45 protein-coding genes, 1 tRNA gene and 2 pseudogenes (1 of these 48 running past the window's edge) are annotated in these 57,671 nt (G+C 59.8%); 24 read left to right on the forward strand and 24 right to left on the reverse strand.

What is annotated here, in order from left to right; all coding sequences use genetic code 11:
• The 7 genes and pseudogenes from PFEN_RS31510 to metE form a co-directional block, all read right to left on the reverse strand.
• Positions 1-366, reverse strand: a pseudogene (locus PFEN_RS31510) (hypothetical protein); the annotation flags it as partial.
• 1,269 nt (positions 367-1,635) lie between these two features.
• Entirely contained in the window at positions 1,636-1,968 is a 333-nt protein-coding gene (locus tag PFEN_RS18330; RefSeq protein ID WP_191488223.1) for a hypothetical protein, read from the reverse strand.
• Between the two features lie 303 nt (positions 1,969-2,271).
• Positions 2,272-2,604 (reverse strand): hypothetical protein, encoded by a 333-nt coding sequence (locus tag PFEN_RS18335; protein WP_191488224.1) that lies wholly within the window; start codon positions 2,602-2,604, stop codon positions 2,272-2,274.
• A 152-nt stretch (positions 2,605-2,756) separates the two neighbouring features.
• Positions 2,757-3,281, reverse strand: coding sequence for a hypothetical protein (locus tag PFEN_RS18340; protein ID WP_191488225.1), 525 nt, complete (start codon positions 3,279-3,281; stop codon positions 2,757-2,759).
• Positions 3,281-16,219: a hemagglutinin repeat-containing protein gene (locus tag PFEN_RS18345; protein ID WP_191488226.1), complete on the reverse strand. Its 12,939-nt coding sequence runs from the start codon at positions 16,217-16,219 to the stop codon at positions 3,281-3,283. The genes PFEN_RS18340 and PFEN_RS18345 overlap by 1 nt, the downstream gene beginning before the upstream one ends.
• Positions 16,220-16,255: 36 nt before the next feature.
• Positions 16,256-17,971, reverse strand: coding sequence for a ShlB/FhaC/HecB family hemolysin secretion/activation protein (locus PFEN_RS18350; RefSeq protein ID WP_191488227.1), 1,716 nt, complete (start codon positions 17,969-17,971; stop codon positions 16,256-16,258).
• A gap of 267 nt (positions 17,972-18,238) precedes the next feature.
• Positions 18,239-20,527: a 5-methyltetrahydropteroyltriglutamate--homocysteine S-methyltransferase gene (gene metE, locus PFEN_RS18355; RefSeq protein ID WP_191488228.1), complete on the reverse strand. Its 2,289-nt coding sequence runs from the start codon at positions 20,525-20,527 to the stop codon at positions 18,239-18,241.
• Between the two features lie 378 nt (positions 20,528-20,905).
• Here metE and PFEN_RS18360 point away from each other — a divergent pair, with 378 nt between their 5' ends.
• The 4 genes from PFEN_RS18360 to yghX all read left to right on the forward strand — a co-directional run bounded on the left by PFEN_RS18360 (position 20,906) and on the right by yghX (position 24,070).
• Positions 20,906-21,532 (forward strand): transcriptional regulator, encoded by a 627-nt coding sequence (locus PFEN_RS18360; RefSeq protein ID WP_191488229.1) that lies wholly within the window; start codon positions 20,906-20,908, stop codon positions 21,530-21,532.
• Between the two features lie 90 nt (positions 21,533-21,622).
• Complete coding sequence (locus tag PFEN_RS18365; RefSeq protein ID WP_191488230.1) at positions 21,623-22,021, forward strand: RidA family protein; 399 nt, start codon at positions 21,623-21,625, stop codon at positions 22,019-22,021.
• 54 nt (positions 22,022-22,075) lie between these two features.
• Positions 22,076-23,047 carry a threo-3-hydroxy-L-aspartate ammonia-lyase gene (locus PFEN_RS18370; RefSeq protein ID WP_191488231.1) on the forward strand — a complete coding sequence of 324 codons (972 nt, stop codon included), beginning with the start codon at positions 22,076-22,078 and terminating at the stop codon, positions 23,045-23,047.
• Positions 23,048-23,182: 135 nt separating this feature from the next.
• On the forward strand, positions 23,183-24,070 hold the full coding sequence (yghX, locus tag PFEN_RS18375; RefSeq protein ID WP_191488232.1) for a YghX family hydrolase: 888 nt from the start codon (positions 23,183-23,185) through the stop codon (positions 24,068-24,070).
• A 403-nt stretch (positions 24,071-24,473) separates the two neighbouring features.
• Here the strand turns inward: yghX and PFEN_RS18380 are convergent, their stop codons facing one another.
• Positions 24,474-25,805: a PLP-dependent aminotransferase family protein gene (locus tag PFEN_RS18380; protein ID WP_191488233.1), complete on the reverse strand. Its 1,332-nt coding sequence runs from the start codon at positions 25,803-25,805 to the stop codon at positions 24,474-24,476.
• A gap of 92 nt (positions 25,806-25,897) precedes the next feature.
• Between PFEN_RS18380 and PFEN_RS18385 the strand changes: the two genes are divergently transcribed.
• Positions 25,898-26,794: a DMT family transporter gene (locus PFEN_RS18385; protein WP_191488234.1), complete on the forward strand. Its 897-nt coding sequence runs from the start codon at positions 25,898-25,900 to the stop codon at positions 26,792-26,794.
• Positions 26,795-26,959: 165 nt separating this feature from the next.
• Here PFEN_RS18385 and fabF read toward each other — a convergent pair whose 3' ends face one another.
• Entirely contained in the window at positions 26,960-28,228 is a 1,269-nt protein-coding gene (gene fabF, locus PFEN_RS18390; protein ID WP_191488235.1) for a beta-ketoacyl-ACP synthase II, read from the reverse strand.
• Positions 28,229-28,343: 115 nt separating this feature from the next.
• Here fabF and PFEN_RS18395 point away from each other — a divergent pair, with 115 nt between their 5' ends.
• Positions 28,344-28,829 (forward strand): winged helix-turn-helix transcriptional regulator, encoded by a 486-nt coding sequence (locus PFEN_RS18395; RefSeq protein ID WP_191488236.1) that lies wholly within the window; start codon positions 28,344-28,346, stop codon positions 28,827-28,829.
• A 125-nt stretch (positions 28,830-28,954) separates the two neighbouring features.
• Here the strand turns inward: PFEN_RS18395 and PFEN_RS18400 are convergent.
• Positions 28,955-29,029, reverse strand: a tRNA-Gln gene (locus PFEN_RS18400).
• 339 nt (positions 29,030-29,368) lie between these two features.
• On the opposite strand from PFEN_RS18400, the gene PFEN_RS18405 reads away from it, so the two are divergent.
• Positions 29,369-29,989, forward strand: coding sequence for a LysE family translocator (locus PFEN_RS18405; RefSeq protein ID WP_191488237.1), 621 nt, complete (start codon positions 29,369-29,371; stop codon positions 29,987-29,989).
• Positions 29,990-30,006: 17 nt separating this feature from the next.
• Here the strand turns inward: PFEN_RS18405 and PFEN_RS18410 are convergent, their stop codons facing one another.
• The 3 genes from PFEN_RS18410 to PFEN_RS18420 form a co-directional block, all read right to left on the reverse strand.
• On the reverse strand, positions 30,007-30,960 hold the full coding sequence (locus PFEN_RS18410; RefSeq protein ID WP_191488238.1) for a diguanylate cyclase: 954 nt from the start codon (positions 30,958-30,960) through the stop codon (positions 30,007-30,009).
• 3 nt (positions 30,961-30,963) lie between these two features.
• Positions 30,964-31,962: a response regulator gene (locus PFEN_RS18415; protein WP_191488239.1), complete on the reverse strand. Its 999-nt coding sequence runs from the start codon at positions 31,960-31,962 to the stop codon at positions 30,964-30,966.
• Between the two features lie 190 nt (positions 31,963-32,152).
• Entirely contained in the window at positions 32,153-33,127 is a 975-nt protein-coding gene (locus PFEN_RS18420; RefSeq protein WP_191488240.1) for a GlxA family transcriptional regulator, read from the reverse strand.
• 111 nt (positions 33,128-33,238) lie between these two features.
• Here PFEN_RS18420 and inhA point away from each other — a divergent pair, with 111 nt between their 5' ends.
• A complete protein-coding gene (gene inhA, locus PFEN_RS18425) occupies positions 33,239-33,925 on the forward strand; it encodes an isonitrile hydratase (RefSeq protein ID WP_191488241.1) in 687 nt (228 codons plus the stop codon).
• Between the two features lie 62 nt (positions 33,926-33,987).
• On the opposite strand, the gene PFEN_RS18430 is transcribed toward inhA, so the two are convergent.
• The 3 genes from PFEN_RS18430 to PFEN_RS18440 are packed head-to-tail and all read right to left on the reverse strand — an operon-like array spanning position 33,988 to position 36,972.
• Positions 33,988-34,314 (reverse strand): hypothetical protein, encoded by a 327-nt coding sequence (locus tag PFEN_RS18430; RefSeq protein ID WP_191488242.1) that lies wholly within the window; start codon positions 34,312-34,314, stop codon positions 33,988-33,990.
• Positions 34,311-35,663, reverse strand: coding sequence for an acyclic terpene utilization AtuA family protein (locus PFEN_RS18435; protein ID WP_191488243.1), 1,353 nt, complete (start codon positions 35,661-35,663; stop codon positions 34,311-34,313). The genes PFEN_RS18430 and PFEN_RS18435 overlap by 4 nt, the downstream gene beginning before the upstream one ends.
• 16 nt (positions 35,664-35,679) lie before the next feature.
• Positions 35,680-36,972: a CitMHS family transporter gene (locus tag PFEN_RS18440; protein ID WP_191488244.1), complete on the reverse strand. Its 1,293-nt coding sequence runs from the start codon at positions 36,970-36,972 to the stop codon at positions 35,680-35,682.
• Between the two features lie 115 nt (positions 36,973-37,087).
• On the opposite strand from PFEN_RS18440, the gene PFEN_RS18445 reads away from it, so the two are divergent.
• Together PFEN_RS18445 and lhgO are read left to right on the forward strand one after the other, a co-directional pair.
• Positions 37,088-37,993, forward strand: coding sequence for a LysR family transcriptional regulator (locus PFEN_RS18445; protein WP_191488245.1), 906 nt, complete (start codon positions 37,088-37,090; stop codon positions 37,991-37,993).
• A 62-nt stretch (positions 37,994-38,055) separates the two neighbouring features.
• Positions 38,056-39,249 (forward strand): L-2-hydroxyglutarate oxidase, encoded by a 1,194-nt coding sequence (gene lhgO, locus PFEN_RS18450; RefSeq protein WP_191488246.1) that lies wholly within the window; start codon positions 38,056-38,058, stop codon positions 39,247-39,249.
• Here lhgO and PFEN_RS18455 read toward each other — a convergent pair.
• Positions 39,246-40,220, reverse strand: coding sequence for a LysR family transcriptional regulator (locus PFEN_RS18455; RefSeq protein ID WP_191488247.1), 975 nt, complete (start codon positions 40,218-40,220; stop codon positions 39,246-39,248). The genes lhgO and PFEN_RS18455 overlap by 4 nt on opposite strands.
• Positions 40,221-40,333: 113 nt before the next feature.
• Positions 40,334-40,561 carry a hypothetical protein gene (locus PFEN_RS18460; protein ID WP_191488248.1) on the reverse strand — a complete coding sequence of 76 codons (228 nt, stop codon included), beginning with the start codon at positions 40,559-40,561 and terminating at the stop codon, positions 40,334-40,336.
• 87 nt (positions 40,562-40,648) lie between these two features.
• Here PFEN_RS18460 and PFEN_RS18465 point away from each other — a divergent pair.
• A pseudogene (locus PFEN_RS18465) lies at positions 40,649-41,434 on the forward strand (class I adenylate-forming enzyme family protein); the annotation flags it as partial.
• Between the two features lie 354 nt (positions 41,435-41,788).
• Positions 41,789-42,985, forward strand: a complete 1,197-nt coding sequence (locus PFEN_RS18470) for a DUF2252 family protein (protein WP_191488250.1) — start codon at positions 41,789-41,791, stop codon at positions 42,983-42,985.
• 26 nt (positions 42,986-43,011) lie between these two features.
• Here PFEN_RS18470 and PFEN_RS18475 read toward each other — a convergent pair whose 3' ends face one another.
• The gene (locus PFEN_RS18475; RefSeq protein WP_191488251.1) at positions 43,012-43,884 is read right to left on the reverse strand and encodes an undecaprenyl-diphosphate phosphatase; all 873 of its coding nucleotides are present in this window, start codon (positions 43,882-43,884) and stop codon (positions 43,012-43,014) included.
• Positions 43,885-44,203: 319 nt separating this feature from the next.
• Between PFEN_RS18475 and PFEN_RS18480 the strand changes: the two genes are divergently transcribed.
• The 5 genes from PFEN_RS18480 (at position 44,204) to PFEN_RS18500 (ending at position 46,386) form a co-directional block, all read left to right on the forward strand.
• Complete coding sequence (locus tag PFEN_RS18480; RefSeq protein WP_191488252.1) at positions 44,204-44,527, forward strand: YXWGXW repeat-containing protein; 324 nt, start codon at positions 44,204-44,206, stop codon at positions 44,525-44,527.
• A 77-nt stretch (positions 44,528-44,604) separates the two neighbouring features.
• Positions 44,605-45,186 (forward strand): RNA polymerase sigma factor, encoded by a 582-nt coding sequence (locus PFEN_RS18485; RefSeq protein WP_191488253.1) that lies wholly within the window; start codon positions 44,605-44,607, stop codon positions 45,184-45,186.
• Positions 45,183-45,617, forward strand: coding sequence for a hypothetical protein (locus tag PFEN_RS18490; protein ID WP_191488254.1), 435 nt, complete (start codon positions 45,183-45,185; stop codon positions 45,615-45,617). Before PFEN_RS18485 ends, PFEN_RS18490 begins: the two co-directional genes overlap by 4 nt.
• Entirely contained in the window at positions 45,614-46,093 is a 480-nt protein-coding gene (locus tag PFEN_RS18495) for a periplasmic heavy metal sensor (protein ID WP_191488255.1), read from the forward strand. Before PFEN_RS18490 ends, PFEN_RS18495 begins: the two co-directional genes overlap by 4 nt.
• Positions 46,094-46,179: 86 nt before the next feature.
• Positions 46,180-46,386, forward strand: coding sequence for a YXWGXW repeat-containing protein (locus PFEN_RS18500; protein ID WP_191488256.1), 207 nt, complete (start codon positions 46,180-46,182; stop codon positions 46,384-46,386).
• Between the two features lie 97 nt (positions 46,387-46,483).
• Here the strand turns inward: PFEN_RS18500 and PFEN_RS18505 are convergent, their stop codons facing one another.
• A complete protein-coding gene (locus PFEN_RS18505) occupies positions 46,484-47,662 on the reverse strand; it encodes an MFS transporter (protein ID WP_191488257.1) in 1,179 nt (392 codons plus the stop codon).
• 266 nt (positions 47,663-47,928) lie between these two features.
• Here PFEN_RS18505 and PFEN_RS18510 point away from each other — a divergent pair, with 266 nt between their 5' ends.
• Positions 47,929-48,153: a hypothetical protein gene (locus PFEN_RS18510; protein WP_191488258.1), complete on the forward strand. Its 225-nt coding sequence runs from the start codon at positions 47,929-47,931 to the stop codon at positions 48,151-48,153.
• Positions 48,154-48,357: 204 nt separating this feature from the next.
• On the opposite strand, the gene PFEN_RS18515 is transcribed toward PFEN_RS18510, so the two are convergent.
• From PFEN_RS18515 to PFEN_RS18525, 3 genes are all read right to left on the reverse strand, one after another.
• Positions 48,358-49,005, reverse strand: coding sequence for a hypothetical protein (locus PFEN_RS18515; protein ID WP_191488259.1), 648 nt, complete (start codon positions 49,003-49,005; stop codon positions 48,358-48,360).
• 53 nt (positions 49,006-49,058) lie between these two features.
• Positions 49,059-50,156 (reverse strand): styrene monooxygenase/indole monooxygenase family protein, encoded by a 1,098-nt coding sequence (locus tag PFEN_RS18520; protein ID WP_191488260.1) that lies wholly within the window; start codon positions 50,154-50,156, stop codon positions 49,059-49,061.
• Between the two features lie 156 nt (positions 50,157-50,312).
• Positions 50,313-50,840 carry a winged helix DNA-binding protein gene (locus tag PFEN_RS18525; RefSeq protein ID WP_191488261.1) on the reverse strand — a complete coding sequence of 176 codons (528 nt, stop codon included), beginning with the start codon at positions 50,838-50,840 and terminating at the stop codon, positions 50,313-50,315.
• Between the two features lie 244 nt (positions 50,841-51,084).
• Here PFEN_RS18525 and PFEN_RS18530 point away from each other — a divergent pair, with 244 nt between their 5' ends.
• The 6 genes from PFEN_RS18530 (at position 51,085) to PFEN_RS18555 (ending at position 56,969) form a co-directional block, all read left to right on the forward strand.
• Complete coding sequence (locus PFEN_RS18530) at positions 51,085-51,744, forward strand: response regulator (RefSeq protein ID WP_191488262.1); 660 nt, start codon at positions 51,085-51,087, stop codon at positions 51,742-51,744.
• Between the two features lie 763 nt (positions 51,745-52,507).
• The gene (locus PFEN_RS18535; RefSeq protein ID WP_412071453.1) at positions 52,508-53,272 is read left to right on the forward strand and encodes a transporter substrate-binding domain-containing protein; all 765 of its coding nucleotides are present in this window, start codon (positions 52,508-52,510) and stop codon (positions 53,270-53,272) included.
• Positions 53,273-53,384: 112 nt separating this feature from the next.
• Positions 53,385-54,056 carry an ABC transporter permease gene (locus PFEN_RS18540; RefSeq protein ID WP_318192845.1) on the forward strand — a complete coding sequence of 224 codons (672 nt, stop codon included), beginning with the start codon at positions 53,385-53,387 and terminating at the stop codon, positions 54,054-54,056.
• Between the two features lie 21 nt (positions 54,057-54,077).
• The gene (locus PFEN_RS18545; RefSeq protein ID WP_191488265.1) at positions 54,078-54,815 is read left to right on the forward strand and encodes an ABC transporter permease; all 738 of its coding nucleotides are present in this window, start codon (positions 54,078-54,080) and stop codon (positions 54,813-54,815) included.
• An 18-nt stretch (positions 54,816-54,833) separates the two neighbouring features.
• A complete protein-coding gene (locus tag PFEN_RS18550) occupies positions 54,834-55,625 on the forward strand; it encodes an ABC transporter ATP-binding protein (RefSeq protein WP_191488266.1) in 792 nt (263 codons plus the stop codon).
• Between the two features lie 153 nt (positions 55,626-55,778).
• Positions 55,779-56,969, forward strand: a complete 1,191-nt coding sequence (locus tag PFEN_RS18555; RefSeq protein WP_191488267.1) for a cyanate transporter — start codon at positions 55,779-55,781, stop codon at positions 56,967-56,969.
• An 86-nt stretch (positions 56,970-57,055) separates the two neighbouring features.
• Here the strand turns inward: PFEN_RS18555 and PFEN_RS18560 are convergent, their stop codons facing one another.
• Positions 57,056-57,671, reverse strand: the 3' portion of a protein-coding gene (locus tag PFEN_RS18560; RefSeq protein ID WP_191488268.1) for a class I adenylate-forming enzyme family protein. It continues 323 nt past the right edge of the window; the window shows 616 of its 939 coding nt (coding positions 324-939); its start codon lies off the right edge, out of view — the gene reads right to left on this strand; it ends in the stop codon at positions 57,056-57,058.

The raw sequence follows: 57,671 nt of genomic DNA on the forward strand, positions 1-57,671 counted from the left end.
GGATACGATACGGTGCCGACGCCCCCACCAGGGCTTGAGCGACATTACCGCCAGCCAGACCTTGGATGGCCGCCGTGACCGCCTGCGCCGCTCGTTGATAATTGCCACCCGTACCGTAATCCTCCAGGACGGCGTTGGTAACCTGGGTGGAGAGTTGTTCGTTGGTGGGATTGGTATTACCGCTCTGAGCCAACTGCTGACGAGCCGCTTCAACCTTCTGCGGATCCTTCAGGGCTTGGCCGTCTCGATCGCACCCTGGGTGCGGATGATGTCGATCGCCTGGTTGCCGATCTCACCGATCAACTGAGCCTGACGCAGGCGTTTCTGCTCTTTCTCTTTATCGAAAATCGGACTCAGGGCGTTATCACCCAGCGATGACCCACCGGCTTTGTTGTTCAGGTTATTGTTCACCTAGCAACAACCTCTCCAACGAGCTATCCTTGAACGGAAGTTTCGTTGCGTCCGCTCGAATACCAGACTGAATATCTGCACGAATATCAACGTTAATTGCGCCAGGAGTTTGTGCATTTTGCCCGCCAAACAATTCAACTGTGGGTTTCCCACCAGAACCAGCTACTCCCCCTGAGCCTTTTGCACCAACTAAACTTTAAGAGATACAGAAAATTTTGGCCGAGCTCATTCCTCAAACTTATAACTAATCGCTCCCCCTCAGATTTAAACTCACGCTCCAACTCCTCACTCTTGAACCCGGAGTTTGGCGGATAATCAACATCCAGTGTTTCGTCATAAATGGCGGCCCATTTTAATAGACGTTCCTGAAGCTCTTTAGAAATCGGAAGCTCGCAAGGAGCCATGTCCCATACTCACCCGGGGACATATTCCAAATCGGATAACACTGATAATCCGCCATTAATTTTATACATTTCACTTAACGCTCCCCCTTGGATTTGCACCGACAACGAAGCCGTTATCACCAACAGTCACAGCTATTCGCTGCGTCTGACCGTTAATATTTAACTCATAAATCGGGCGCCCAACTCCAGAGCCTTGATAGCCAACGAGCTTACCCTCAAAAAACCGCCCTCATCACTACTCCCGGAATCTGAGCCTCTGACACACCCATCTGAGCGAATTGGCTACCATGCTCCTCAATGATGTGTGCAACCCAGCCTTTGAGTTTCCGGTCTCTAGGAATACAACTTTCCCGCTAGAACTGCGAGTCGTTGCAATGACATTCTCTGGGGTAAATTTCACACCATTAGCAGTCAACTCATCAAGCAAGGATGTGTTCAGCGTACCTTTTGCACCAACGAACCAGTCTTACCTCGGCAAAAACCGTCTACGCAAAAATGTTTTGTAGTTGTCAGGCGCCGCACTTATTAACGTCTCGAGATCATCACCACGAACCAGAGAATGGTCGACTATAGACTCAACAAAATAGTACCGATACTCAGGATTCTCACTCAATTCCAACTCGAAACCCCGAAGAAACTCCAATATGTGTTCAAATGAATTTTTCTGCACCAGAGTGCAACCTAAAAACTCGTACGCGGATATGTAGTATGAGTTCTCAATAATGCCACCACCCCGCCTAACTCTTTCAATGAAGCCTCCAGAGCTTCAGCGGAAAAGAAGGGTAAAGAAACCAACCACAGAACAAACTTTCTGAAGTACTCATCGGCCAAGAGCATTGTCGATATCCTTTATTAGCTGTTTAGCAAAATCAATATCCCGCTGACTGTAAGGGTATTTGCCGGGTGGTTGATTGTCAGCATTACGAACTAGATCACTTAGTCTATTACTGACCTCGATGGCTTTTTGCTCATGCCCAGCAGGAGACAACATGTCGCCTGTAGCTTTCTCATAACGCACAGCGTCAGCCAATCCGCCGTTTCCGACCCTGCTGCCAGTTTTATCCGCACCGTAATACGAAGTCAGAATCTTTTCAAATTGGTCGCTATCTGCTGGCCGATAAGTAGGCCCAAACCCACCCTTGGGCGCATCCACGCTAGCTTTTGCACCAATGAATTTGAGGTAAAACCTCAGTCAACCCTATTGTTTACACCATGTAACCTGCAGATCTCATCTGCGTAAGCACCGCCTCATCAAATTTTTTGATCAGATATACCTCTAATAGATCTCGCACTCTTCCACTTCCATATTACAGGAAGAATCCTGCTATCCAAACGATCAAACTCTTCCAAAAAAATATCTGCCAAAGCATATTTATCTAAATCGTGAACGGCCTCAAGCATCATGTTCAACACGACGCTTGGCGGCTTCCCATTCAGTATTTCCGCTAACAAATATCTATTTTCCGAAAGTGACATAGATAATTTCGCCAATGTTTTCAATTTTTTCGACCTTCGTGTATCCGTATTTTTGGGATATCTGGCCTGTCCAAGTATTCAAAGCAGCATTTTCTTTTGACATTCCATTGGCAATATTCTGCAGATATTTAGCAGTGTTAACGCTGTCAGTACCCGCCTCCCAAGCCCCACGAATTTGATTGACCTGGATACCTTCATTGCCTAGGCGTTGCATGGCGCTGGCGAACATATCAGTGCCTGATGCATCGTAAAAAGGATGATTTTGTGCTGCACGAATCTCAAATCCCAGCACTCCAGCTTTATCCACATTCACGACCAATCCTGCTACGCCCTCAGGATTGCCATACCTGAGAGTAGTGCCCCCGTTGGACACGCTCATCATAAAGTCATTTGTGACATCTACTTTGGGAATGGGTGGTTCAATTCTCCCCAGTTCTTTTGCACCCTTTCTGTGCCCTCTTTAAACTACGGCTGCCAGAATGTCAGACAAACCCCATATTCATCGAGAAGATTATCAGCAATTTCAAACTGAAACACTTTCTCTGGGAAGGAGTCTGATAGCGCGCGCCTCCAATATCTAGTGATCTGCTCAGCAAATAAATGACAAAGACGATAATCTTCTTCCGACAGGCCAACCTTAAATACGGGTCGGCCCGGCGCATCTTCCCACTTTGAAAAGAACTGATTTATTGAAAAAATATTTCTGTATCGCTCAACGTCTCTACGCGATGCACTTTGTTCCAACACACCAGATTCGGTCTCGACCAGCCCCTTCAAATGAAATTTTTGCGGGTCGTATTGCTGAGCGTTAGGCAGCCAGAAAACGTGGCCATCAACCTCAATAAAATCAGGAGAGAGCAAACCTAGAACAGAAATTGCTTGTTCCAATGAAACCAAGTGCCCTACATATGAAAAAAATTCCCCGGAGCCGATATCCGAAACAAACAAATTCAACGACTCTTTAGAAATATTACCCTGATAAATTTTCATCAATTCAACCCTAAGCTATCAAGAACCGACTGAGGAACATTTCCCTCAAAAGCTTTTGTATCACTTCCCTTCTTGGGGAAATATGTTCCATTCGGTGCTTGGTTCCATTCGACCACCTTAATCCGAGAGTTAGACACATCATATAGTGCACGCCCCTCAGGACCATAGACAACAACATGCCCATTTCCAAGATTGGCGTAAGAATTGGGTGCTTGTCCTTGCAACGGATACTGAACACCACCACGAGTTCCCGTGACCGTCACATTCGTTTCCCTGAGTCCCTTGGTATAATCTAAATCAATAGTGTTACCGGCAGAGTCCGCAATGAACCTCGATGTATTGGGAGCGTTAGTAGTTCCTTTTGCACCACCTTTTAACGCAAGAGCCCCCCCACCAAACACCCCTAACGCCGTACCACCTAGCGCCGCATCCCCACCCGCCATTTCTGCAACAATGATAGCCGTCTCATTGCACATCGCCGGCGCCAGCGCGCATCCCATTGCCAATTCCGGAAGGACAACAGCAGCGCCCACACCACCCGAAGCATATACCCAGCCCGCGACAAAATCATGTCCTGGCCCCTTATATCCATCGCCCCTGGCTTGCGATCTCTGCGCCTCGCTTCTTTGTTCCGCGGTCGCGCCCTGTTGAACCAAATAAGCATCCAGACTGGCCGCCGCCGCCCCATAACCGACATCCAATGGAAAGGAGACTTCGTTGTTTTCAACCGCGTTCTTGGCCGCGTTCCCTCCAGCTACCGCGCTCGCCGAATCGCCCCCCGCCAAGCCTCCGACCAAACCACCGGCCAAGGTCGACAGCGTCGATATTTTCTGTTTTTCAACTTCGCTCAGTTCACTGGACAGCTTGCCCGGATACAGCTGGGTAGCAATCAGCTCTCCCAGGCTGGCGCCCGTGGCCCCCGCCAGGGCCGAGGTCTGCTGGGACTTGGCCAATACCGCGCCAAGCACGGCGTGAGCCATGATTCTCGCTTCAAGGTTGTCACCGGTGCTGGCCTTGATCACACCGGCCAGATACGGTGCCGACGCCCCCACCAGGGCTTGAGCGACATTACCGCCAGCCAGACCTTGGATGGCCGCCGTGACCGCCTGCGCCGCTCGTTGATAATTGCCACCCGTACCGTAATCCTCCAGGACGGCGTTGGTAACCTGAGTGGAGAGTTGTTCGTTGGTGGGATTGGTATTACCGCTCTGAGCCAACTGTTGACGAGCCGCTTCAACCTTCTGCGGATCCTTCAGGGCCTTGGCCGTCTCGATCGCACCCTGGGTGCGGATGATATCGATCGCCTGGTTGCCGATCTCACCGATCAACTGAGCCTGACGCAGGCGTTTCTGCTCTTTCTCTTTATCGAAAATCGGACTCAGGGCGTTATTCGCATGTTCGACATCACGACTCAACGTGGCGACATCCTGCTGTTGCTTGCCCTGCTCGCGAATATTGATTTCACCCGCTGAAACAGCCGAGTAGGTGGTGCTGCTGTCATGCCCGCTATTATTGGCTCCCGTCAGTAACAGGCTGCCCATGTTCCCCAGGAACGTCGAGCCCGTATCGCCGCCAGTGCCACCACTGATACCTTGGTGCTGACTGCTGAAGTCAGCCTCATTGCGAAGCCCCGTCCACCCCAGGGTACCCGTACTCAGTTTGTTTTGATCCGCGCTGGCGGTGCTCGCAATCACGCTGCCGTTAAGCTGCGTGTGTTCTCCAACATTGACCTGATATCCTCCCTTGCCGGCAAACAGGCCTGTTTGCTCCTGCACGCTCTCGAAGTTGGACTTGATCTTGTCCTGGCTGACGCTAAGCGATGCGCTGCCCGTCATGCTGCCAAAGGTAAAACTACCACCCGCACTGGCATTGGCCTGTTTGGAATCGAAACGATCAGTGTCTTGCAGGCTGGTCAAGGTCAGGTTGCGGCCAATATCGGCGATCACCTTTTGTGCCGTGGCTTGCGCCCCTTCCAGGGTCGTATCCCGCCCACTTTTCAAGGTCAACTGATTACCCGCGTTGACCGTGGTTTCTGTCCACGCGTTGCCGTTGCCTGTTTCCTTGCCAGTACCGCTATTGGCATTGGCGAATATGCTCAGACCCGCACCGCTGGAACCTACCCCCAGACTGATACCAATCGCCCCACCACCACTCTTGTTGGAGCCATCAAGTCGTTGTGTGTTGAGGCCCGCGCTCAGATCAATGTCGCGAGCCGCTGTCATCGACACATCATGGCCCGCCTGCAGCTTGCCACCGACGACCGCTATATCACCCGTTGCAGAACCCGGCTGACCGCTCCCTACCGCGATGATGTTCAGATCCTTGCCTGCGGTAAGGCTGCTCCCCTGGCTGGTACTCTGCTCCTGAACCTGCTTGGAACTGGACTTCTGGGTGCCTAGCGACAAGGCAATACCCACAAAACTGCCCGTGCTCGCACCGGACTGAATCGCCTGGGCACCTTGCCAGGCCTGATACCCAGACAACCCGGCCTTGACCCCCTGAAGTGCGGCAAGACGAGAGTCATCTTCCTGCTTGGCGGCCTGGACCGTTTGCACCGCCGTATTGACAGCCTCTCCCACGACCCCGGACAAGGCCAGTGTCAGGCCACTTTTACTGCTCTCTTGAGCGGTTCGGGTAGAACTGTCATTGGCGGCATCCGTGATGTAGACATTTTGTCCGGCAAGATTGATGTCTTTATCCGCAACCACATCGCTGGCCTTGACGCTCAGGTCCTTGCCGGCGGTGATGCTCACGCTGCCCAACACACTGCCAATGGTGCTGGCTTTCTGCATCTGGCTTTCAGTGCTTTGCGTATAGGCATTCTTGGATGAGCCCAAGGTCACACCTATCCCGCCAGAGCTCATCAGGCCTGACTTTTTAGTAGACTGACTATGTTGCGCACTGAACTGCTCGGTGCCACTTTCTATGCGAATGTCATTACGGGCTTGCAGATTGGTTTGTTCAGTCGACACGACATTACTGGCGGACACCACAAGATCATGCCCCGCCTGAATCAGCGTGCTATCGGCGCTGAGCGTCGCTCCCGTCAATGAAGTGCTGCTGGAGGAGTCACTGCTCATCTTGCTGGTGCTGGAGAACCCGAAACCACCTGACTTCGACTTGGCCGAAGCGCTGAATTGGCTGTTTTGCGCGGCGCTCAAATTGACATCGTTACCCGCACGAACCACCAGGGCACCTTTGTCACTGTTAACAGTCGAGCCGGTGATGTTGACGTCATTCACGGCAACGATCGTGGTCTTCCCTTGCGCTTGTATGACTGAGGAAACGGCTTGCTCACTGCCGCGTTCCGTCATCGTCGATGACTTCTTGCCCCAAGCGCCTTTCTTGGTTTTGGAATAATAGGAATAGTCGCTGTTTTGCGCCGTATTCAGGTTCAGGTCATTGCCGGCATAGAGGTAAGCCTCATTGCCTGCACTCACCCGGCTTGCAGTTACTTCAAGGTCTTTGCCCGCAACCAGAGCGACACTGCCGCCAGCAGTAACACCGGTAGAAACCTGCCGGGTATGATCCTCCTGCCGGGTGACCTTGTTGGTCTTGACAAAGGAATGCTGCTCGTCTGCCGCCGAGGCCAGCGTCAGGTTCTCCGTCGCGGCCATGGCGATATCACGCTTGGCATCGATCTGACTGGCAATCGCCGTCAGATCACGTCCAGCACTGACCGTCAGGTCCCTGCCCGCAGTCACGCTGGAGCCATTCTGAATCACACTTTTGTCGCTGTAACGGACGCCCAACGTCTGACCGTTCACTTGCTCGGCTGACGTGATGTTCACATCGCGGCCAGCCTTGAGCGTGGTGTCCAGCGTGCTTTTCAACACCCCGCCGCTGTTGTCGATATCGCGCCCGGCGCTGATCGTCAGGTTGTTGCTGGCCTCGATCCGCGCGGCGCTATCGGCGAACCCGCGCTGTTCGCTTTTGTCGCCGATGCGGCTTTCGTGAATGGTGATGGTGCGCTCGTTGACTACGTCGCCCGTGGTGGCGGTCACGCTCACATCGCGACCGGCGATGATGCCGCCAGCTTTGTTGACGACATTGTTACCCGCCAGCAAGTCCAAGCGATTACCCGCCTCCAGCAGACCACTGTTGACCAGATCATTGCCAGCCGCGGCCGACAGGTTGTTGCTGGCGCGCAAGGTACCGGCGTTGTTCAGGTCCTTGCCGGCGATCAGGCTCACGTCGCTGCCCTGGATCAGTGCGCCGTTGGCCGCCAGGCGGTTATTGGCATCGGCCAGATACAGCACTGGCACCAGCACTTGCTCGCCGTTCACCGTCGCGTTTTCCATCCAGACAATATCGTGGGTCAGCGCGGCAACCTGCTCGGAAGTCAGGCTCACACCCAGTTGCAGGTTGAGCTCCTGCTTGCTGGCAATGGCGTTGTTCATCAGGTACTTGAAGAGCGCGTCATCGGAGGTCTGACCGTCGATAAAGCGCTGTCCGGTGCGGGCCGTCACGGCCTGCTGGATCAGTTTCTGCTCGTAGAATCCGTCGCCTAGACGCTTGGCGCTGGTGTCCGGGTTGTAACCCAAGCCAGACAGCAGGTAGTCCGAACTCATGAACTGCTTGAGGTCGGTCAGCACCGGGTTGGTTTCGACCAGGTATTTCTGTGGGTTGGACTTGACCGACATATCCGGCAAGCCCTGGACGCGGGCCAGGGTCGATATACCCGTGGCGGTATCGACCTGAACCCTCCCTGGCTGGGTGATCGCCGAGTCGCTGCTGCTGTAACCCGGCAGTTGGATAAGATTGCTACCGGTATCGACAGGCCCACCGACGTTGATAACGCTGGCACCGACGCTGCTACCGGTAACCTGACGGGTGGCCTCGGTCAATTGCCGATCACTGGCGGCGACCGGCGAAATATCACCGATCTGGAAGTTGCGCGCCTGGACTCCCGGCAAGCTTTGTTGACGCAGTGCGGTACTGACCGTAGCACCACCCATGCTCCAGTTTTGCAAACCCAGATTGGCCTGGCTCGCCTGCCGACCCGAACCGCCCTGCGCACTCAGACGGAACAGACCATTTTGCCCGGTGGGCAGGCTGAAGCCCGGCAGGGCCAAGGGATTGACCTGCTGCTGCGCTAGATTCGGCGGCAGTTGCGCGTTAACGGTGATGCGAGTGGAGAAGTTACTGCCCGAGGACTGGGTGTCGGTACGAGGGCCCACGCCGACATAGGTGTAGCCCGGACGCACGACGCTGTTGTCGATGCCGTTTTGCGCCTGGACATTGACCGCACCACCGGCCTGAATCACCGCGGCATAACTCTGATCGCCAGTGGCCAATTTGCGGCTGGTACGCAGTTGCTCCCACTCCCGCTCGGTCGAGCCGATAAAGGCACTCATGGCTGCCTGGAGGCCACCCAGGTTATTGGGGTTGTAGCCTGCGCTTTGAAACCAGTACTGGTTGGTAAAGGCGGCGGCGTTCGCGTACCAGCCTTCCGGGTGACGGGTACGCTCGGACACGAAGATTCGCGACGTTTCGGTCTCCCCGGTTTCCAGACCGCTGTTGGTCAGATTATTGACCTGGGCGCTGAAGCTACCGCCAGCGGCGATGCTACTGCTCTGGTTGAGCAGGTCCCCGCCTTGAACACTCAGATTGATGCCGGCGGTGATGCTGGAAGCCGCACTGGCCTCGGTCACTTCGAACTTGTCACGCTGGGTGATCTGCCAGACGTGGTTCTCCTTGCCATCGCTGCAGTCGCTGGCGTTAAAGCCTTCGATACATTGAGTTTCAGTGATCGAGGCGGTGTAGATGCCCTGATTGTTGGTGGTCAGCACCGCTCGCACGTTCTTGATCGTGCTCGCGGCCAGACTCATGCTGCCATCGCTCTGGATTGAACTGGAGCTGTTGACGATGCTGCTGGCCAAGCCGCCAAGCCCGTCGCGATCTATCTTCAAGTTACCCAGGCTGTAGATACTACCGTAGCTGTTGGTCAACGAATCGAGCCGCAGGCCCATGTCGCTACCGCTGAAGATCAGACCGTGGTCGTTGAGCAATGCCCCAGTGGTCGCGGTCAGGATCTGCGTGCTGCCCAGGGTCCCGTAGTTGTTGATACCGCCCGCATTAACAGTCATCCCAGCGGCCGAGGTCAGCCGGCCATAGTTGCTCAACTGCCCACCGACATTGATCGCGGTATCCCCGCCCCCGGCAATACTCCCGGTGCTGCCCTGATTGAGCGAAGCGGCGGTCAGCCCCAATGTCCCCAGGCTGCTATAACGCCCGTTGCCGCCATAACTGCCACTCAGGTTCAGACTCGTCGTGCCATCACTGGCAATCAACCCGTCGTTATTCCAGTTGCCGCCATTACCGGTCAGGCTGGTGGACGCCAGCAGTTGTCCGCCCGCCGTCTGGTTCAGGGTATTGACGTTCACCGTCAAGCGTCCGGCCTGGATCACGCTGCTGTTGGTCCAGTTATCCGCGGTCAGCGTCAACCCACCCCGGGTCACCAAGCTGCCACCCGCATTCAAGATATTCGCGGTGGCGATATCAAAGATGCCGTTACCCACATGCAGCAGGCTGCCGCCCAGGTTCAGGAAGCTGGCGGTATTCACGGTCAGGTCGGTGTTGGCGGTTTCCAGCTTGCCGTTGCGGTTGTCGAACAGCCCGCTGATCTGCAAATCAGTCTTGCCGCTGGTGCCCAGCGCCCGCAGTTGCCCGGTCTGGTTATCCAGGCTGGCGGCGCGCACGCTCAGGGTGCTGTCGCTTTCGATAATACCCAGGCGGTTGTTCAGCGCACCGTTGAGGCTGAGGTCGATCTGTTGGCCGGCGATCTGCCCGTCGTTGTCGCCACTGTTGTCGAAGTTGTTGCCGCTGACCTTGACCAACCCCTTGGCGTACAGGCCGCCGTTGCGGTTGTCGAAGTCGGCGGTGGTGATCACGGCATCGCCGCTTTGCGCCGAGATCCGCCCGCCGTAGTTGTCGATCCCGCCCAGGGCACTCAGATTCAGGCGCTGGGCCTGGGTGATGCCGCCCTGGCGGTTGTTGTTCAGGTCGTAGCCGTTTTTCAGCACGCCGACGATCCGTGCTTCGAGGGCCGCCTTGATGCTGGCCAGGGTGCCGCCACGGTTGTCGAGGTTGGCGGCGCTGACGTTCAGGTCGCCGTTCTGGGCAATCAGCTTGCCGCTCTGGTTGTCGATATCGCCTGTGACCGTCAGGTTCAGCGCACCCTGGCCTTGCACCGTGCCCTTGCCGTTGGCGAGGCTGGCGGCAGTGAGCTTGACGTCGCCGTTCTGGCTGTAGATCAGGCCGTCGCCATTGTTCTGCACGGCGCCGTTGGTGGTCAGGGTCAGTAAGTCGTTGGCCGCCACGGTGCCGCGATGGCTGTTATCGAGACCGCCGCTGAGCAGGCTCAACAGGCCCTGACTGACCAGTTGCCCACCCTGGTTGTTGATCTGGCTGCTGCGGCTGATCACCAGCGGCCCGGCGCTGACCAGCTTGCCGTTGGTGTTGGTGAGGACGCCCAGCAGGTCGAGATTGACCGCGCCATTGCCGGTCAGGGTGCCGCTGGTATTGTCCAGTGTCGTGCCGGTGAAACTCAGGGCTTGTTGTGCGCTGAGGCTGCCAGCGTTGTTCAGGGCCATGGCGTTGAGCGTCAGGGTGGTGGCGCTGTCGATGGAGCCGCCCGCCGCGTTGTTCAGCAGGCCGCTGACCGTCAGTTGCTGAGCCGCGCCGCTGGACAGAATGCCCGCGCTGTTATCAAGACTGGCGGCGTTGACGGTCAGGTTTTTCTGGCTGACCAAGGCCCCGCCGCCACTGTTGAGCAAGGCGTCATTAAGCGTCACATCCAGGTTGCCGTTGCGACTGGAGAGCGTGCCGTTGTTGCGGTTGTCGAGACGGCTGCCGTTAACCGTCAACCCCTGCCAACCGGAAATCAAACCACCCTGGTTGATGATCGAACCGCCCTGGTTGCTCACGCCAGTGGCGGTCACGTTCAGTTGGTCATTGCTGATCAGCTTGCCGCCGCTGTTGTCCAGGGTACGACCACTAATAGTGAAACTCTGGCTGCTGGACAGCTCGCCGTTCTGGTTGTTCAGGTCGCGCAGGTGACTGACGGTTAACAGACCTTGGGCGTTCAGCAGACCGTTGCGGTTATCCAGGTCACCACCGGCCAGGTCCAGGCTGAGCGCCTGGCTGCCCAGCAGGCGCCCACCGTTCTGGGTCAGGGCGCCGAGGTTCAAGCCGATATCGCCCTTGGCCGAGACTTCACCGCCGTTGCTGGAGTCCAGGCTGTTGGCGGTAATCGTCAAGCCGCCCTGGCTGTTGATCAGGCCATTGCCCGTGTTGTTCAGGGCCATGGCATTGAGGGTTACGGCGCCAGCGCCGAGCAGCGTGCCGCCCTGGTTGTTCAGATCACCACTGGTGATATTCAGGGTTTGCGCGGCGTTGATCAGGCCCAGGCTCTGGTTGGTCAGTTGCCCCGTGGTGGTCAGGATGAGGTCACCACGACTGGTGACGGTCCCGCCGCTGTTGTCCAGGCTGGCCGCCCGCACATCGAGCGCGGCGGCGGCGATCTGGCCCTTGAGGTTGCTCAGGGCCTGGTTGATCCGCAAGGTCACGGCCTGGTTGCTCAGCAGCTTGCCGTTGCTGTTGTCGAGGCTGTCGGCAAGCACGCTGAAGGCCTGGGCGCTGGAGATTTCACCGCCCTGGTTGTTCACGCCCTTGAGGTTGTTCAGCAGCAGCGACGGGGCATTGATCAAACCGTTCTGGTTGTTCAACTGGCCGTTGTGCAGGTCAAGGCTCAGTGCGCCGTGGCTGAAGAGTTTGCCGCCCTGCTGGTCGAGTCCGCTGACACTGGCGGTCAGGGCCTTGTCGCTACCGATGCTGCCACCCTGGTTGGTGACCTGCCCGGCCGTCAGGGTGAGCGTGTCACCACTGCTCAGGCTGCCGCTGCTGTTGTCGTAGGTCCCGGTGCTGAGGGTTGCCGCGCCCTTGGCGCTGATCACGCCTTGTTGGGTATTGTCGAGGCTGGCACTGTTCAGGGTCAGTGGTTTGTCGGTGAGCAGTCGGCCGCCCTGGTTGATCAAGGCCCCGGTACTGGTCAGGCTCAAAGCCCCCGCGCTCGACAGGCTGCCCGCCGTGTTGTCCAGGCTGGCGGCGTTGACCGTCAGATTGCCTTCGCTGCTGATCAGGCCCCGGAGCTGGTTGGTCAGGGCGTTGTCGAGGGTAATGACCAGGCCCGACTGGGCACTCAGGGTGCCGCCGCTGTTGTCCAGACTACTACCATCGAGCGTTGCACTGCCCTGACTGCGCAACTGGCCCAGGCTCTGGTTGATCACCTGGGCCACCTTGAGCCCCAGCGCCGTGTCGGACAAGACCTTGCCACCGTCGCTGTTGTCCAGGCGCAAACCGATCAGGCTCAGGTCGGCGCTGCTGGAAATCTCGCCCGCGCGGTTGTCGATCCGGTCGACGTTGAGTTTCAGCGCTTTTGTCGCCCCGACCAGACCGCCCTGGCGGTTATCCAGGCTGCTGCCGTTCAGGGTCAGCGCGCCAGTGGCGAACAGTTGGCCGTTCTGGTTGTCCAGGCTGGCGACAGTCGCGGTCACGTCGGCTTTGCCGGAGACCGCGCCGTTGCTGTTGTCCAGGCTATTGGCCGCCAGTAGCAGCGCGCCGTCGCCGATCAGGGTGCCGTTCTGGTTGGTGAAGGCCTTGGTCACGCCCAGGTCGACAGCACCCCGGCTGCTGATCAGGCCATGGCTGTTGTCCAGGCTGGCGCTGCGGCTGTCGAGAGCCGCGGCGGAAATCAGACCGTTGAGGTTAGTCAGGGCCTGCGTGATGCGCAGGGTCAAGCCCTGCTCGCTCAGCAGTTTGCCGTTGCTGTTATCCAGGCTTTGCGCGGCCAGGGTATAGGCCTGGACGCTGGAGATTTCGCCGTTCTGGTTGGCCACTCCGTTGAGGTTGTTCAGCACCAGCAGTGGGCCGTTGATCACGCCGTGCTGGTTGTTCAATTGGCCGTTGTGCAGGTCCAGGTTCAGGCGGGTTTTGCTGAACAGTTCGCCGCCTTGCTGGTCGAGGCCGCTGACGTTGGCGGTCAGGTCCTTGGCACTGGCAATACGACCGGAGGCGCCGTTGCTGACCTGGGTGGCGGTCAGGTTCAGGCTGTCGTCACTGGTCAAGTGGCCGCCCTGGCTGTTGTCCAAAGTGCCAGTCGTAATGCGGGTCGCGCCTGTGCCGTTGATCACGCCTTGTTGACTGTTGTCGAGGCTCGCGCTGCTGAGCACCAAGCCCTGATCCGTGAGGATCGAGCCGCCCTGGTTGAGCACCGCGCCGAGGCTGGTGATCGACAAGGCCGCGCCACTGCCGAGCTTGCCGGCGTTGTTGTCCAGGCTCGCGACGTTGAGGGTCAGTGCGCCCTCGCTGCTGAGCAGCCCGGTATTGTTGAGCAGTGCGCCGTCGAGGCGGATATCCAGGCCCTTGAGGCTGGAGACATTGCCGCCAGTGTTGTCCAGGGTCGTGCCGCTCAGGTTCACGGTGCCCTTGGCGAACAGTCGGCCCTTGGTCTGGTTGATCAGTTGCGCCACGCTCAGCCCGAGGTCGGTCTCGCTCAACAGCTTGCCGCCGTCGCTGTTGTTCAGGCTCTGGCTGGTGACAGTGACGCGGCTGGCGGTGCTGGACAGTTCGCCGGCCCGGTTGTCGATCTGCCCGACATTGACAGTCAGGCCTCTGGTGCTGGCGAGCGTGCCGCCGTTGCGGTTGTCGAGGCTTTTGCCGGTCAGCAGCAAGCTGCCCTGGGCCACCAGCGCCCCGCCCTGCTGGTTCAGGGTCTCGACGTTGGCGGTGAGATCGCCCTGGCTGGCAATACGGCCAGCGGCGTTGGCGATTTCCTGCGCCTTGAGGGTGACAGGGCCAACCGCGCTGAGCAGGCCACCGCTGTTGTCCAGGCGCGTGCCTTCGTAGCCGATGGCGGCCTTGCCGATCAGGTTGCCCTTGTCGCGGTTGTCCAGTTGATCGACGACTAGCTTCAAGTCCTTGTCGGCTTGAATCACACCGCCACGGTTGTCGGCCGAGGCGCCGCGCAAGGTCAGCTGATCCTTGCCCGCCAGGCTACCGCCACGGTTATCGAGGCTGCCGGTGTTGAGGTCGATGGCTTGGCCGGCGCGCAGTTTGCCCTGCTCGCGGTTGTCGAAGGCGCCAGTGATGGTCGCGCTCAGCGTGCCGTCGACGGCAAGCAGGCTCCCCGCCGCGCGGTTATCCAGGCTGGCGGCGGTCAGGCCCAGGGCCTTGCCGGAACCGAGCGTGCCGCCCTGGTTATTCAAGGCGCCACTCAGGTCGATGCTCAAGCCCAGGTCGCCCGTGATCTGACCCTGGCTGTTATCGAGGCTGGCCGCCTTCAGTATGGAAATACCTGAACTTGATACAGTGCCACCGTGATTATTGAATGCACCACTGGCGTTGATATTCAGGCTGTTACCCGCCGAAATCAGACCGGCAACGTTGTCCAGGGTAGCGAGGGTCAGGCTGACGCCGGAGAGGCTGGAGACTTCGGCGCCACCGTTGTTCAACGAGCCCAGATTGGCAACCAATGCGCCGCTACTGTGGACCAACCCACCCTGTCCATTGAGCAGTTGCCCGGCAGTGACGCCCAGGGTGCCCGTACTCAGTACGCGCCCTTTGTTCTGGTTGTCGAGGGTTGTTGCGGTGACGCTGGTTTGCCGCTGCCCGCTCAAGGTGCCGCCCTGGTTGCCCAGGGTTTGCGTGGCGGTGACGCTCAGGTCGCGGCTGGCAATCACGCTCTGGCCGCTGTTGCTGATGGTCTGCGCCGTGACGCTGACATCGCCCGTGCTGTTGCGCGTGTTGTCGGCATTGACCCCGGCTTCGATGATGCCGCTGTTGGTCAACTGGCCGCCGCTGTTGAGGGTGATGCTGTCCCTGGCCGCCAGATTGTTCCGGCTGGTCAGGTCACCCGTGGTCTGCACGTTCAAGCTGCTGCCAGCGTAGACCGGACCTTGCGCATCCAGGCTCGCGGCCTTGACGTTGACCGCGCCACTGGCGGCGGCCTGGACCATGCTCAGTTGGCCGTTGGCATCGAGCTGGATATCGCCGCCGCTGGCCGCCAGGTTGCCGGCCAGTCTGACCCCGACGCCGGCTTCGGTACCGACCAGTTTGATGGTGCCGGCGTACATACCGCCCAACGCCGTGGAGTCGATTGCCACCTGGGGCTTGGCACTGCCGTCGTCGGCCCGCGCCGTGGCACTGAGCGTGCGGGCGTCGACGTCGTTACGACCGGCGATCACGGTCAGTTGCTTGGCGTTGATCTGCGCGTTGATGGTCGCGGCGCGGGTGATGATTTCGAACTGGTCGACATTGCTCGCGTTGAGACCCGCGCCGTCGATGGACACGCTGCCCTGGTCGACTTGATAGCCGGAGACCTGCCCGTTGGTGATGACGGCTTTGCCGGTAGTCAACGTAGCCTGCGGCGTATTGATAAAGCCGCAGCCATTGCAACTGATGCCATAGGGGTTGGCGACGATCACATGGGCCGACTGCCCCGCCACCTCGGTATAACCGCGCAACTGACTCGGACTGCCGCCGTTCACCTCGTTAAGAATGACGTTGGCCGCCGCACCGTTGAAATTCGGGTTGCCTAGAATGATCCCGCCCAGTTGCGTCGACTGGGTCCGCGCGGTGGCGTTGTTGAGAATGACCCCGTTGGCTCCGACGTTGTAGTCGCTGAACTGGTTATGCGACAACCCTTGGGTATTCGGCGCGGCGATATTGACGATAGGCACGCCATTGCCGGCCTGGCCAAGCGTGGTACCGCCCCCGCTGACGGCAATGCCGTCCGCCTGGGCCAGCAGCGGCTGCCAGAACATCGCGTTCGCCAGGATGAACGCCAACCCGCGCTTGGGTAGCCCGAGGAAATGCTCACGGTTTTTCAGGGCGGCAGAAGGCTGCCGCGCCAGGAAGGCAAACTGACGAACGTCCATGTCAATATCTCAATGCAACGAGTGCGGTAAATCGAATTAAAGAAAGAAATCCATACGGAAATAGATCGGCGCTTCACGTTCAGTGATCGGTGCCGGTCGTTCCAGGGAGTTGGCAAAGGTCACGGTAGCGGCGACATGCTTGCCTCGGGCAAACAACTCAATCGAGTCGCTGGTCATGCGCCCGTGCTGCTCGGCGCTGTAACGGTCATGGCGGATCACGCCCTGGTCATAACCGATACTGGTGCCGTATTCGGAAAGCAGCGGCTGCAACCAGCCCCAGGTCACCGGCCGGCTCCAGCGCAGTTCATTGCGCCAGTAACCGCCGCTGTCGCCGGACAGCGTCTGATCCTTGTAGCCACGAATGGAGGACTGCCCGCCCAGGCTCATGCGCTGCGAACTGAACAACACGTCCTGGCTGCGCTGGCCGGTCATCAGGCTGCTGAAGCTGAACGACTCGCCCCATAGCTTGAACGGTTGCAGGTAGCTGACCGTGGCGGTGTATTTGCGATAACGGGCGTCGGGCTGACCCTGGATGAAATTCGGACCATTGTCCTGAGCATCGAAAGCACTGATGCCATCCTGCATGCCCAGGTCAAGGTTGACGAAAGCGCTACCGATCCGTCGACCGTGGGTGATGCCGAACTGCGCTTCGCTCAAGCGGTTGCTGCTCTGGGCCAGCTTGCTCTTTTCGATGAAGTTGTTGGTACGCAGGTAGGTCAGGCCGGTATTGAGCGAGGTCTTGCTCAAGGCATCGCGGTAAATAACCCGCTCCAGTTTCAACTGGTGGTTCTGACTGTCGCCGGTCTGCTGGAAATTGAAACCGTTGGCCTGGGCCAGGGAGCGGTAGTCGCTTTCGCTGTAGGTGTAACTCAGATTCCACCAACCAAACGGCAGGTTGTAGTAGAGCATGGCGTTGCGCGAGTTCTGCTCCTGGTTACTGACGATGTCATGACCACCGCGCAGGGAAAACTGATCGGCCAGCCCCAACGGACTGTCCCAATCGAAGGTCGTACCCAGTTGTTGCTCACCGGTACTTTTCTGGCCGTCGTTGCTGCGCGACAGCCCGACTCGCCAAGGCTTCTGCGGGGTGTTCTTGACCAACACCTCGCTACCGCCCACTTCCTTTCCCGGAGCCAGTTCCATCTGCGCCTGATTCGACGGCAAACGGTTCAACTGGTCGACCATCTGCTCGATCTCGCGCAGGTTGAGCAACTCGCCCGGCTTGCCGGGAAAACTCATCGCCAGTTCGCGGTCGGACAGGCCGCTGCCATCCGCGCCCTTCAAGCCTTCGAGCTTGCCCTCGACCACCAGCACCTTCAGGTTGCCGCTGGACAGGTCCTGCTGCGGTAAGTACGCGCGGCTGGTGACCAGGCCCTTTTCGATGTAGTGATCGGTGATGACCTTGAGCAACTCATTGAGCTGCGGCACGCCCAGGCACTGGCCGATATAAGGTTTGAGCAGGCGTTCGCGCTCGCCTGCGGACAGCGCGTTGGCACCTTGCAGGTCAATGCTCTTGATGGGGAAACAACGGGTCTCGGCCGGGGCCGTTGGCGCCACGGGAGTCGCCGCTTTACCGGGCAACTCCTTGAGTTCTTCGAGACGGCGACGCTGCTCTTCGAGCAGGCGATCCTGGCGCTCACGGATCAGGTCGGTGTCACCGGGGGTGGGGGCCGCATGGGCTGCGCCGAAAGTGCCCAGACAAAATACAGCGGACAGCAGACCACGCCTCGTCCTGAGTGCCAAAACCCACATCGTAGATCCCTCTAAATGGCCTTATGCCATTAACGGGGCGCGATCATAGGGTGGCCATTTAATGGCGTCAATAAAGTGTATGAAAATATTTCCGTCCTGACACAAAAAACATCAGGCGCGTGAAAGCGGCTTGCGCAGCGACCGACAAGGTGCGGGACAGCGTCATAGGCGCGGCATCGACCTAAGTGTTAACGCTGATACAACGCGATAAAAAAGCCGGGGCCCCCTGATGTGCCCCGACTCGTCGAGCAGGTTTACAAGCCCGCGTCACGCCCACTCCTTACGCAATTGACGGGCCGCGCTCACCATATGCACCAGGGCCGCTTCGGTTTCCGGCCAGCCACGGGTTTTCAGACCGCAATCCGGGTTGACCCACAGACGCTCGGCGGGAATGCGCTTGGCGGCTTTGCGCAGCAGGTTGGCCATTTCCGAGACATCCGGCACTCGTGGCGAGTGAATGTCATAGACGCCCGGGCCGATTTCATTCGGGTAAGCGAAGGCTTCGAACGCCTCCAGCAGCTCCATGTCCGAGCGCGAGGTTTCAATGGTGATGACATCGGCATCCATCGCCGCAATGGACTCGATCACATCGTTGAACTCGCTGTAGCACATATGCGTGTGGATCTGGGTTTCATCGCGCACTCCGCAGGCACACAGACGGAACGCTTCGCTGGCCCACTCCAGGTAGTGCCGCCATTGCGCCCGGCGCAGTGGCAGGCCCTCGCGGAAAGCCGCTTCGTCGATCTGGACGATTTTGATCCCGGCAGCTTCCAGGTCCACGACTTCATCACGAATGGCCAGCGCCAGTTGGCGCGCCTGTACTTCACGCGGCACGTCTTCGCGTGGGAATGACCACATCAGCATGGTCACAGGACCGGTCAACATACCCTTCATCACTTTGCCTGTGAGGCTCTGGGCGTAGCGGATCCACTCCACGGTCATGGCTTTCGGACGGCTCAGGTCGCCAACGATGAGCGCCGGTTTCACGCAACGGGAACCGTAGCTCTGGACCCAGCCGAAACGGGTAAAGGCATAACCGTCGAGTTGCTCGGCGAAGTACTCGACCATGTCGTTACGCTCGGCCTCTCCGTGCACCAGCACGTCCAGGCCCAGGCGCTCCTGCACTTGCACGGCATGGCGAATCTCGCTGTGCATCGCCTCGGTATATTCGGCTTCGCTCAACTTGCCCTGTTTGAACGACTGGCGCGCCAGGCGGATGGCCGCCGTTTGCGGGAACGAACCGATGGTGGTGGTCGGAAACAGCGGCAGATCGAGACCGACGCGCTGCTTGACGATACGGCTGGCAAAAGCCGAGTGGCGCTGGCTGTCCTTGGCGGTAATCGCGGCAACACGAGTCTGGACAGCCGGCTTATGGATGCGCGTCGAGGCGGCCCGACTGGCCTGAATCGCACGGCTCTGGGCCAAGGCTTCCAGGACCGGCGCGGATTCCGGGTCATTGATGGCGCGGGCCAGAATGGCCACCTCTTCACACTTCTGCACGGCAAAGGCCAGCCAACTCTTGAGCTCGGCGTCCAACTGGTCTTCGCGCCCCAGGTCTACCGGGCTGTGCAACAACGAGCAGGAAGGCGCCACCCAGAGGCGATCACCCAGGCGTTCACTGGCGTGTTGCAACACCGCCAAGGCTTTTTCCAGGTCGCAACGCCAGACGTTACGGCCGTTGACCAGCCCCAGCGAAAGGACCTTGTAGGCAGGCAGGCGATCGAGAATGGTCGGGTATTGCTCAGGCGCGCGAACCAGGTCGATATGCAGTCCATCGACCGGCAGATTGGCCGCCAGGCCGAGGTTCTCTTCCAGACCGCCGAAGTAGGTGGCAACCAGCTTCTTCAATGGGTCGCGCTGGATCAGGTTGTAGGCACGCTCGAAGGCGTTTTTCCAGTCCTGTGGCAGATCCAGGACCAGGATCGGCTCGTCGATCTGCACCCACTCGACACCTTGGGCAGCCAGGCGCTGGAAGATCTGGCCATACAACGGCAGCAGGCGGTCGAGCAGATCGAGCTTGTCAAAGTCGGCCCCCTTGACCTTGCCCAGCCACAGGTAGGTCAGCGGCCCAATGACCACCGGCTTGACGGTGTGGCCCAGCACACGAGCCTCTTCGACCTCTTCGAAGAGTTGCTCCCAGCCGAGCTGGAACTGCTGGTCGGCGCTGAACTCCGGCACCAGGTAATGGTAGTTGGTGTCGAACCACTTGGTCATTTCCTGGGCATGGGCGCCGCCACAGCAGCTGTCGCTGACACCACGAGCCATGCCGAACAGGGTTTGCAGGGTGGCCGGCCCCTCATGCGGACGGAAGCGCTCGGGGATCACGCCGAACATCAGCGAATGGGTCAGGACCTGGTCATACCAGGCAAAGTCGCCGACCGGCAGCAGCTCGATACCGGCTTTCTTCTGCAGGTCCCAATGAGTCTTGCGCAGCTCGCGGCCAACGGCATGCAGGCCCGCCTCGTCCAATTCGCCCTTCCAGAAAGCCTCTTGCGCTTTCTTCAGTTCGCGGTCGCGACCAATACGAGGAAATCCGTGGGAATGGGCCAGTGCCATGACAAAAAACTCCAATGTGTTTGATGGGAGCCATTGTCGACACTCAGCGCATGCTGAGACAAACTCATTTAAATACAGACAATCACAAATTTAATTCATGATCACTTATCCAGGGCACAGTGAAGGCACGCCTGCAGCAAATCGAGCAAAGCATCAATCGCTGTCTGGCGCAGAAATCTGGACACTTTGAAACTTTATGTATATTTTGTCTTGATCGTTCATGACATGGGCCTTGGGTGGCGGAGGGAGCAACGTCATACCGCGCAGACAGAACCAGGCCAAACTCCCAAGTCGGCGTTGGGGCCTGTTTAACGGCCCAACCCGGCCGCCTGAAGAGTTATTTGAACCTGTCAATTAACCACCATACGAGCTTGCACCATGAGCAAAAAAAACGACGAAGCCACTAACCTCCTTGATCAGTTGGGGCAGATTGCACAAGGGCTAGGTGAAACATTCGCGCCTTTTTGCGAAGTGGTGGTGCATGACTTACAAGACCCCAACCACGCCATTCATGCCATTCACAACAATCTGTCTGGCCGTCAGGTTGGCGATCCCGCAACCGAACTCGGCTTGGCTCGTATTGCCGATCCACAGTATCCAGAAGTGATCGCCAACTACGCCAACCGCTTTCCGGATGGGCGACAGGCCAAGAGCACCTCCATCGGTATCAAGGATTCGAACGGACGATACGTCGCGGCACTGTGCATGAATCTGGACTTGAGTTTGTTCCAGAGCCTGCAAAGCGCGATGGGACAATTCACCGCGGTCGTGAAGCACAGTATTACGGAGAATCTGAATACCAGTAACGCCGACGCCATTCGCCAGCGCATCGACGAGTTCTCCGCACGTCAGGCCACGACGCCACGGGCACTGAAGGCCGATGACAAACGCCTGTTGCTTCGCGAGCTGAAGGACACCGGGTATCTGGAAGTTCGAAAGTCAATGGAAGTCATCGCACAGCATCTGGGTGTGTCCCGCGCGGCGGTCTATAGCTACGCGAAATAACTCTGACCGGTCTCGCACCGGCAAAGACACCAATAAAAATTATTCCTACGTTAGGGGGTGGCTCTCCTCACCCTGAAAAAAGGTATCGCAATGCTTATCTCCGCCATCCAGTGCTCCAACAGTAGTGCTATCAGTCCTCCCGCCGGACACTATTCTCACATCTGCACCGCCGGCGGTTTTGTAATGATTTCCGGCCAGTTGCCTATCAATTCCGAGGGACGGGCATTGGCAGACAAGTGTTTCGAGGAACAAACCCAGCAGGTTCTGAGCAACCTTGAGCATTGTCTTGTCCGCGCAGGCGTCGGCAAAAACAGCCTGGTACAAGTGCGCGTCTATGTCACCGACATTGATCAATGGCCGACGTTCAATCGTATCTACGAACAATGGCTGGGTGATCACCGGCCCGCCCGAGCCGTTGCTGGCGTGGCTCAATTGCATTTTGGCTCAGCCGTCGAAGTTGAAGCCATGGCACTTGCAGCAACGGCCTGAACATATTGGTTGTGCACATTTCTTAAAGTTCTCATATCAAAAAGCGAGGCCCCCATGACCACGACTCAAGTGACGCTTCCCACCTACCAGGATGTCCTGGACGCTGCCGAACGTATCCTCGGCCACGCTCACCGCACACCGGTATTGACCTCACGCACACTGAACGGACAGCTGGGCGCCGAGGTGTTTTTCAAATGTGAGAACTATCAACGCATGGGCGCTTTCAAGTTCCGCGGTGCGTTCAACGCACTGGCGCGCTTCGACGAGCACCAACGCAAGGCCGGAGTCGTGGCATTTTCTTCGGGCAACCACGCTCAAGGCATCGCATTGTCCGCACGTATCCTGGGCATTCCCGCGACCATCGTGATGCCCCACGACGCTCCGACTTCGAAAATGGCGGCGACCCGCGAATACGGAGCCAGCGTGGTGCTCTATGATCGTTGCAGCGAGGACCGCGAAGCCATTGGTCGAAAACTGGCCGAGGAGCATGGTTACACCTTGATTCCATCCTATGACCACCCGGATGTCATCGCCGGACAAGGGACGGCGAGCATGGAGTTATTGCAAGAGACCGGACCACTGGATGCACTATTCGTTTGCCTCGGCGGCGGCGGACTGTTGGCGGGCAGTGCCTTGGCAACCCGCGCAGTGGCGCCTGACTGCAAACTTTATGGCGTCGAGCCACAGGCCGGGAATGATGGTCAGCAGTCGTTTCGCAGTGGAGAAATAGTCCATATCGACACACCGGACACCCTCGCCGATGGCGCCCAGACCCAGCATCTGGGGCACTATACATTCCCGATCATTCGCCGCGACGTTGACGACATTCTGACGGTCACCGATGCACAGTTGGTCGAGGGTATGCGTTTTTTTGCCGAACGCATGAAGATGGTCGTGGAGCCTACCGGGTGCCTGGGATTGGCCGCCATGCGTGAAATGAGCAAGGCGCTGGAAGGTCAGCGTGTCGGTGTGATTGTGAGCGGCGGGAATATTGATCTGGATCGGTATGCACGGTTGCTGGCTTAGTCTTTAACGCTGGAGCCCGTTGATCTCTTCAGGTCAGCCCGAAGAGATCGGTCGCAGGCATCAGCAGTACCTGGGACAGCGCGTTTAGGTTCTACACTAGGCCTCAACTCGACCCCTTCCAAAGGTAGCGCACAGATGGAACGTCTCGCCGCGAAAGACTTTGCCCCTGAACTGCTCGAGCTGTACGACTACTACGTCCACGGCAAGATCAACCGCCGGGAATTTCTCGATCGCGCGGCAAAGTTCACCTTGGGCGGCCTCGCCGCCAGCAGCCTCCTGGCAGCGCTGAGCCCGAACTACGCGCTGGCCGAGCAGGTTCCGTTTACCGACCCGGACATTGTCGCCGAATACATCACCTACCCCTCCCCCAAGGGGCACGGACAGGTGCGTGGTTATCGGGTACGTCCGGCCAAGGCCAGCGGCAAGGTGCCGGCGGTGGTGGTCGTGCATGAAAACCGTGGACTCAACCCCTACATCGAAGACGTTGCCCGACGCGTGGCCAAGGCCGGCTTCATCGCCCTGGCCCCGGATGGCCTGTCATCGGTCGGCGGCTATCCCGGCAATGACGACAAAGGTCGGGAGTTGCAGCAGAGCGTCGATCCGGAAAAGCTCATGAACGACTTCTTCGCCGCCATCGAGTGGCTGATGAACCATGACGCTACCACCGGCAAAGTCGGTATCACCGGTTTCTGCTATGGCGGCGGGGTCGCCAATGCCGCCGCCGTGGCCTACCCGGAACTCAGTGCCGCCGTGCCTTTCTATGGTCGCCAGCCAAGAACCGAGGACGTGGTACGGATCAAGGCGCCCCTGCTGCTGCACTACGCCGAACTGGACAAGCCCATCACCGATGGCTGGCCGGCCTATGAACAGGCCTTGAAGGCGACCGGCAAGATCTACGAAGCGCATATCTACGCCGGGGTTAACCACGGTTTTCACAACGACTCCACCCCCCGCTACGACGAGGCCGCCGCCAAACTGGCATGGGACAGGACGCTGGGCTGGTTTCGGCGCTATCTGGTTTGACGCTGAAAACGCCGCGCGAGCTGTAGATAGCGTCTTGACGATAGCGGTGGTGAATTCAACATCGCTATCGCCAGCAAGCTGGCTCCTACAGAAAAGCAGTGCTCGTTGCCGAAAGCGGCAACCTCGTCTTCTCAGGTCGGAGAAATCGTGGCCAGGAGGCCAATCGCAATCGTCAGTATGAGAAATCCACCCAGGAACATCGCCATCTTGGCCATAAGGCCTCCTCAACTATAAGGTCAGGGCATAACGCGGGTTGCGTAATGATTTACGGAGCAGAACAAACAGACGCTGACCGAACGTCACAGGCCGTAGCCCAAGGCAGTTGTTGGAAGCTGATCCGCAAGGCCATTGTCGGACCTGAACCGAATACATTACAGACGCAGATGACAATGAAAAATACGGATCAGAACAGCGGCCCCAGCACCCGTTTCACTTTCATCAACGCCGTGCGCAGGGTGTCCAGGTCCACGGAACCCAACGCCAGGCGGATCGCGTGCGGCACATGCACGGTGGTGGCGAAAGGCTCGGCGGTGGAGAGCGAAATCCGCTCGCGCATCAGCGCCATGGCAATCTGGTCGGCCCGCGCCTCTTCCGGCAGAGGCAGCCAAAGGAAGTAGGAAGACGGATGGCGAACAGTGCGCAACCCGACCAGCAATTCGTCGGCCATGACCTGTCTGGCTTGTGCGTCCTTGCGCTTTTGCACTTCCAGCCTGGCGACAGTGCCATCCTCGATCCAGGCGGTGGCGATTGCCGTCAACACCCCCGGCGTGTTCCAGGTGGTCGCCCGGATGATGCGCTCCAGGGCCTCCACCCGCTGGAGCGGTGCCGCGACAAATCCGACCCGCAGGCCAGCGGCGACGCTCTTGGACAGGCCGGAAACGTAGAGGGTCCTTTCCGGCGCCAGCTCGGCCAGCGGCGACGGCGCGTTCTCCGCCAGGTAAGCGTAGGCCGCGTCCTCGATGATCAACAGATCATGCCGGCGGGCGATCGACACCAACTGCCCACGCTGATCGGCCGCCATCACCCAGCCCATTGGATTGTGCAGGGTCGGCATGCTGTAGACGGCACGCACCGGGCGACTGCGACAGAGTTTTTCCAGCGCCTCGAGATCGGGCCCCTGGTCGGTGAGCGGGATGGCGACGAGCTCAAGGTGCAGTGCCTGCGCCAGCACCTTGAATCCCGGATAGGTCAAGGCATCCGCGGCGATCACATCCCCGGGTTGCAACAACGCCATCAGGATGACTGTCAATCCATGCTGGGCGCCGCTGACAATCAACACCTGCTCGGCCGCCACGCTCAGCCCCCGCGCCGCCAGGTGGCGCGCGACCACCGCCCGCTCATGCAGGCGCCCGGCATGCGGGTGGTAGCGCAACAAGGACTCCAGGTCACCGGACAGTGCCAACTGGCGCAAGGCCGTGCGCAACTGCTCGGCCTGCCCCGGCGACGAGGGATAATTGAAGTTGAGATCGACCATCCCCACGGCCACCTCGGGCTGATCGATACCCAGGCCGGCAGGCAGGGCCGTCTCCCTGACAAAGGTGCCGCGGCCCGTCTCGCCACTGACCAGGCCCATGCTCTCAAGCTCGGCATAAACCCTGCTGGCCGTCACCAGCGCCAGGCCATGGCTGGCGGCCAGTTGGCGATGAGTCGGTAAGCGGGCACCGGGGAGCAAGCGCCCGGCACGGATATCGGCAGCAAAAACGTCCACCAGCGACTTGTACCGGGAGCGAGGCATAGGCAGATGTATCCATGACAATATTTTGATTGTATCGATAGTCGGTCATAGCATGCGTCTCAAGCAACCCGGACCTTGAGCGTGAAGCAAAAATGGAACGTACCTCGCCTCTGAACACCCCGGCGCTGGCGAAAAACACCAGCGGCTGGATCAATGGATTTATCGGTGTCCTGATCTTCAGTGGCTCGCTGCCCGCGACACGGCTGGCGGTCCAGGAGTTCGACCCAGTCTTTCTCACCGTGGCCCGGGCAAGCATTGCCGGTGTGTTCGCCCTGTGCCTGCTGTTGCTCTTCAGGGAAAAGCGCCCCGCGCGCAGCCAACTGCTGTCCCTGGTGGTGGTAGCCATCGGCGTTGTGCTCGGCTTTCCGCTATTGACCGCGTTGGCGTTGCAGTACGTGACTTCCGCGCACTCCATCGTGTTCCTCGGCTTGTTGCCACTAGCCACCGCAGCCTTCGGTGTCCTGCGTGGTGGCGAACGGCCCCGGCCGGTATTCTGGTTTTTTTCCGTGCTGGGCAGCCTGCTGGTGGTGGGATTCGCCATATCCCAGGGACTGAGTGCAGCGCCTCGGGGCGACATCCTGATGCTGCTGGCCGTGCTGGTCTGCGGCCTGGGTTATGCCGAAGGGGCGAAGCTATCCAGGACGCTGGGAGGTTGGCAGGTGATTTCCTGGGCGCTGGTGCTATCGCTGCCGGTGATGCTGCTGCTGAGCGGGGGCCTGGCCCCCTCCTCGCTCACGGGCATCAGCACACCCGCCTGGTTGAGCCTGGCGTATGTATCGCTGTTCAGCATGCTGATCGGTTTCGTGTTCTGGTATCGCGGGTTGGCCCAGGGCGGGATCGCCGCCGTGGGACAGTTGCAGCTGTTGCAGCCGTTTTTCGGCTTAGCACTGGCGGCGACCTTGCTGCACGAGCAGGTCAGCCTGGGCATGCTGGGGGTCACCGTGGCGGTGATCCTTTGCGTGGCCGGCGCGAGGAAATTCTCCAGGTAGCCCCCCAGCCCCCTGTGGAGCTGGCTTGTCGGGACGCCGCATCGCAGCGATGAGGCCCTTGAGTCATGCATTGACTGTCAGGGCCTCATCGCCAGCAAGCTGGGCTCCTACAGGGGTCGCATGGACCTGAGTAGCGGGCCCAGGGTCAAGCCCCTATCTGACGCTCTACACCCAGCGCTTAAAAAGAACACTGGCATTGACCCCACCAAAACCGAAGCCATTGGACAGCGCGTATTCCATAGCCAACTGCCGGGCTTGGCCACGAACCAGATCAAGGCCTTCGGCGGCGACATCGGGGTTGTCCAGATTGAGCGTCGCCGGCGCCACCTGGTCGCGCAACGCCAGTACCGTGAAGATCGCCTCGATCCCACCCGCGGCCCCCAACAAATGCCCGGTGGCGGATTTGGTCGAACTGATGGCCAGGCCGCCCGTCGCGCCGAACAGCGCCTTGATGGCCGCCAACTCGCCCTTGTCGCCCACGGGCGTCGAAGTGGCGTGCGCGTTCAGATGCTGGACCTGGGACGGCTCGATACCGGCCTGACGCAAGGCCTGCTGCATGGCTCGGCGGGCACCATCGCCATCTTCCGGGCCGGAGGTCATGTGGTAGGCATCGGCACTGGTGCCATATCCCACCAGTTCGGCGAGAGGTTTGGCGCCGCGCGCCAGGGCGTGCTCCAACTCTTCGATCACCAACAGACCGGCACCCTCGCCCATGACGAAGCCATCGCGCGCCTGATCGAAGGGCCGGGAGGCGCGTTGCGGAGTGTCGTTATAGTCACTCGACAGTGCCCGCGCGGCCGCGAACCCGGCCAGGCTGACCCGGTGGATGCAGGCTTCCGCGCCACCGCAGAGCGCCACATCGATTTCTCCCGCGCGGATCATCCGGGCCGCGTCGCCGATGGCCTGGACGCCCGCGGCGCAAGCGGTTACCGGCGCGCCGAGTGGTCCCTTGAAACCATGGCGGATCGAGACGTGACCGGCCGCCATATTGCAGAGAAACGAAGGGATGGTGAACGGCGACAAACGCCGGGGCCCTTTGCTGTCAGTGGTACGCACCGCCTCGGCGATGGCGGGAAAACCGCCGACCCCGGTGGCAATGATGGTTGCCGTGCGCGCCTGCGCCTCTGGCGAGTCGGGGGCCCAGCCGGCCTGGGCCAAGGCCTCATCCGCCGCCGCCAGGGCAAACAGGATGAAGCGATCCATTTTGCGCTGCTCCTTGGCGGCCAGTAGTTGATCCGGATCGAAGCCGGCGTCCGGGTCCTGCGCAAGATCCGGAACCTGGCCACCGATACTGACCGACAGATCGCCGACCAACTCCAACGGCAACCGCCGGATACCGGACTGTCCGGCCAACAGGCGCTGCCAGACCGATTCGACTCCGCAGCCCAGCGGGGTCAGCGCACCCATACCCGTGACGACGACGCGTTTGCTCATGACGATCCAGCTCCTTCTTCAGGTGATTGAGTAGAGAATGGCTTATGGACGCTACTATCATCATGAAAGTAACATATCCACCGGACAAATTCCCGAGCGCCCCACAGGAGCCACCATGCAACGCAAAACCCTGATCCATGCCGAATGCCCGGTGGCCCGCAGCCTTGAACGCGTTGGCGAGTGGTGGAGTATCCTGATCATGCGTGATGCCCTGCATGGCCTGAAACGCTTCGACGAATTCTCCCGCAGCCTGGAGATCGCCCCGAACATGCTGACCCGACGCCTGAATGCGCTGGTGGACGCGGGCCTGCTCGAACGCGAGCCTTACAGCCAGCGCCCGCTACGCTATCAATATGTACCGACCGCCAAGGGCGAAGACTTTCGCGTGGTGCTCATGGCGTTTGTGGAATGGGGTAACCGCCACTATGCGCCGGAAGGAGAAAGTGTGCAGATCGTCGAACGCGAGAGTGGGCGACCGCTGCAATTGATGATGGCGGATATCGCCGATGGCCGGCAGGTGCCATTGAACCGGAGCACCGTGCAGGCCGGACCTGCGGCCAGCGAGCAGATGCGTCAGCGGTTTGGGGCCGGCAAGGCTTGATCGATGCGCCCCTTGGGATAGGTAGCGGACAGAGGAAACGCGGCGCTGGTGTTTCGCGTAAGCACGCCAATGCGGAATCGGCAATACCTGCCGGCTGAGTCATCTCGGGATGAGCATGAGGAAAATGGCAGGGGCGGCTGGATTCGAACCAACGCATGGCAGGATCAAAACCTGCTGCCTTACCGCTTGGCGACGCCCCTGTATCTGTTGCGACGAGTGCCTGACACTCACTTTCTGATCTTGCAGCTTGCGAACCCGATAAGAGCCACTGCGAGAGTGCGCGAAATTTATCAATTTTTGCTTCGCCTGGGAAGCCCCCAGCAAACATAAATTTGTTTTAAAACAGCCACTTATTTTTGATCAGGGTTAAACCGTACAAACACGTGGCGAGGCCGCCCTGATTTCTCACGTCCATCAGCTACCGTACACCTGCGCGACAAGTTTCAGGTACAGCTGGGAAAAACGGCAGGCGCTCTGGCGCCTGGCCGGGGCTTGACGTTATTGTCGGATTTTTCCGCCTTTCGATCCCGGAGCCTGCCATGGACATATCGACGCTGACCCTCTTTATCCCGGCGTGCTTTGCCCTGAACATGGCCCCCGGTCCGAACAACCTGCTGTCGGTCAGCAACTCGACGCGTTATGGCTTTCGTACATCGTGCCTGGCGGGTCTGGGGCGGTTGCTGGCTTTCGCCGGAATGATCGCCCTGGCCTCGGCGGGCCTGGCGGCGGTGCTGCAAGCCTCGGAACTGCTGTTCCATGGGATCAAGGTGCTCGGCGCGGCCTATCTGATCTACCTCGCGATCCAGCTCTGGCGCGCCAACCCCGAAGCCGAAGCCGCGGCGACGGCGGTACCGGCCAGCCTGCCCGCCCTCGCCCGCCAGGAGTTCCTGGTGGCGGCGGGCAATCCGAAGGCCATTCTCATTTTCACCGCCTTCCTTCCCCAGTTCGTCGACCCAACCCAGGGTATCTCCGCCCAGTTCGCGGTATTAGGCAGCCTGTTCCTGGTGCTGGAATGGATCGCCATCAGCGCCTACGCCTATATGGGCGTACACATGCGTCGCTGGTTCGCCGAACCTCGGGGCAAGCGCCTGTTCAATCGCGGTTGCGCGGTGTTGTTGTCGGGAGCGGCGTCGGTGCTGCTGATGGCGCGGCGGGCCTGAGCATCCAGCCCCAGCCGCTACTCGTACACGGTCACCCGATTGCGCCCGGCTTTCTTCGAGGCGTACAACGCCTGGTCCGCCCAGGCGATCAGATCGGCATGACTGATCGAAGGCCGGCTCAGATCCGCCACCCCCAGGCTGATGGTGAAACGGATGCTCTGCCCTTCGTGTACCACTTGCAGGTCTTCGATGGCCTTGCGCAAACGCTCGGCAAAAAAACCCGCCCCGGCCTTGTCGGTGTCCGATAGCACCACGCCAAACTCTTCGCCGCCGTAGCGCCCGGCCACGTCGCTTTCACGTACATGCTCGCGCACCAACTCGGCCACGTGTTCGATGACCTTGTCCCCCGCCTGGTGACCATAGGTGTCATTGACCCGTTTGAAGTAGTCGATGTCGAACATCACCAGGCTGGTGGCATTGCCATAACGCTGGTTACGCGCATAGGCGGCCTTCAGGCTTTCCTCCCAGTGCCCTCGGTTGTACAGGCCAGTCAGCCGGTCGGTACTGGAAAGTTTCTGCAACTTGGCATTGGCCGCCTGGAGCTGGTGCCGGTTGGTCGCCACGTCGGTGACGTCATAGATCACCAGGCAGATATGGGTGATTGCACTGTTGGTGGAGCGCAACGGCAACAACGTGGTGTTCTGGTACATGAAATCTTCCTGGCCGGTGATCGGCTGGTAGTTCTTGAACCGCACCAGATAAGGTCGCTGCTCCCAGATGGTGAACGCCGGCGTGCCCAGGGTCGCGACACTCTCCACCTTGCGACTGAACCATTCACGGTCCACCTCGGGAAACAGACTGAAGAAGGACTGAGTGTTGGCGTCCTTGGGCTGCACCCCGGAACGGTTTTCCATGAAGGTATTCCAGACCTGCACGCGATAGTCGCGGTCCAGCACCACCACACCGACATCGATACTCTGGACAATCGCCAGCAACCAGTGAAACTCGTTCAGATCGAGAGTGTCGTTCATGGCTCAGCTCATCAGGTAGGCGAGTTTGTGGTTCAACCGCTCAATGGAGTCTTCCGTGAACAACAGCAGCAAGTCGAAATGAATGTCATGCCCTTCCAGGCTGTAGCTGATCTCCACCGCCAGGGTCTTTTTCCAGCGCTGCTGGTTGACCCGGATCAGTTCGTCGATGGCCGCATGCTGGCCGAGGATCTGTGGATGCCCCTGGGAAAACACCACATCGATCTGTTCGGCAATACTGCTCAGGCACGCACCGATCAGCACGCTGGAGAGGTCCAGCAACATTTCCAGGTCCGAATACTCGGCCCCCTGGCGTTGCATCAACTGCGCCATGTCGGCGATTTCCGAATCATGGAACATCAGCAAGGCTTCGCCAGCAATACCGCTGCCGATAAAGCCCTGGCAAATCGCCGTGAGTTGATTGCAACTCCCGGCATCCATCAGCGCCATGTGCAGTTCGCCCACTTCGAGAATATTCACGTTCGGCACCGGCAACTGCACGAACACGCCCAGCACCTTGGCGATCAACGCCGCCGCCCGACCAATGGCCACGTTGACCGTTTCGCGAAAGGCATCGCGAAAGCTGATTTCAGTCGTGGGTTCCGGGCGAGCGCGGGCCTGCGTCGCGCCGGGAGCATTCAACAGCCCCAGTTGATCGAGGGTCTGGCGTAACTCGTCCTGGTCGAAGGGCTTTTTCAGGAACGCCAGCGCCCCCAACTCGCGCACCCGGCGTACCGCCTCTTCCTGGACGTCGCCGGAGATCACGATCACCCGCGCCTGCAAACCTTCGGCCCGGATCGCCGTAAGTACCTGGTAACCATCCATTTCCGGCATGGTCAGGTCGAGCAGCACCACCTGGCCCAATCCCCGGCGAATGGCATCCAGCCCCTGTCGACCATCGCTGGCCTGAGTGATCGAGACCTGCCAGTCAGCCGGCAGCGCCCGCAAGATCTGCTTACGGGCCATGTTGGAGTCGTCACACACAAGTAGGGGAATCACTGACACAGACCGGTGCTCATCTTATTAGGGTATCAGGGAAAGGATTACTGGCATGATGCCATAGCTTTTACAAAGCATGCTTAGCGTACAGGTTTTATTGCGAACTACGTCCGATATTCCAATAGCTTAGGCGCCAGCGGCCCTCAGGGTATGGCTTAGGTCAACGAAGTGATCGACGGCTCGCCCGGTCGCGATTTCAGGGCCGCGCCGAAAAACGTTCGCGATAGGCCTGCGGTGTCACGCTCAGGGCCCGAAGAAAGCTGCGGCGCAGTGTTTCCTCGCTGCCGAAACCGCAGCGGGTGGCAATACGCTTGATCGGCAACGCGGTGTCGCTCAACAAACGACGGGCGGTTTCCACGCGGATCTGCTCGATGGCCCGGGCCGGTGTCTGTCCGGTTTCAGCGCGATAGTGACGGACGAAGCTGCGCTCGCTCATGCCCGCCTGCTGCGCCAGGATCGGAATCGACAGGTCCTGCGCCAGGTGCTCGGCGATCCAGGCTTGCAAGTCGCCGAAGCGGCTACCGGTCTTCTGCAAGGACAGGGTGGCGCTGAATTGCGATTGCCCGCCGGGGCGCTTCAGAAACACCACCAGATGCCGGGCCACCTCCAGCGCCACGGGACGGCCCAGATCCGCCTCAACCAACGCCAGGGACAAGTCGATGCCCGCCGTCACCCCGGCCGAGGTCCAGACCGGACCGTCATTGATAAAGATCGGATTGGGCTCGACCCGCACCCGTGGATACTGCGCCGCCAATTGTTCGCAGCGGGTCCAGTGGGTTGCTACCCGCCGCCCGTCCAGCCAACCGCTGGCGGCCAGCAAAAAAGCCCCGGTGCAGACCGAAGCGACCCGTCGTGCGCAACCGGCCTGCTGGCGTACCCAGGCCACCTGCCGCGGGTCTTCGGCGGTCGCATAGATGCCCCAGCCGCCGGCGATGAGCAACGTGTCACAGGGCGAACCCGGCACCGGCAACGGCTCCGCCACCAGGGCCAACCCCGCCGAGCTCATCACCGGTTCGCACTGGGCGGCAATCACACTCACGGCATAGGGCAGCGGCAGGCCCTGGGCCCGCGCCAAGTCATTGGCCGAAGCAAAGACCTGCAGCGGCCCGGTGACATCGAGCACCTGCACATTGGGAAAAGCCAGGATCCGGATCGTTCTGGGGGTATTCATGAGGATTGGCGTGAAACGTGGGGTCAATGGCAGACACGCCAAATCCTACGGAACTACAGTGAAGTCGTCCAGCCTGCAGGACCGGCCTATTTACTCCCAAGGAGCTATTACATGACGCTGCATATCGGCTTTCTGTTATTCCCCAAAGTCCAACAGCTGGATCTCACCGGCCCCTACGACGTCCTGGCCTCATTGCCTGACGCCCGGCTCCACCTGATCTGGAAGGACCTGGCGCCGGTCACCTCCAGCAGCGGCCTGGTCTTTACCCCGACCATCACCTTCGAAGACTGTCCGCCACTGGATGTGATCTGCATTCCGGGCGGTGCCGGAGTAGGACCGTTGATGGAAGATAGCGAGACCCTCTCGTTTATCGTCCGGCAGGCCGTCCAGGCGCGCTATGTCACCTCGGTCTGTACCGGCTCCCTGGTGTTGGGGGCCGCGGGGTTGCTGCAAGGCCGCCGCGCCACGACCCACTGGGCCTATCACGATCTGCTGGCGAGCCTCGGGGCGTTACCGGTGAAGGACCGCGTGGTGCGTGACGGTAACCTGCTGACCGGGGGCGGCATCACCGCCGGGATCGATTTTGCCCTGACCCTGGCCAGTGAACTGGTGGGAGCACAAGAGGCCCAGGTGATCCAGTTGCAACTGGAGTACGCCCCGGCACCGCCATTCAACGCCGGCAACCCGGAGACGGCGCCCGCGGATGTGCTGGAGATTGCCCTGCAACGAGCAGCGGAGTCGCGCAAGCAGCGCGGGCAGATCACCGAGCGGGTCGCGCGACGCTTGAAACAAGACTGAATCCAAACCTTCCTTCATAGGGGCTTGGAAAACGCCACGAAACCTGTAGGAGCGCATTGAGGTTAATCGCGCTCCCACTCCATACCCAGTAGCGCCGATCCCAGACTTTTGCCGTGGGCATCCAAGGCCAGCGAACGGGTTACACCGCCCCGCAGGATGCCCGGCAAAACGAAATTCAAGGCCCGCACACCGGGTAACGCATAACGCCGCACCGGCCCGGCGGTCGGATCGAGCAGCGGCGCAAAGTAGTCCGCCACCCGCTCCGCCGTCAGCCATTCACATAACCTTGGGTAGTCCTCGGCACGGTAGGCGATCACCGAGATATTCGAGGTATCGCCCTTGTCGCCGGTACGCGAATGGGCAAAGGTGCGCAATTCAAGATGGCTCATGAGCGGTCCTCCAGATGAACAGTTGCCGTCAGGTTTTCCCGTGGCAGCAGCAGCGACGCCACCGCCACCACCTGCCGCACGCTCTTGCTCGCCCCGCCACCGCCTGAAGGACCGTTGGTGTACAGCGTCTCCACCTCATTGCCGACGCGCAGCGCATCGGCCCGGTCCAGACAACGCGCCGCCACCCGCAAACGCACTTCCCAGGGGGCGCCCGGTCCGCGCGCGCTCAGCGTTTCACCATACAGGGCATCAACCCCCAGCAGTTCAGCCCGAACTTCCTCGGCCTTTACACCGATGATCTCCAGGCGTTGCAAAACAATCTCCCGGGCCAGCCGCGCCCGAGCCAAAGCACCGGGACCGCCATAGGACATCTGCCCCTCGCCGATCCAACCATCCAGGTACCCGACCGAGACCTTCAAGGTGTCCGGACGCGGGCGTCCGCTCGCGCCCCGCACGCCGACCCGGTCGGCGCCTTCCTCGACAAAACTCACCGCCTGAAAATCCGCCGTGACATCCGGCGTCAGGTAGGCCGCCGGATCATGCACCTCATAGAGCAGTTGCTCCGTGCAAGTCGCCACGTCCACCCGCCCGCCACTGTCGGCGACCTTGGTAATGGTCGCCCGCCCCTCGGCATCCACTTCGGCCAGGGGAAACCCCAGGCGCGCCAGGTCCGGCACCTCCTTGACGCCCGGATCGGCAAAGTAGCCGCCAGTAATCTGCCCCGCACACTCCAGCAGATGGCCGACCAGCGTGCCACGGCCCAGACGCGGCCAGTCGTCCGACGCCCAGCCAAACTCGAAGCACAGTGGCGCGAGAAACAACGATGGATCGGCCACCCGGCCGGTGATCACCACATCGGCATCGGCCGCCAGGGCCTGGACGATGCCTTCCGCACCCAGGTAGGCATTGGCGGAGACCAGCCGGTCCCCCAATTGCTCGACCCGCAAGCCATTGTCCAGCAGGCGACTCGGTTCGGCTCGCAGTGCCGCCAGCACATCGTCACCGGTCACCGCGGCAATCCTGAGCCCATGCAGGCCCAGCTCGGCGGCGATCCGGCGGACCTCGCGCGCGGCGGCCAGGGGATTGGCCGCGCCCATATTGGTGATGATGCGCAAGCGCCGTCTGGCAGTGGCGACGAAGGGCAACACCCGCTCCATCCGCTCACGCAACAGCGGGTCATAGCCGCCCTCGGGATCGCTGAGCCGGGCCTGTTGCGCCAGGGCGATGGTTCGTTCGGCCAGGCATTCGAACACCAGGTAATCCAGTTCGCCCTTCGCCGCCAGTTCCACCGCCGGTTCAATGCGGTCGCCCGAATAACCGGCACCGGAGCCGATACGCAAGGTTTTCATCGCAAGCTCCCTCATGTCAAAAGATGCCCAGAAGCAACGCCGTCAGGGTCATCAACACCGAGGCGGCGAGCAGGAAAGGAATGGTGAAACGCTGGTGATCGGCCAGTTCGATCTTGCACAGGCCCACCAGCAAAAAGGTCGCGGGGGTCAGCGGGCTGACGGGGAAGCCGGTGGTGTGCACGCCCAGCAAGGACGCCTGGGCCACCTGCAAGGGCTCCACGCCCAAGGCCTTGCCGACTTCAGCGATCACCGGCATCACGCCAAAGTAAAAGGAGTCCGGATCGAACAACAGGCTCAGCGGCATCGACAGAAAACCCACCACCGCCGGAATCAACTTGCCGTGGCCGGCCGGGATCTGCGCCACCGCCACTTCGGCCATGGCCTTGAGCATCCCGGTGCCCTGCATGATTCCGGTAAAGACCCCGGCCGCCAGGAGAATGCTGGCCATGGTCAAGGCGGTCTTGGCGTGGGCGTCGATACGGGCGCGCTGGGCGTCGACATTCGGGTAGTTGAGGCACAGCGCAACCACGGTACCGAGCATGAACATCACCACCGGGTCGACCCAACCGGCAATCATCACCACCATCACCAGCACCGTCAGCAACAGGTTGGCCCAGAACAGCCGCGGGCGGCGCAGGGCTTCTTGCTGTTCGCTGATCACCCGGCTCGGCACACTGCCCACGGCAACATCGGCCCCCAGGCCCAAGCGCCGCTCTTCACGCCGGCCCAACCACCAGGCACAGACGAAGACAAACAGCAAACCGACGATCTGCACCGGAATCAGCGGCTGGAACAGATCCGCTACCGGCACGTGCAGGGCCGCCGACGAACGCAGCACGGGACCGGTCCAGGGCAGAAAATTCACCCCGGCGGCCATCGCCGCGACGCAGGCCAGGATCCGCCGGTCAATGCCCAGCCGCGTATACAACGGCAACATCGCCGGGACGGTCACCAGAAACGTCACCGCACCGGAACCGTCAAGGTGCACGAGCAACGCCAGCAAGGCCGTGCCCATGACAATTCGCGTGGGCCGCGTGCCCACCGTGCGCAGGATGCGGTCAATGATCGGGTCGAGCATGCCGGCATCGGTCATCACCCCGAAGAACAGAATGGCGAACACGAACATGCCCACCACCGGGGCGACATTCTTGATGCCGGTGATGATAAAGGCACTGGTTTGCAGACCGAAACCGCCGAGCAGCGCGGCGATGATCGGCAAGGCGATCAACGCGACCAGGGGCGAGAGACGCTTGCTCATGACAGCCGCAAGCAGACAGACGATGGTGATGACACCCAACGTGGCGAGCATGGGGAAAACTCCGGGGCCGCTCAATGGCGGGCAGTTATTGTTTTCCCCCGAGTATTGGAACGCGGTTAAGCTTTGTAAATTGGAATGTTCACCGCAATGCATTCGGAAAAACAGAATGAAGAACGCTATCCAGCACATCCGCGCCTTCCTCACCGTCGCCCAGACCGGCAGCTTCACCCGCGCCGCTGCCCTGCTGCACCTTTCACCCTCGGCGCTGACGGTACAGGTCCAGCAATTGGAAGAGTGGCTGGGTATCACCCTACTGGAGCGCAGCCCACGCCAGGTCAACCTGACCGGCGCCGGCCAGCAGGCTCGCGGGCCCATGGAAAAGCTGTTGCTGGACCTGGACAATATCGTCAGCGGCTCCCGCGACCTGGCCAGCCTGCAACGGGGCGTGGTGACCCTGGCCGCCTTGCCATCGATCTGCTCCGGCGCCTTGCCGCCGCTGCTCAAGCAGTTTCGCCAAGCCTATCCCGGTATCGAAATCCGCCTGCGCGACGTGGTCGCCCAGCGTATCGACAGCCTGGTGCGGGAGAACGAGGTGGACTTCGGACTGGGGGTGCGGGCCCGGCTCAATCATGGGCTGGACTTTGAAGTGGTCATGGTTGATCGCCTCTGCCTGTTCCTGCCCGACGAACACCCGCTGGCACGGAAAAAAACACTCAGCCTGGCGGACCTGAGCGGCCAAGCGATGATTCTGACCGGACGCGACAGCAGTGTACGCGAACGGGTCGAGCAACTCTTCGACGAACAAGGCCTGATACTGGTCCCGGGGCTGGAAGCCAACTACATGTCCACGGTCCTGGCACTGGTGCGCCAGGGACTGGGCATGGCGCTGCTACCGGAGTCGGCGGATGACGGCCTGAACGGCTTGCGCAAACGTCCCGTGGAACACCCCGGCGTCAACCGCGAGATCGGCCTGATCAGCCGCAGCAACCAGCCCCTGTCACCCGCCGCGACGCGGTTCGTGGCCTTGATCCGGGAAGGCTTGGCCCAGGCACGGTTTCTTGATAAACCCTGAATCAATCGGGCATTGCCTGACAACCCGATAACTGGACATGAACGACAAGGAGGGTCTGCTCCATGATTTATGACTTCTGCATCATCGGTGGCGGCATCGTCGGCCTGGCCACGGCCATGGAGTTGCTCCAGCGCCAACCCGACGCCTCGCTGGTGATCCTGGAGAAGGAAGCCAGCCTGGCCTGCCATCAGACAGGTCATAACAGCGGCGTGATCCATGCCGGTATCTACTACGCGCCGGGCAGCCTCAAGGCCGACCTGTGCAAGCGCGGAGCCCAGGCCACCAAGGACTTCTGCCGCGAACAGGGGATCCACTTCGAGGTCTGCGGCAAGTTGCTGGTGGCCTCCACCGCCCTCGAAGTGCAACGCATGCAAGCCCTGTACGAACGCTCGCAACTCAACGGCCTGCGGGTCGAACGCCTCGACGCCGAGGAATTGCGGCGGCGCGAACCGAACATCGTCGGCCTCGGCGGCCTGTTCCTCAACGCCACGGGCATCGTCGACTACCGCGAAATCTGCCAGGCCATGGCCCGGGTCATCCGCGCCGCGGGTGGCGAGATCCAGCTCGACAGCACGGTGACGGCCATCCAGGAAGACAGCGACAAAGTCACCGTCAGCTGTCACGACCGCGCCTGGCAGGCACGCAAACTGGTGGCCTGTGCCGGTCTGCAATCCGACCGCCTGGCGACCTTGGCCGGCATCCGCATCGACCATCAGATCATTCCCTTCCGCGGTGAATACTTCCGCCTCCCGGCCGCGAAGAATGACATCGTCAATCACCTGATCTACCCGATTCCCGATCCGGACCTGCCATTCCTCGGCGTGCACCTGACCCGGATGATTGATGGCAGCATCACGGTCGGCCCGAACGCCGTACTGGGACTGGGCCGGGAAAACTACCGGAAATTTTCCATCAACTGGCGGGATGTCGCGCAATACGCGGCCTTTCCCGGGTTCTGGCAAACCCTGTGGCAGAACCTGGGCTCCGCCAGCCTGGAAATGAAGAACTCATTGTTCAAGCGCGGCTACCTGGAACAGTGCCGCAAGTACTGTCCATCGCTGGTCCTCGATGACCTGTTGCCCTACGAGGCCGGCATCCGGGCCCAGGCGGTAATGCGCGACGGCACGCTGGTGCATGACTTCCTGTTCGCCGAAACGCCACGCATGGTCCACGTCTGCAATGCACCGTCACCCGCCGCCACTTCCGCCATGCCGATCGGCGCAATGATCGCCGACCGCCTGTTTGCCGCCCGTTAACCAGGAAGCCCTTCCGCGTACAGGCGCTGTCTGGCGGTGGCCTGCAACGTCAGTGAGTGCTTGCGATCCAGGCTTTCGCCAAAGTCGCGGATCACCTCCAGCAGCGACTTGACCCGCAGCGGCAGATTCCCAACCGGATACACCGCGTGCATCTGTGGGTTCTCGCCGCTGCTGGAGGTCAGCTTGTACTCGGGACAGACCCGCACCAGACGCCCCGCCTCCACTTCCGGCTCCGCCAGCCAGTCCGCCAGGCGGGCGATCCCGACGCCCGCCAGCGCCGCGTGGAACACCGCCGCGCCGGAGCTGAAGCGAAATTTCGGATGCACCCGAAAGCTGATGGTGTGGTCCTCGCGGAGAAAATTCCATTCCTTGAGGATCCGCGGCGCTGTATGCAGGATCAGCGCATGTGCCTCCAGCGACTCGAGAGAGTCAGGCATTCCGCGCCGCTCCAGATAGGCGGGGCTGGCATAGAGGTGACGTGAATAGCCCCAGAGCGGAAAACCAATCAGGTCACTGGATTGTGGAAACGCACCGCGAATCGAGAAGTCCAGCTTGCTCTTGGCCGGGTCGATGGTCTCATCAGTGAAAATCACATCAACGTTCACGTCTGGATAACGCTCGCAGTACTGCGCGATCAATCGCGGCAATACCCCATGCCCGAGAAACTCCGGGGCGGAAAAGCGGATCCAGCCATGGGCCTGGCCGCTGAGACCGGCCAGGTCTTCATCGGCCTCACGTTGCAGATCCAGCATTTTGTAGGCGTGGGGCAAGAAGCGCTCCCCCGCCTCGGTCAAGCTCACCGCACTCGACGAACGATTGAACAACTTGAGCCCGGCGCTTTCCTCCAGGGCCTGAACCGCCCGGGTCAGCGAGCTGGGAGAGCGTCCCAGCGCACGCGCCGCGGCCACGAAGCTACGCTTGCGAGCCACCGTCGCAAAGGCTTCCAGCTCACCCAACATATCCAGTGCCATTGATCACCTCATTGCACTTTTCACAACGTGGCATTGCAACACAAAAAAAGCCCTTCCGTTAGCCTTCCTGCTATCCCCACAGGGGCGCAGGTAAAAAGGAGCAAACGGACATGTCAGCGCTGGATGAAGCCGTCGGGGAATCTGCAGCCCTGGTCAGTGAAGAAGTTCGTGAATGGCCGGGAAAAAATCAGTCCCTTTGAGCCGTCTTGGGATAAGGCTCTCGCGCTATCCACGCCAAGAGGAACATGACCATGATTCATGATTTCGTATCCATTGCTGCCGCCGGTCACTCGCCCTTTGGCCGTCTTGCCGGTTGCACCCTGGAAGATCTGATCGTTCAAGTGACCCGAATTCGGTCTGGTATTCAACATGGGCGGCATGGCGGTCGCCAACCACGCCTCGGTCCTTCAGGCACGCAGGAGCTGAACATGAATATCGCCAACTGGTTGGCTGATGCCAGCCAGCGTTGTCCGGAGCGACCGGCCTTGTTCGAGGGCGCGCGGCAAGTCGCCAACTATGGCACCTTTGCCGCCCTGGTCCGGCACCGGGCCGCGTACCTGATCAACGACCATGGCATCGTCCCCGGCGATCGCATCGCCCTGTTCATGCCGAACTGTTGCGAATACCTTGAACTGCTCTATGCCATCTGGTGGGTCGGCGCGGTCACGGTGCCGATCAACTACGATCTGCCAACCGTCGAGGCCAGCTATATCGTCGGCGATGCACAGGCCCGGCTGATTGTGACCGATGACGGCCAACTGTTCCCACGCAATGCCTTACCCCCAGGATGTCGAGAGCTGGATCGTGAGGATATGGGCGCACTCACCTCGATGGTTTCGCCACTGCCGAACACTCCTTATCCACGTCTTGCCGATGACCTGGCCTGGCTGTTCTACACCTCAGGCACCACCGGCCGCTCCAAAGGGGTCATGCTGAGCCACGGCAACCTGGCGACCATGTCACTGCGTTATCCGCTCAATGTCGATCCGATCAGCGCCGAGGAGGCGGTGGTGTATGCGGCGCCGATGTCCCAGGGTGCCGGACTCAATAACTTTATCCATGTGCGCCGTGCCGCCCGCCATGTCGTCCCGGACTCCCGAGGTTTCAACGCCGAGGAGTTGTTCGAACTGGCCAGCCGACTGGGTAACGTCAGCATGTTCGCGACACCCGCCATGCTCAAGCGCATGGTCGGGCAGACCCGCCGCCAGGGCTACCGATGCCTGCTGGATGGCTGGCTACTGACCAGCGCCAATGACCCCCACGCCGGACGCAAATCATGAAAAAATCTTCAGCGGCAGCCAGGAAAGCAGCTCGTCATTCATACACAAGCTTTTGAAAATATTGGTTTTTTATCCTTAACCAATAAAACTTCTTTCACTGTGAACAAGGCCCGAGATGTTTATATTTCTACCTGCTTCTTTGGTGAAACCTCTTATTGGCCCGCACTCTGTGCGGGCCTTTTTTTTTGCGCCGAAAACCACCGGGACAGGGATCGAAAGCAGCGACACACAGGTCCTAAGCTCTGTACCAGACGAGTATCGCCTCCCTCCCCAGACAAAGAGTCCCCCTTGAAACCACCCCGTCCTGCCGAACGCAGCGTCATCCTGTCCAACCTGCGCAACGAAAAAATGGCCCGCTCGGCCCATGCCTATGTGCGCGGCAATACGGTCCAATTCTACGAGTGGTTGCATAGCCAGCGCGGTCGACGCCTGCCCCATGGCCCCGACGTGTGGATCTGCGGCGACTGTCATACCGGCAACCTGGGCCCCACTGGGAACAGTCGCGGCGGTATCGACATCCATATTCGTGACCTGGACCAGACGGTAATTGGCAACCCCGCCCATGACCTGGTGCGCCTGGCCCTGTCCCTGGCGACCGCCGCCTGCGGCTCGGACCTGCCCGGGGTGACCACCGCGCGCATGCTCGAGGAAATGATGCTCGGTTACGAACAGGCCCTGCTGGACGAGACCGACCATACGCCCGAGCGCCCGTCGCAGGTCAAGACCAGCCTGCGTAACGCGGTCAAGCGCACTTGGAAGAACCTGGCCCGCGAACGCATGGAGAACACCAAGCCGAGCCTGCCGATGGGTCGGCATTTCTGGCCGATGTCCCGTGACGAAAAAGTCGCGATCAAGGCGTTGTGTGCCGGCGAGCAGATCCACGCCCTGGTGACCTCACTCAAAGGCCGCCCCAACGATGCCAGCGTCGAACTGCTCGACTGTGCCTACTGGGTCAAGGGCTGCAGCTCGCTGGGGCTGCTGCGCTACGCCGTGCTGCTGGGCGTCGGCGGACACGACGAGCAGGATTATTGCCTGATCGACGTCAAGGAAGCCGTCGCCGCGGCCGCCCCCCGTGGCGCCCACGTGCACATGCCACGGGACAATGCGCGACGGGTGATCGAGGGCGCCCGGCAGCTTTCTCCCGGCCTGGGAGAACGGATGATCGCCACGCGCTTTCTCGACCACGGAATGTTCATTCGTGAACTGCTGCCGCAGGACCTCAAGTTGGAACTGGACACCCTCAATGAATCCGCCGCCATGCACGCGGCGGGCTATCTGGCCCGGGTGATCGGCATCGCCCATGCCCGGCAGATGGATGAAGCCACGCGTAAAAGCTGGCGGACGGAGTTGCAACTCAATCGCTCGAAAACCCTCGATGCGCCCTCCTGGTTATGGACGAGCGTCGTGCAACTGATGGGCAGCCATGAGCAGGGGTATCTGGAACATTGTCGGCGCTATGCGCTGGGCATGGCGAAACAAGCGTAGCCAGGGGCTACGCTCGGGTCTTTCAATTACGACAGAAAGCCGGTGTTGACCGCGACAAGCAGGAAAATCCCCAGCGCCGCGCGATAGGCCACGAACGGCCAGGTGGAGAAGCGTTCCAGGAAACGCATCAACCCCCAGATCGCGCAGAACGCCGAGACGCTGGCCACCACCAGTCCGAACAGCAGATGAGTCCAGGCTTCAGCCGGGATCTGCGCATGATGCAGCACCCACAACTCCTTGAGCCCGGCCAGCGCGATCGCCGGCAAGCCCAGCAGGAACGAGAACCGGGCGGCCTCTTCACGCTTGAAGTTGAGAAACAGCGCCGCGGTCAGGGTCGAGCCGGAACGCGAAACCCCCGGGATCAGCGCGCCGACCTGGGCAATACCGACAATCAGTGCATCGCGCAGGCGCATCTCGCCCACCACGCGCTGATGCCGACAACTGAATTCGGACACCGCCATCAACACGGCCATCACCAGGCAGGAAATACCGATCACCGTCAGCCCGCGCATGGGGGAATCGCAGGCATTGAGTGTCGAAGACAAGGCCAGACCGGCGATCCCGATAGGGATGGTCGCCAGAATGATCGCCACCGCCAACCGGAACCACGGGCTGTCATAGTCGCGCTGGCGCACCGCGCTGATGCTGCCACCCACCACATCGCGCACATCGCGCCAGAAATAACTGACCACCGCCGCCAACGCCGCCAGTTGCATCGCCGCCGAAAAGGCCGAGCCCGGATCCTGCCAGCCGAGTACCGCCGGCACGATCCGCATGTGCGCGGTAGAGGAGATAGGCAGCAGTTCCGTGATGCCCTGGATGATACCCAGAATGCCGATTTGCAGGTAGTTCAGCGAAGCGAAGCCAATATCGAGGCCGCTGGAGCAGACATTAGACAAAATAATTTCCCGAAACGAAGGATAATTTCCCACCGCCTCCCGCGAGGCGCGGAGCAGACCTGTGAAGATTAGACAGCGGCGGGAATGATGGGCCTGTTTTTCAGGTTTTTCCAGCCTCAACAACTCGTAAAACACAAGCTGGGAATTACTTCATTTTATGACAGGCAGTCTGTGGCAGGCGAACAGGCCAGAATCCGCCCCATGTGCCCTCTTCGGAACGCATCGAAGAAAATGTTTTTTCTCGCGACGGATTTCCCCGGCACCTATCGTTCAACCCATCAGCAGCGTTCACTTTCGTACGCAGCCTGAAGGAGTTGTCATGAGACCTGCACGACCTCTGGCCAAATTGCGCCATGCCCTCCTGTTGATCCCGCTGGCATTCGCCGCGCTGACCAGCACGCCGACCTTTGCTCAGCCCGAGATCATCATCCGCGAAGCGCCGCCGCCCATGCGCGTCGAGGCCGTTCCCATGGAGCGCCCCGGCTATGCCTGGGACCGCGGTCATTGGCGCTGGGAAGGCCGGGGTTACGCCTGGGTCCCCGGCCATTGGCAGCGGGTGATGCGCAATGCCCGCTGGGAACCGGGCCACTGGGAACCTCGCGGACCTAACTGGCGCTGGGTCGAAGGCCACTGGATCCGCTGATCCCCAGGGCCGGGCGGTGCATCTGCGCCGCCCGGCCAGCAATACCCGAATCCATCACCGGACCGAGACTTGTACTATTGAAAGAAACTGATCCGGACGTTGAGCTGCTGGCCCGTATCGGCAACAAGGAGCCGGCCGCCGTCAACGAGATGGTGTCGCGCAAGCTGCCCCGTTTGCTCGCACTCGCCAGCCGAATGCTGGGCGATGCCGACGAGGCCAAGGATGTAGCGCAGGAAAGTTTCCTGCGTATCTGGAGACAAGCGGCAAACTGGCGCAGTGGCGAGGCCCGTTTCGACACTTGGCTGCACCGGGTGGTGCTGAACCTCTGTCACGACCGACTGCGCAAGCGCAAGGAGCGCCCGCTGGAGGACGATGAATCCGGCAACGAGCCGGTCGACAGCGCTCCCCGCCCCGATGAGCAGTTGGAGGCAACAGCGCGCAGCGCGCAGATGGCCAGGGCGCTGGCGGCGCTGCCCGAGCGTCAGCGCGAAGCCATCGTGCTGCAGTACTACCAGGAGCTGTCGAACATCGAAGCGGCGGCGCTGATGAACATCAGCGTCGATGCACTGGAAAGCCTGCTGTCGCGGGCCAGACGCAACCTGCGCGACCATCTTGCCGAAACGCACGGCCCAGACAGCCTGGGAAGGGGAACACCATGACGCCCGAACGATTTGCTTACCTGGCCGACGCCTACGGCGCGGACCTGCAACGCTGGCCAATCGCCGAGCGCGCCGCCGCCCAGGCGCTGCTCGAGCATGGCGATGCGGCGTCACTCGACGTGCTGCGGCAGGCCCGGCGGCTCGACAGCTTGCTCGACAGTTATCAACTGGCATCCCCCGACCCGGCATTGGCCCGGCGTATCGCCGCGTCGGCGCTCACGGCCAGGCCACTGTCGTTCTGGAGCCGCTACGCCGACTGGCTGTCCCGGGTCGGTTTCGTCGGCGTGGGCCTGGCGGGCATTGCCGCCGGAATGCTGGTGGCCTCGCTCAGCCTGCCCTTGCCCAGCGCATCCGAAGCGCTGCCGAGCATCTTCGACCAAGGCGATGCCGACATCGTCTTCACCGTGAACGCCGAGGAAAGCGAGCAATGAGTCAACCATCCAAGACCATCAAGAACCTGCTGCTGGTGTCGTTGATGCTCAATGTCTTTCTGATCTGTGGCATCGGCGGTGGCATCTACCACTGGTTGGTGAATGCGCAGCCGGCCGTGGCGGCCGTCAACCAGCATGGCTTGCGCCAGGCAATGGTGCAGCTGCCGGAAACGCGCCAACGTGAATTGCGCCAAATGCTGCGTCGCAACCGAGCCGACAGTCAACCGCTGATCATGGCCGGTCGCCAGGCGCGTCAGGATGTCATCAAGCAGCTTGAGGCACCGACACTGGACCGTCCGGCGTTGCTGGCGGATCTGGGCAAGGCCCGCGAGGCCGATAGCGCGCTCAGGGCGCTGGTGGACAACACGCTGGCGGAGTTCGCCAACACACTGCCTCAGGAGGAGCGCCGCAAGCTGGTCGATTCCCTGTATTTTCGCGGAGCGGCCAAAGGCAAGGCCATGCAGAAAACCCTCTAGTCGCGACGGATTTTACGCTGTGCAACGTTTAACCCTTGAAGCCCGCCAACAAGGCGACGACCCGATGTTCAGCAAGGAGTAAGACAATGCCGCGAATATTCAAGACCGCGCTTATCGCCAGCCTGATGGCCGCATCACTGGCCGGCTGTGTTATCGAACCGGTGCATCCGCGTCGACCGCCGCCGATTGTCGAAGTCGTGCCGGTCATGCCCGCGCCTAGTTATCACTGGGTCGCCGGGCATTATCGCTGGGGCGGTAACCAGTGGGTCTGGGTGCCTGGGCATTGGCGCTAGCGCCGGTTCGGCAAGTTTGCCCACCAAGCCGCCTGGGAGGCGGTGACACGTTCCACGGACTTTGACGCGGCTCAAGGTTTCTTTTTCTGCAAGCCTTTCAGGCGCGACGATATCTGCCGTACAGCAGAACCAAGGCCGCCGCCGAGAATGCCGCGCCTGTGTAGAACGTCGCCGCCGCGCCATGGACCTGCCACAGCCAGCCGGCAATGACGCTGGCCAACAACAGCGCGCCCCCGCTGACCAGATTGAACACCCCGAACGCCGTGCCTTTCAGGTCGGCGGGGGTGGTGTCCGCCACCAGCGTGGCCAGGATGCCCTGGCTGAAGCCCATGTGCAGTCCCCACAAGCCGACCCCCAGGAGCAGCCCGACAATGGATTGCGTATCGGCCAGGACGATATCGGCCAGGATCAACAACACCAGGCCGGCACCGAGTAGCGTCGTTCGACTGACGCTGTCAGACCATTTACCCACCGGATAAGCCGAGAGCATGTAGAACCCCGCCATCACCACCATGACCAACGGTACCCACGTCGCGCTGAAGCCGGCTTGCTGGGCACGCAGGACCAGAAAGGCTTCGCTGAAGCGCGCCAGGGTGAACACCGCGCCGATGCACACTACCCACCAGTATTCCCGGGAAAAACGGGCCAGCGACTGGAACCGTATAGGCGAGCGCAGGGGCTTTCGCCCCGCTTCATGCCCGGGTTCGCTGACTCCGAATAGCAACAACCCGACGGCAACCGCAGCCGGGATCACGGCAAACCAGAGCACCCGGGAAATGTCGCCGGCAAACCCGACCATCAGCACAATCGCCAGCAGTGGCCCCAGAAACGCACCAATGGTATCCATCGATTGGCGCAGCCCAAAACAGGCGCCACGGATAGCAGGAGGCGCGATATCGGCAATCAGCGCATCACGCGGCGCACCGCGTATCCCCTTGCCGATCCGGTCGAGGATTCGCGCGGTAAAGACCAACTGCGCCGACGCCGCCAAGGGAAACAGCGGTTTGGTCAGGGCCGCGAGACCGTAGCCCAGCAGCAGCAACTCTTTTCGGCGGCCGATGAAATCGCTGAACGCCCCGGAAAATACCTTCACGATCAGCGCCGTAGCCTCCGCCACCCCCTCGATGATACCGACGGCCAGCATACTGACGCCCAACGTTCCCACCAGGTAGACGGGCAAGAGGGCATGCACCAGCTCCGACGACAGATCCATGAACAGGCTGACAAAACCCAGCGCCCAGATCGTGCGCGGAATGGATCGAAGCGTTTCACGCATACGCCCTCCTTGATGAGCGGCAACACGAAGATCCATCGGCAAACAAGCTCCAGCGGGAGCACGAACATTCGACAGTTTACCCGCCTCCCCCTAAGCTGAGCGAAGAAAAACAAAAAGGGGCGACACCCCCGAATCGACAACATACGGTCAAAAATCGACAACGTCCTGAACAACAAGGGTTTTCCTCTGCTGGCAGGCGACAGCTCCGACGGGGGCTGATCGCGGACAGGCCGGTCACGGGAAGCCACAGCAAGGAATCGCCTGCTATGACGATGATTGACGCGGATCTCCTCAAACCCCACCTGGCAGCGGCGGACAGTGCCCGTGCGACATGGCGCACGATGGTCGCCGACTTGAGCAAGGTGCCAAAAGACACGCTGGAAGACGGCTTCAAAGCCGTCAGGATCGCCGAGCGAACGTATTACCGGTGCTGCGAAGAGCTGGGCAATGCCGTGCGCAACGCGGTCGAACAGGCGCAAGGCTCGAGCTGAACAACCCACGCGACGTCGACCGGGTGTCGCCAGAGAGACTTGGCCGGTCAGGGACGGCGTACCGCATGCACGGCGAATGCAGCGGTGCCCCCAAGTGATGACCGTGTGGGCGGCATCGCCTGTGGATGCGCGAGCGCGATAAAGACGTTGCTCGCTACAGCCAATATCGACGCGGGGATGCCCTCCAAGGCAACGGGGGCAGGATCATGAATGGGTACTCAAGTAAGCGATTTGATCACACGCGGCGTTCAGCATGTCCCAGCCCTGTTGTTGTATCGTCATTAAACTCACATATTTTTCCGCGCAAAGACGCGCCAACAGCTCACTGCCCATTTGTTCGTGCTCGGCATCCGCCTGTGCATGCACTTCAAAATAGTCGGTTTCACCATAATCACACATGACTTTGTGAGCAGCGCTGAAAAATATATTGGCACTCGCCTCCAGGACAAGGTGAATCAGCACGGTTTTTTCTGCATTGTCCAGCGTGAGCATTTTCCAGGCAAACCAGGCCGCGGTAGCTTCCAGCACAGGATGCCAGACCGGTGCGCGGTACTTTCGATCCTTCATCAATTTGAAATTGTGGCCGAACTCCTCATTAAGGTGCAGTTGCACAACGGATAAAAATTCAAGGTCATCACAAAAAACACTTCTCAACATGATGGTTTTTTGGAAGTAATCGGAAAATATCTGAATGGAATCCAGTAAGCGCTCTCTATTTTCTTTATCTTCCATCTGCTTGCTCTGAATCAAGCACATGAGATTACTGCCCCTGTAGCGCTCAGCAAATCTCTGGTTCTCCTTCAGCAACAATTCAAAACTCGCCTCTCTCACAGGCCTATCCAGGGTGACCACATTCGTTTCCTCGACCGTTACGGGATTATTTTTTCAAAAACAGAAACTTCGCATTACTTAAAACTGTCAATCACTCCTCTGGTTTCAATCGGATCGGCAATCCAAGGGAAAAAAGCGTTTGCATCATCAAACCCATTCGCCAATTTGTCCGCCAAACTGGGCAACTGTGAAGCCGAACGTAAAAGTTCCACGACCTGCCTGGACGATCTCATCAGCAATATATTGGACCACTCCGTTGACGCCCGGGCATACCGCCGCCAACAACACTCAAAGGTTTCCTGCATCCAGGTTTCATCAAAGGGATCCTTATTGCGTTCAACGATTCGATCAAAATAAACGCTGGCACATTTCGTCGCACTGTTCGCCCCTTGACCGGCAATCGGATCATTCAGCACAACAGCGTCCGCCATACCTAAAACGAACGTTCCTCCCGGCATCTTGGCAACCGGATGTTTTACAGCCGGTGTGTAGCGCCCCTTCAAGGTCGCCTGTCCGTCTGCCAACTTGATATTGCCAGACCTTTCCGCCTCCCATGGCACATAGCGGCTGAGTAATGCTTTACCGAGGTTCAACTGTTCATCGACACTCATCTCACCACTGAAGGCATCGAACGCACGCCCCGGAATACCCTCAAACAACATCATTTCGCAGCGTCCGCCCAACGCCAGCCCGGGCATCGTTATATATTCTCCAACGTTGGGAATCACATTAACCCGAACACCTGGGAGGTATTCAGTCGGTAACATCCCGGTCACATACAGACAGGCCAGCGCTCGTTGAGGCGCGTCGAATGTCGAGCGTTCATGATCGCGTGGAAAACATTGGCCAATCTCACCTTTACCACTGGCAACAACAGTTAATTCATGCCACCTGGAAATCTCATCAAGGTCCGCCAACGTGACGTCCTGAACGACTAAATGACCTTCAAGACGCTGGAAAACGTCAAGCCAGCGGGAAAATTTCAGCCGCTGATCAATCGATTGAAAGGGTTGTTGCATTTTTCCTTTCCACTCAACGTCCTTTCGAGCAGTAGCCGACTTGCCCAATGTAAAAGTCACCGACGTGTTCCAAGGGCATTCCTCATCCCAGAAATTAAGCCCCCAGCGCCTTTCAATCTGCAACGCCGTATCGAACATCCCCTGACTGGACATGATTCTTCCATTGCGAATTTGCCCTGCTGTTCGATCGCTGAACAGCGTTACGTCATAACCTTTTTTTAAGCGCTATTGCAAGCAAAAGCCCAGCTTGCCCGGCGCCAACAATTGCAATATTTCTCATGGGACAACCCTCAAAAATCCAAACCAGCGTCAACCAAACTCAGCATTGACAGACTTATAAACTGAAGCGGCTCGATGAGCCTCTTCATACACCACCTTGATTTGCCTGAGCCCAAGAACAACCTCCTTGAGGTTGATACTGCCGATTTCACTTGAAAACTCTCCAAACAGTATATTCTTGCGGGCCTCCGTATATTTATCCGTGCTTCTTCGCCCCTCCTCGGTAACGCTGAGCTGCACGTGCTTGTTCTTGAGCGGCTGATACTTTCTCACCAACCCTCTCTCGCTGAGCTTGGTAATACTGTAATTAATATTGAAGTGATCAGGGCGATTCAACAGCCGCCCTACCTCAGCAATGGTTTTAGGTCGATCATTCATACGAATGACATGAAGCACCGCCAACTCATCGACCGATAACTTGCTATTGTTGACCATTTTTTCGCACTCCAGTTGCCAACGTTTGAAGGCATTGAAAGCCCTCCAAAGCTGCAGCTCGCACTCAGCCCAATCCACTTCGTCATCAGTGATAGCGAGATGCCACGTCTTGTCAATATACATAGGTGGGCCTTCAGTCTTTGATTGAATCAATTTCTACATATTTTGCCTAGCTTGGCAATGGATACACCAAGAAATTAACCTGATCGTACAAACTAGCCCATCGTCCTATACGTCGCAAAGAATTAACCTACACAAATATCAGCAATAAACGACACAAGAGCTTATTGAATGACAAGCCTATTCGCTTTATAAATTTTAAACCGAATCACAAAGCAAATCGTCCCAGGGAACAGAGGGAGCTCTTATGTGCCAAACCCCCCATCCGAATAGCATCAGACTCCCGATCAGCAAGCAGACCTTCAACCGTCACCTGCTTGAACCTTTGACCGACTTCATGGGGACCTTTTGGAAGCTCAAGTCCGGGGCCAGGAAGGCAGACACCATGACGTTGGAACAAATGAAACAATTCATGTCCCACTTCGAAAGAAGTTGTTCCGAACTGGAGCTTTCAGGCGCTGACATGCTTAGATTTTTTCAATGCATTGCAGAACAGGCAAAGGAAACCACCTCAACCGATACCCAATCGAAGCACAGCCAATGGCTGTCCATATTGGTCGTCGACGACGATGAGCGAATACGCGAATTTCACTGCAGGATTCTGGAAAGCCTTAACTGCCGCGTCAACATAGCCAGCAATGGTTATGAAGCGTTGGGCATGTTGTGTCCCTCCTACGATGCCATCTTGATGGACATTCAGATGCCCGGCATGGACGGTATCGAAACCGCCATGAGAATTCGCCAGCAAGGCTTCGATCCCAGCACCACTCCGATCATAGCCATTACCGCCACCCCTCTGGAGGAGGTGCGAGGAAAATGCCAGGAATCGATATTCAATGACTGCATGCAAAAGCCGATGGATATCCACAAACTTCAAAAGACACTCGAAACGCTAACGGCCCGATAAGCCCCATTTCTTTTGAATTCAGTACCCTGCGTCAGCAACGCAGCTTGTGCTATGCCTGTGATTTCCGGGCTGGCTGGGAACACGTGGTCCGGGCGGAAAATTCATCCCCTCCTTCGCCGCAAAATTACTGTTTCCAGCTGTTTCCCTTCGCGCACCAATATCTCCCAGACTGTCACCGAGCGCCCCAACGCGGCGCAATTCCAGGCGCCAGTAACAGTCGCCACCCCGTCACCGCCCGCCTTGAAAAAAAAAAGCCTGCTGGCAAGCCCTTGTCTCAAGGCCATTCCAGCCGGATCCCAAGCTTTATTGAGCAACGCGCCATCAAGTTGGCCGCTCGATTGCATATGCTTGTATGTACAAGTAAATGTGTGTGCGTATGAGCAGTCAGAGAAATCGGTGCACAGATACTGCTTCCGCGTGTGACGGGCCTTCCCGCCCACGCAAGCCCGCCCATTGCCAGGGTTGGCTGGTTGAGCGGTAGCTCAGAAGCACATGGAGACGGGCCAGCTACCTCAGCAGGGCTCTTATGGGTGCGAATTAACCGGCCGAACAGGCAGGTTGGCTTTCAGGGTTTTGTCTCGTGTGCGCGTCGTGTGCACACGGGCATTGGAGATTCGGCCTGAGCCGGATCAGTTCGCAACACTCCATTGATTAGGCAGGAATCATCAAGATGTCGAAGAAATCAAGCTGGTTGGGATCTGTAGCGCTCAGTGCAATGGTTCTGGCCTGTGCTCCGGCACTGCAGGCCAAAGAGTGGACCTCGGTGAATATTGCCACCGAAGGGGCCTATGAGCCCTGGAACCTGACACTTGCGGGTGGAAAAATCGGCGGCTTCGAACCGGAGTTGATGGATGTCATCTGCCCGCGCATGAAGCTCAAGTGCAACCTCGTCGTACAGAACTGGGACGGGATGATCGCCAGCCTCAATGCCGGGAAATTCGACGTGCTGATGGACGCCATTGTCATCAACGACGAACGCAAGAAGGTCATGGCCTTCTCGACGCCTTACGCCCAGACACCGGCCAGCTTCGTTGCACTGAAAGCCGATCTGTTACCGGGCAAGAGCGGTGCCGAGGCCGCCATTACCCTGGGTACCGATGCCAAGGAAGTGCGAGCCGGTGTTGAAGAGCTGCGCAAGGCGCTCAAGGGCAAAACCATTGGCATCGCCTCCGGCACCATTTACACGACATTCATTGATGAGAACTTCAAGGATGTGGCGACCGTTCGTGAATACGGCAGCTCGGCCGAAGCCATCCTCGACCTGCTGGCCGGGCGCATCGACGTTGCATTCGATGATGTGACCTTCTTCAATTCGGTCATGGACAAACCTGAGAACAAGCCGCTGGCCTTTACCGGCCCGGTCATCAAAGGCCCGATCTGGGGTGAAGGCGAAGCCCTGGGCTTCCGCCAGAAAGACCCTGAGCTCAAGGCCAAGTTCGACGCAGCCCTCAAGGAAGCCATGGCTGACGGCACGATCAAGAAACTGAGCGAGAAGTGGTTCAAGGCAGACCTCACCCCCAAGCAGTGATTCTGAATAGCCCGGTGCCCTGAAGGGTGCCGGGCTGCTTAACCCTTTTTCATAAGTGGGCCCCTCTATGAACCTCTTGCAGCTACTCAGTTTTGGTGACTCAGGCTGGGGAATGGCGCTACTCCAGGCAGCGGGCATGACCGTGATATTGACCCTGGCGGCGCTGCTGGTGGGTGCGGTATCTGGCAGCCTGGTCGCGGCGGCCAAGCTCTCCCGCCAGCGCGGTTTGCGCTGGCTGGGGGACCTGTACTCGATACTGTTCCGGGGCATCCCGGAGTTGCTGGTGATCTACCTGTTCTACTTTGGCGGGGCCAGTGTGGTGACCGCGGTTGGCCACTGGTTCGGCGGTGAGGGTTATATCGACGTGCCCCCCTTTCTGGTTGGCGCGTTGGCGGTCGGGCTGATTTCCGGCTCCTATCAGGCTGAAGTCTACCGAGGGGCTTTTCTCGCGGTATCGCGGGGCGAACTGGAAGCCGGGCTGGCCATCGGCATGAGCCGGGCAATGCGTTTCAAACGGATCCTGGTGCCTCAGGTGCTGCGATTCGCCCTGCCCGGACTGGGCAATGTCTGGCAGATGAGCCTGAAAGACTCCGCGCTGATCTCAGTCATCGGCCTGGTGGAGTTGATGCGCGCCAGTCAGGTTGCCGCCGGCTCGACGCGGCAATACTTTACGTTCTATATCGTCGGGGGTGTCGTGTACCTCATTCTCACTGGCCTGTCCGGTCGGCTTTTCAACATGGCTGAAACTCGCGTGCGTCGTACGCGGCAACGCAGCCCAGTCTAGTTCGAGTCCGGAGCGCCACTCATGATCGATTTTCCGTTCCTCGCCGACACCATGCTCAAGCTGCTGGCGGCACTGCCCACCACGTTGACACTGTTTTTCAGCTCATTGGTGATCGGCCTGAGCCTGTCTGTCGGCATCGTCAGCCTGCGGGTCAGTCGCTGGTGGTTTTTCAGCTATCCGGCGCGGTTCTACATCATGCTGTTTCGCGGTACGCCACTGCTGATTCAAATGTTCCTGATTTACTACGGGCTGGGCCAATTCCCGGCCATTCGCGACAGCTTCGCCTGGGTCCTGCTCAAGTCGCCCTATGGTTGCGCGGTGCTTTCACTGGCCTTGTGTACCGCCGGTTACACCGCCGAAATCATTCGCGGTGGGCTGCTCAGCGTGCCCCAGGGACAGATCGAGGCGGGCAAGGCCGTGGGCATGTCGCCGTGGGAACTGCTACGCCGGATCATTGCGCCGGTCACTCTGCGCCAGGCCCTGCCGGCCTACTCCACCGAAGCCATTCTGCTGGTCAAGTCCACGGCCCTGGCCAGCCTGGTGACGGTGTGGGATGTCACGGGCGTCGCGCAGCAGATCATCCAGCGCACCTATCGCACGATGGAGGTGTTCATTTGCGCAGCCTTGATCTACCTGGTGCTGAATTTCCTGGTGGTCCGTGCTGTCGCCTGGCTCGAGTACCGCCTTTCGCCGCACCTGCGTGAGCGGCCAGTGGACACCATCAAAAAAGCCAGCCCATCGCTGCCTACCCATTCCTGATTTGCTACGGAGCATGCCATGAGCACTCAGCCCGCTTCAGCCCTGTCGGTCACCAATATCCAGAAATCCTTCGGCAGCGCACATGTCCTCAAGGGCATTTCCCTGGAAGCCCACAAGGGCGACGTGATCTCGATCCTCGGCGCCAGTGGCTCCGGTAAAAGTACCTTCCTGCGTTGCATCAACCTGCTGGAAACCCCTGATCAAGGCATCATCAGCGTCAATGGTGAAGTGATCGAAATGAAGCAGCATGCCGATGGCCGTCAGACACCGAGCAACAGCCGCCAGGTCGAACGCATGCGCAGCTGCCTGGGCATGGTGTTCCAAAGCTTCAACCTCTGGTCGCACATGACCGTGCTGCAAAACGTCATCGAAGGCCCGCTGCGGGTACTCAAGCGCTCCCGCGCCGAATGCGTCGAGGAAGCCGAGGCGCTGCTGCACAAGGTCGGCCTGTACGATCGCCGCGACTATTACCCGGCTCACCTGTCCGGCGGCCAGCAGCAGCGCGTCGCGATCGCCCGCGCGCTGGCGATGAATCCCCAGGTCATGTTGTTCGACGAACCGACCTCGGCGCTTGACCCGGAACTGGTCGGCGAGGTGTTGCGGGTGATGCGCTCCCTGGCCGAGGAAGGCCGCACCATGCTGGTGGTCACCCACGAAATGGGCTTTGCCCGCCACGTGTCGAATCGGGTGGTGTTCATGCATGGCGGCCTGATCGATGTCCAGGGTACGCCAGCGGAACTGTTCGAAGGCTTGCCCACCGAACGCTTCAAGCAATTCGTTTCCAGCCATCAGGAGAGGAGTGCCGAATAACACTGCTCGCCGGCGCAGCTCAGCCGTATTCCAGGCGCCTCTCGGCCCTGGAAGATGCGGCATCCTGATTTCTCGATAGCCGGCCTTATTTATCAAATTGCTCCTCGCCCCCCGGGGCGGCCTAATCAGAGCTTTGTTAACCAAGGCTCACCAATGGAAAATATTCGAGCGTCAAGCACCCACGCCGCATGGTTGATGGTCAGTGTGGTGTTGGTTGCCCTCAATCTGAGACCCTCCATGGCCGCGATCGGTCCCCTGTTGTCGGCGGTTCGCGGGGATATCCCCTTGAGTTTCAGCGCCGCGGCGTTGCTGACCATGCTGCCGGTCATGGCGATGGGGTTGGCGATGTTCCTCGGGATGCGCATCGCCCTGCGCTTCGGCGAACACCGCACCATCATAGTGTCCTTGCTGATCATCGGCCTGGCGACGGCTTCACGGTTGTACCTGAACAGCACCGTCGAGCTGATTCTGAGCGCGGTACTGGCAGGACTCGGAATCGCCCTGATTCAAGCCGTGATGCCAGCACTGATCAAATCACGCTTCACCAATAACGTATCGCTGTTCATGGGACTCTACGTCACGTCGATCATGGGGGGCGCGGCGGTCGCGGCGTCGTTCTCGCCATTCGTCCTGGCCCGGACCGGGAGCTGGCGGATCAGCCTGGCCATCTGGGCGTTGCTGGCGTTGGTAGCCCTGATCATCTGGTTTGCCCAGCGCTCGGCGGTCCCACCCTTGCCAGCGGCACCAACGGGCAGCCGCCAGGAATCGTTCGTCGGTCATTCACGGGCTTGGCTGCTGGCGATTTTCTTCGGTCTGGGCACGGCGTCCTACACCTGTGTACTGGCTTGGCTGGCGCCCTATTACGTGGAGAAGGGCTGGAGCGAACAGAGCGCGGGCCTGCTGTTGGGCCTGCTGACCGCCATGGAGGTCGTGTCCGGGTTGATCACACCGGCGATCGCCAACCGCAGTCAAGACAAACGCCTGGTGCTGACGGTGCTGCTGGCCCTGATCATCGCCGGTTTCTGCGGACTGATCCTCAGCCCGGAACGTTTTACCCTGCTGTGGCCGTGCCTACTGGGCCTGGGTATCGGCGGGTTGTTCCCGATGAGCCTGATTGTCTCTCTCGATCACTTGGACAACCCGCGCCGCGCCGGAGGCTTGACCGCCTTCGTCCAGGGCATCGGCTATCTGATCGCCGGGCTCTCACCCTTGATTGCCGGGATGATTCGCGACCAGTTGGGCAGCTTCGAGTGGGCCTGGTGGTCACTGGCGGCGGTGATGGCCGTGATGATCGTGATGGTGTTGCGCTTCAATCCGAAGCACTACGCACAGCATATCCAATAGTCATCAGCGGTCCTTTCAGGATTTTCTCACGGGCTGATCGGCCTGTCTTGAAAGGACCGGTTCGGCTATCCGCCGGCCCCCCTTCTTCAGGGAACACAGATGTCATTGGCGCTCGCCTTCAACCACAGGCGTAGCTCCGTGCCAAGAATGTCGCCGCGGATATTCCTGGGCTGTGCGCCGTGCCCGTCTGTCGGGCACATGGGAGCATCTCCATAGATGGCGGTCTTGATGCCTTCACCGTCGTAGCCCTGGCGACGGGCCCGCTCGACCAAGTACGTGAACAGGGTGGGTGTCACGAACAACGTGATGTTACCCAACCTACTTGCCAGCCCAAACAGTTCGTCGGCGTCGAAGCCCCGAGATTCGGGGACGACATGGCGAGCGCCCCGGTGCACATGGATCAGGCTGTAGAGACCGGCACAGTGAGACATCGGCGCTGCATACACTACGGCATCACCGACCTCGACCGAGTCGACGTCAGTCGAGTAGCGCAGAGCCAGGGCGACCAGGTCGCCATGGCTCAGCTTCATTCCCGTTGAGTACTCCGCGGTGTCAGAGGTGTAGAACAGCCAAGCCAGGTCATTGGCCCGACGCGGACAAGGCGTGTCCGGCGCCGAAGTGATCGAGGCATGTGTTCCCATGTCCTCTCGATCCAGCTCCCGACACGTCTGTGGCAGCAGGCCGCGCGTGAATACCTCGCCG

It is taken from the genome of Pseudomonas sp. FEN (assembly GCF_904067045.1).
GTDB lineage: Bacteria > Pseudomonadota > Gammaproteobacteria > Pseudomonadales > Pseudomonadaceae > Aquipseudomonas.

What these genes read in the sequence shown, in the direction of transcription:
- PFEN_RS18420 (WP_191488240.1), bottom strand. Translation starts at nt 33,127, where the DNA reads ATGAATACCCCCAGAACGATCCGGATCCTGGCTTTTCCCAATGTGCAG.
- PFEN_RS18380 (WP_191488233.1), bottom strand. Translation starts at nt 25,805, where the DNA reads ATGCCTCGCTCCCGGTACAAGTCGCTGGTGGACGTTTTTGCTGCCGAT.
- PFEN_RS18435 (WP_191488243.1), bottom strand. Translation starts at nt 35,663, where the DNA reads ATGAAAACCTTGCGTATCGGCTCCGGTGCCGGTTATTCGGGCGACCGC.
- PFEN_RS18360 (WP_191488229.1), top strand. Translation starts at nt 20,906, where the DNA reads ATGAGCAAAAAAAACGACGAAGCCACTAACCTCCTTGATCAGTTGGGG.
- PFEN_RS18525 (WP_191488261.1), bottom strand. Translation starts at nt 50,840, where the DNA reads ATGTATATTGACAAGACGTGGCATCTCGCTATCACTGATGACGAAGTG.
- PFEN_RS18500 (WP_191488256.1), top strand. Translation starts at nt 46,180, where the DNA reads ATGCCGCGAATATTCAAGACCGCGCTTATCGCCAGCCTGATGGCCGCA.
- PFEN_RS18520 (WP_191488260.1), bottom strand. Translation starts at nt 50,156, where the DNA reads ATGTCCAGTCAGGGGATGTTCGATACGGCGTTGCAGATTGAAAGGCGC.
- inhA (WP_191488241.1), top strand. Translation starts at nt 33,239, where the DNA reads ATGACGCTGCATATCGGCTTTCTGTTATTCCCCAAAGTCCAACAGCTG.
- PFEN_RS18555 (WP_191488267.1), top strand. Translation starts at nt 55,779, where the DNA reads ATGGAAAATATTCGAGCGTCAAGCACCCACGCCGCATGGTTGATGGTC.
- PFEN_RS18545 (WP_191488265.1), top strand. Translation starts at nt 54,078, where the DNA reads ATGATCGATTTTCCGTTCCTCGCCGACACCATGCTCAAGCTGCTGGCG.
- lhgO (WP_191488246.1), top strand. Translation starts at nt 38,056, where the DNA reads ATGATTTATGACTTCTGCATCATCGGTGGCGGCATCGTCGGCCTGGCC.
- PFEN_RS18385 (WP_191488234.1), top strand. Translation starts at nt 25,898, where the DNA reads ATGGAACGTACCTCGCCTCTGAACACCCCGGCGCTGGCGAAAAACACC.
- PFEN_RS18550 (WP_191488266.1), top strand. Translation starts at nt 54,834, where the DNA reads ATGAGCACTCAGCCCGCTTCAGCCCTGTCGGTCACCAATATCCAGAAA.
- PFEN_RS18540 (WP_318192845.1), top strand. Translation starts at nt 53,385, where the DNA reads ATGGCGCTACTCCAGGCAGCGGGCATGACCGTGATATTGACCCTGGCG.
- PFEN_RS18510 (WP_191488258.1), top strand. Translation starts at nt 47,929, where the DNA reads ATGACGATGATTGACGCGGATCTCCTCAAACCCCACCTGGCAGCGGCG.
- PFEN_RS18445 (WP_191488245.1), top strand. Translation starts at nt 37,088, where the DNA reads ATGAAGAACGCTATCCAGCACATCCGCGCCTTCCTCACCGTCGCCCAG.
- fabF (WP_191488235.1), bottom strand. Translation starts at nt 28,228, where the DNA reads ATGAGCAAACGCGTCGTCGTCACGGGTATGGGTGCGCTGACCCCGCTG.
- PFEN_RS18395 (WP_191488236.1), top strand. Translation starts at nt 28,344, where the DNA reads ATGCAACGCAAAACCCTGATCCATGCCGAATGCCCGGTGGCCCGCAGC.
- PFEN_RS18365 (WP_191488230.1), top strand. Translation starts at nt 21,623, where the DNA reads ATGCTTATCTCCGCCATCCAGTGCTCCAACAGTAGTGCTATCAGTCCT.
- PFEN_RS18430 (WP_191488242.1), bottom strand. Translation starts at nt 34,314, where the DNA reads ATGAGCCATCTTGAATTGCGCACCTTTGCCCATTCGCGTACCGGCGAC.
- yghX (WP_191488232.1), top strand. Translation starts at nt 23,183, where the DNA reads ATGGAACGTCTCGCCGCGAAAGACTTTGCCCCTGAACTGCTCGAGCTG.
- PFEN_RS18350 (WP_191488227.1), bottom strand. Translation starts at nt 17,971, where the DNA reads ATGTGGGTTTTGGCACTCAGGACGAGGCGTGGTCTGCTGTCCGCTGTA.
- PFEN_RS18440 (WP_191488244.1), bottom strand. Translation starts at nt 36,972, where the DNA reads ATGCTCGCCACGTTGGGTGTCATCACCATCGTCTGTCTGCTTGCGGCT.
- PFEN_RS18455 (WP_191488247.1), bottom strand. Translation starts at nt 40,220, where the DNA reads ATGGCACTGGATATGTTGGGTGAGCTGGAAGCCTTTGCGACGGTGGCT.
- PFEN_RS18340 (WP_191488225.1), bottom strand. Translation starts at nt 3,281, where the DNA reads ATGAAAATTTATCAGGGTAATATTTCTAAAGAGTCGTTGAATTTGTTT.
- PFEN_RS18480 (WP_191488252.1), top strand. Translation starts at nt 44,204, where the DNA reads ATGAGACCTGCACGACCTCTGGCCAAATTGCGCCATGCCCTCCTGTTG.
- PFEN_RS18410 (WP_191488238.1), bottom strand. Translation starts at nt 30,960, where the DNA reads ATGAACGACACTCTCGATCTGAACGAGTTTCACTGGTTGCTGGCGATT.
- PFEN_RS18505 (WP_191488257.1), bottom strand. Translation starts at nt 47,662, where the DNA reads ATGCGTGAAACGCTTCGATCCATTCCGCGCACGATCTGGGCGCTGGGT.
- PFEN_RS18405 (WP_191488237.1), top strand. Translation starts at nt 29,369, where the DNA reads ATGGACATATCGACGCTGACCCTCTTTATCCCGGCGTGCTTTGCCCTG.
- PFEN_RS18530 (WP_191488262.1), top strand. Translation starts at nt 51,085, where the DNA reads ATGTGCCAAACCCCCCATCCGAATAGCATCAGACTCCCGATCAGCAAG.
- metE (WP_191488228.1), bottom strand. Translation starts at nt 20,527, where the DNA reads ATGGCACTGGCCCATTCCCACGGATTTCCTCGTATTGGTCGCGACCGC.
- PFEN_RS18345 (WP_191488226.1), bottom strand. Translation starts at nt 16,219, where the DNA reads ATGGACGTTCGTCAGTTTGCCTTCCTGGCGCGGCAGCCTTCTGCCGCC.
- PFEN_RS18370 (WP_191488231.1), top strand. Translation starts at nt 22,076, where the DNA reads ATGACCACGACTCAAGTGACGCTTCCCACCTACCAGGATGTCCTGGAC.
- PFEN_RS18490 (WP_191488254.1), top strand. Translation starts at nt 45,183, where the DNA reads ATGACGCCCGAACGATTTGCTTACCTGGCCGACGCCTACGGCGCGGAC.
- PFEN_RS18495 (WP_191488255.1), top strand. Translation starts at nt 45,614, where the DNA reads ATGAGTCAACCATCCAAGACCATCAAGAACCTGCTGCTGGTGTCGTTG.